Genomic DNA, 57,333 nt, shown 5'->3' with positions numbered 1-57,333 from the left:
CGGAACCGGTCGAACACGCCCTGGGACAGGTCGGTGTTGAGGCCGATGCCCACGTTGATGGTCGCGAACAGCATGCTCATCACCAGCATGCCCGGGATCATGAACTGCAGGTACGCGTGCCGGTCCCCGGAGATCGCGCCACCGAAGACGAACGTGAACAGCAGGGTGAAGATGATCGGCTGGAAGCTGATGTCGGCCAGCTGTTTCGGCTCGTGCTTGACCGAAACCGTGCTTCGCCAGGCGAGGGTGAACATCTGCGAGATGCCCTGGAAGAACCCGACCCTGGCCGACAACTGCCTCGTCGGCAGCGTCGTGGTCGCGGCGGTCATCGGACCTCCTCCTCGGTCTCTTCGGTGGTCTCCTCGGCCGGACGCCCGGTCAGGCTCAGGAACACCTCGTCCAGGCTGGAGCTGCGCAGGGACAGCTCGCCGATGACGATGCCCGCCTCCTCCAGCCGCCGGACCGCGCCGGGCAACGCCGCCGGGTCGGTGACCGGGACGCTGACGACCTGGCCCGAGATGTCCGGCGTCACGCCGGCGATCTCGCCGATCAGCCGCACGACCTTCTCGAGGTCGGCGGGCTGGGCGCCGCGCACCGTGAGGCGCTGGGCGCCGGTGCTGGCCTTGAGCTCGTCCGGGGTGCCCTTGGCGATCACCTTGCCGTGGTCGACGACCACGATCTCGTCGACGAGGTCGTCGGCCTCTTCGAGGTACTGCGTGGTCAGCAGCACCGTGACGCCGTCGGCGACCAGGCCGCGCACGACGTCCCACAGCTCGAGCCTGCTGCGCGGGTCGAGGCCGGTGGTGGGTTCGTCCAGGAACAGCAGGCGCGCGTCGCCGACCAGGCTGGCGGCCAGATCGAGCCGGCGGCGCATACCGCCCGAGTAGCCCTTGGCTGCCCGTCCGCCCGCCTCGGTGAGGGAGAACCGCTCCAGGAGCTCATGCGCGCGGGCCTTGGCCGCCCGCCGCGAAAAGCCGAGCAGCCGCCCGATCAGCAGCAGGTTCTCCACGCCGGTCAGGCTTTCGTCGACCGAGGCGTACTGCCCGGTCAGTCCGATCAGCTGCCGCACCTGGTGGGCGTCTTTTTCGATGTCGTAGCCGGCCACGGTGGCGTGGCCCTCGTCCGGTGTCACCAGTGTGGACAGGATCCGGACCGTGGTGGTCTTACCGGCGCCGTTCGGGCCGAGGACCCCGAGCACGGTACCCGTGCGGACGGTCAAGTCGACCCCGTCGAGCGCGGTCGTCTCGCCGAACCGTTTCACCAGCCCCTCGGCGTGGATCGCGAATTCCGTCTCGATCCCCCGCGGCTCCGGGCCGGCCCTCGACGCGGTCGCGGGTTCGACGTTCTGCAACATGACGCACTACCTTCCTGTTCCTCACTACGGAGACACTCTCGTGCGGTTACATCATGCGACCGGACGCGGCGCGGGAGGAGTGATTGGTTAACCTCTCGGGCATGAATTCCTCATTTTCGGGATAAATGTCCCATCATGAAAACATCACATTGCCGCCGACCATACCCGCGCGGCAGGTGGCCGCACTTCTCCATAAATGCGGTAAATAATCGTGGTCGTCTCCCGAATTCCGCTGCTAATCTGCGAATGTCCGCCTTTCGGCGAAAACGCGATTACCCAGCCAGGAAAGGACCGCCTCGGCCATGGTCGCCGTCATCACCGCAGCTCCGCGGACCGGCACGGTCTTCGCCGGATTCGCCGCGTACGGCGCATTGTGGGGCCCGTACCTTTCGATGTTGCCGGACGTCCGCCACGCCACCGGCGCGGGCGAGGCGCAACTCGGTGCCGCGTTGCTGATCGGCGCGCTCGCGGCGATGCCCGCCATGTTCGCGATCGGCAAGCTGCTCGACCGGTTCGGCCGCCCGGTGGCCGTCGCGACCTTCGCCGGATTCGCGCTCATCGCACCGATGCCCGCACTCGCCGGATCCGTTCCAGGCTTGTTCCTGACCTTGGGATTGTTCGGATTCGGATCCGGTGCCTGCAATGTCGTCGTGGTCGCGCTGGCGGCGTCCGCCGAAGCAGGCGACGGGCCACGCGTCATGAACCGCGCGCACGCGTTGTTCAGCGTCGGCCTGCTGACGTGCAGCCTCGGCACCGGGGCGGCGCGGAGCGCGGGTGTCCCCGCCGAGGCGATCGCGCTGACGCTTTCGACGCTGGTCGTGATCGGCGCGGTCGCGGCGAGGAACTCCGTGCCGGGACGGCTGGTGCGGCAGGGCCGCGAACCGGGAAAGCGGTTGCGGCTCGGCTCGGCGGTCCTGCTGCTGTGCCTGCTCGCCGCGCTCGCCGTGGCCGTGGAAAGCGGGGTTCAGCAGTGGAGCGCGGTGTTCCTGGCCGATGTCACCCGCGCACCGGTCGGGATCTCCGCCGCCGCGCCCGGCATCTTCGCCGCGGGCATGGCACTGGGCAGGCTCGGCGGGCACTGGCTGTCCGGCCGCGCGTCGGACCGCCTGGTGCTGCTCGCCTCCGGCGCGCTCTCCGGGGTGGGCGTACTACTGCTTTCCCTTGCCGACGCGCCGGTCCACGGCCTGATCGGCACCGCCGTGGTGGGCGGCGCGATCTCGGTCTCGACACCCACCGTCTACGGGCTGATCGGACGCGGCGCGACGGCGGAGGACCGCGGCGCGGTGATCGGCTCGGCCGCGTCGCTGGCCAGCGTCGGCCTGTTGCTCGGCCCGGCCGTGGTCGGCCAGATCGCCGGCCACACCGACCTACGGGTCGCCATCGCGGCCTTGTCCGTGGCCTCGGTCGCGGTCTGCCTGCTCGCCCTGCGCGTGCCCGCCCGGAACGACTGATCGGAGGAGGGACCAGATGGCCGACGTGACAGGAGGTCGTGGAGGCTCGGATTTCGCCGAGGGACGGCATCGGCGGCTACTCGTCGGGGACGACGTCCCTGCCGGGTGCCCTATCAGTTCCCGCCCGCGCGACGGGCGGCGTGAATGGCTGGTGAGCAGCTATTCCGATGCGCGCGAATTCCTGCGTGACAAGCGGTTCAGCCGGGCCGTGCTGGCCGAGACGACCCATCCGCGTGGCCCCGCCACCCGGATGTCGGTGACCGATCTCGACCCGCCACGGCACACCCGGATCCGGAAGCTGATCGGCGGCGCGTTCTCCGCGCGCCGGGCGGAGCAGCTGCGCGGCTACGTGGAAACCGCCGCCACCGACCTGCTCGACAGGCTGATCGCGGCGGGCCCCACCGCGGACCTGCTCGCGGATTTCTGCGCCCCGCTGACCTTCAGCGCGCAGGCCGAGTTGCTGGGGGTGCCGCGGTCGCGGCGCGACGCCGTCCGCAAACGCGCGAACGCGCGCCTCGGGAAGCCAGGTTCCCCGCGATCCGCCGTCTACCAGGGCGAACTGCTGCTGCACGACGAGGTCGCGATGATGCTCGCCGACACCGAGGACCCGCCGTCCGGGCTGATGGCGGAACTCATCGAGGCGCACCGCTCGGGGGAGCTCGACGAAAGCGAGCTGACCGGCCTGGCGGCTTCGCTGTTCTTCGACGGGCACGCGCTGGCGGCCGCGCAGATCACCAACACGGTGCTGTGCGTGATCTCCCGGCCGGGACTGCTGGCCGAGCTGGACTCGGACCCGGCGGTGCTGGACGCCACCGTCGAGGAAGCCCTGCGCTACAGCCCCGCGGTGAACTTCAGCATGACGCGGATCGCGACGGAGGACGTCACCCTCGCCGGCACGCGGATCGAACCCGGCGACCTGGTGACCGCGCTGCTGCCGGTGGTCAACCGCGACGAGGACGTCTTCGCCGAACCGGACCGGTTCGCGATGGACCGCAACGGCAGGCACCTGTCCTTCGGGCACGGCACGCACCACTGCATCGGCGCCCACCTCGCGCGGGTCGAGGTCCAGTCGGCGCTGCGCGCGCTTTCCCGCCGCGCACCGGAACTGGCGCTCGCCGTACCCGAATCGTCCCTGGCCTGGACGGTCTCGCCGACGATGCGCGCATTATCGGCGCTGCCGGTCCGCTGGAGCTCTTCCGTCGTGCTCGATCCTTTGGAGCGTCACGAGCGGCAGTGGGAGGATCGGCCCGCGGCCTGAACTCAGGCTTCCGGCTAACGAAGGAGTTCTCATGCGTGAAATCGCCGCGGGATTGTTCATGTCGCTGGACGGGGTGGCGGAACGGCCCGACCGCTGGATGGGCCAGTACTGGTCGGACGAAATGAGCGAAGGCATCGCCGAGAGCCTCGCCGCCTCGGACGCCATTCTGATGGGCAAGGACACCTACCTGGCTTTCGAGCAGATGTGGAAGCCGCAGGGGGACAGCAACCCGATGGCGGCGTTCCTCAACGGCACGCACAAATACGTCGTTTCTTCGACGCTCGACGAAGCGACGCTGACCTGGCCGGACACGAGCCTGATCACCGGCGACATCGCGGGCGAGATCACCCGGCTGAAGGAAGCCCCCGGCAAGACGATCCGCGTGCCGGGAAGCCCGAAACTGGTGAGCTGGCTGCTCGCCGAGGACCTGCTGGACGAGCTGGCGCTCAACATCATGCCGCTGGTTGCCGGCGAGGGAGCACGGCTGTTCGACGGCGTCGGCAAGGAGATCCCGCTGACCCTGACGAAGTCGAATTCGCTGAAGACCGGCGTCATCGGAGCCGTCTACAACCGGGCCGGCTGAATTCGCGGAAATCGCCGACGTGAAAAATTCATTATCACGTCGTGACGAAAACATACCCCGATCGCACGTGAATGGACTACCGGGGAAGCATCGGCACTGCGATACTGGCGAGCAGGCGCGATCATTCACGCGCGACGGCGAGGAAAGGACCTTCTGTGACTGCCGCAGCCCGCAAGACCAAGCAACCGGCGGGTGAGGGAATCCGCGTCACCGGCGCTCACGAGAACAATCTGAAGGATGTCTCCCTCGAGCTCCCGAAGAACCAGATCACGGTTTTCGTCGGGGTGTCGGGTTCCGGGAAGTCCTCCGTCGTCTTCGACACGATCGCCGTCGAGGCGCAGCGTCAGCTGAACGCCACCTTCCCCTGGTTCATCCGCAACCAGCTGCCCAAACACGAACGACCGCATGTGGACAGCATCGAGAACCTGACCACCCCGGTCGTGGTCGACCAGCGCCCGCTGGGCGGGAACGCGCGCTCGACGGTCGGCACGGTCGCCGACATCCACCCGCTGCTGCGGGTGTTGTTCTCGCGTCAGGGAAAGCCCAGCGCGGGCAACCCGTCGCTGTACTCGTTCAACGACCCCAACGGGATGTGTCCCGACTGTGAGGGCATCGGGCGCGCGCTGCGTCCGGACCCCGAGCTGATGCTCGACATGACGAAGTCGCTCGACGAGGGCGCGATCCTGGTGCCGGGCTATCCGGTCGGCAGCCCGGGTTGGCAGTTCTACGCCAACCACGACGCCATCAACCCGGCCAAGAAGCTCAGCAAGTACACCGCGAAGGAGATGGACACCCTTCTGCACGGCAAGGAGGGCAAGGTCCAGCTCACCTTCAAGAACGGCAAGACGCAGACGCTGACGTTCGAGGGACTGGTCGCGAACTTCACCCGGCGACACCTCAAACGCGACACCGGGTCGATGAGCGAGAAGACCCGCGCCCAGGCGGAGAAGTTCATCACCGAGGGGCCTTGCCCGGCCTGCCGCGGCGGACGGCTGAGCGAGGCCGCGCTGGCGACCAAACTGGCGGGCAAGAACATCGCGCAGTGGTGCGAGCTGCAGATCACCGATCTGATCGAGCTGATCCGGTCCATCAAGGACAAGCAGACCAGCGCGATGGCGCAAGGCGTGCTGGCCGCGCTCGAGCGCATCGAGGCGATCGGCCTCGGCTACCTTTCGCTGGACCGCGCGACGACGTCGCTGTCCGGCGGTGAAGGGCAGCGGCTCAAGCTGGTCAAGCACCTTGGCAGCGACCTGACCGGGCTGACGTACATCTTCGACGAGCCCAGCGTCGGCCTGCACCCCCGTGACGTCGGCAGGCTCAACGACCTGCTGCGGGCGTTGCGGGACAAGGGAAACACCATCCTGGTGGTCGAACACGACCCGGACGTCATCGAGATCGCCGACCACGTGGTCGAAATCGGTCCGCGCGCGGGCGTGCACGGCGGCGAGGTCGTCTTCCAGGGGACGTACCGGCAGCTGCGCGCCGGCAAGACGCTGACCGGCGCCGGGCTCGCACGCGCCGGTGTCGTCAAGACGGATCCGCGGCCTGCCAAGGGAAAACTGCCGATCAAACGGGCTTCACTGCACAACCTGAAGAACGTCTCGGTCGACATCCCGACCGGCGTGCTCACGGCAGTCACCGGGGTCGCGGGTTCGGGCAAGAGCTCGTTGATCTCCGGTGTCTTCCGCGAGGCACATCCGGACGCGATCTTCGTGGACCAGACGGCGATCGCGGCGTCCTCCCGATCGACGCCGGCGACGTACCTCGGCCTGATGGACCCGGTGCGCAAGCTCTTCGCGAAGGCGAGCGGCGCGAACGCGGCGTTGTTCAGCTTCAACTCCCAGGGCGCCTGCGAGGAATGCCAGGGCCGCGGCGTGCTGATCACCGAAGTGTCCTATATGGACCCGATCACGACACACTGCGAAAGCTGCGACGGGCGGCGATTCAAGGACGAGGTGCTCGCGCACAAGCTGCGTGGCAAGTCGATCGCCGACGTGCTGGAACTGTCGGCCGAGCAGGCGGCGGAGTACTTCACCGAGGCACCGGTGCTGGCGAAGGTGAACGCGCTGATCGAGACCGGGCTCGGCTACCTTGGGCTGGGGCAGGCGCTGAGCACGCTGTCCGGTGGTGAACGCCAGCGGATCAAGCTGGCGGACCGGCTTTCCGGCGGCGGTAACGTCTACATCCTCGACGAGCCGACCACCGGCCTGCACATGACCGACATCGACATGCTGCTCGGCCTGCTCAACGGCATGGTCGACGCGGGCAACACGGTGGTGGTGGTCGAGCACAACCTGGCGGTGATCGAGCAGGCCGACTGGATCATCGACCTCGGCCCCGGCGGCGGCAAGAATGGCGGCGAGATCGTCTTCACCGGCCCGCCCGAGAAACTCCTGACCGCGGAGAGCTCGCTGACCGGTGAGTACCTCAAGCGCTACCAACAGGCCTAGGCCTCTCGGCTGAAGGGGACGTCCCGCGTGGGGCGTCCCCTTCAGCGCGTTCCGCGCAGGATGCGAGACGCCGCACGCCGCCGGAATCCGCCATGCTGGGAGCCGGTTCGGTGAGGAGGCTCGGATGGCGGTGCGGCTGGAGCTGACCGGCGGGCTGGAATGGCTGGATTCGATTCCGGAAAGCGAACGGGCGACGGTTTTCACCGCGTTGTTCGCCATCTGCGACGGATCCGCGTTCCTGACCTACGGCGTTTTCAAGGTCGGCGGCGGCCCCGACCGATTCCTGCTGACCGTGGCGCCCGAACTCGCGATCCGGATCCGGATCGATTGGGCGCGTTCGGAGTTCGAGCTGCTCGGGTTCACCACGAAGGCCCTCTACTGGCCGCAGGAGCTGGACGCGCTGTGAAAGCCGATTCCGTTGCGGCATCCGGCTGCGGACAATGACGTGACCGGCGTCCCCCGATCGCCGCACCGGAAAGCGTATTCCAGGAAATCACCGCGGGGGTTGAGATTGCCGTAGAATCACGGCGGAGCCACTGAACTGGGGTGCGAGGTGCTTCGTGGTGATCAAAGTGCTGCTTGCCGAAGATATGCACATGGTCCGTGGTGCGCTCGTCGCGCTGCTGAACCTGGAATCCGACATCGAGGTCGTCGCCCAAGTCGCTTCGGGTGACCAGATCCTCCCGACCGCGAAGTCCGTCCAGCCCGACGTCGCGGTCATCGACATCGACCTGCCGGGCAAGGACGGACTGACCGCCGCCAGGGAGATCCGCGAAAGCCTGCCCGGCTGCCACACGCTGATCCTCACCAGCCTCGGCCGCCCGGGCACCGTCCGGCGCGCGCTCGACGCGAAGGTGAACGGCTTCCTGCTCAAGGACGCGCCGTCGGACAAACTGGCCAACGCCGTGCGATCCGTCGCACTCGGACGGCGCGTGATCGACAGCGAACTCGCGCTGGCCGCCTGGGAAACCGACGACTGCCCGCTGACCACACGCGAAATCGAGATCCTGCGGGTGACCGCACTCGGGCGCAACGTCGCCGACATCGCGGCCGAGCTTTTTCTTTCTCCCGGGACGGTCCGGAACTACCTGGCCGCGATCGTCACCAAACTCAACGCCCGCAACCGAGTCCACGCGATCCGCATCGCCACCGATGCCGAATGGCTGTGACCCTCTTGAGTGGCGGGGTTGCTTGGGGCGCCGGCTGCGGGCGGGGCCGCCGGTGCGGGGTTCTCAATGTCGCATCTGGGACGCTGAGCGTCTCCAATGCGACTTTGGGGACCTGGCGCTTTCGCGACGCGATGCCGGGCCCGGATGGGTGTGCCTTCGCGACGATGGAGGATTTGGGAGACTGAACTCCATCGTCAGCTCTGCGGGTAGTCGTGAGCCCTTCGCTCCGCCGCCCCAACCCCGGCGAACTCGGTCGATCGCGCGGCGGCGGCCATTTCGTTCCTGATCCAACGAACGGCACGAAAGAATCGTCCCACCATTCAACGATAGATCCCCGGGATATTCACGGGCGAATCAGCCGAGCCGTCGTTCGACCGGTTCCTGCGGTTCCTTCCGCCCGAGGGGGTCCAGACCAGGTTGCGCGGACGACGTGCTCCCGTCAAGCGACTTACGGCGCCTGTCGAGTTTGCCTTACCCCTCAAGGGTTCTGCCCGGCGTCGACGGCAACGCACAGTGACGGCGAACTCAACGACACCGCACGGAACCCACCAAGCCGCCGAGTCCGTGGTCGAACACCTAGGCGACCAGCAGTGAGCCACCGCGGCTCGACTGGCGGCACTTGACAACCACTCCCGCCCGCTTGAATAGTGGCAAAGGTTTGACATTCACCAAGTGCTCTGGGGGCTAGAAGATGTTAAACTGGCATAAGGAGAAAACTGCGGACGGCACGCAGATCCCCACCGCCAGGAGGGAAGGTGAGTGGGCCTCCGCGGGCTCGGATCCGCCGCTGGGCGAGGTCGTCGAGGTATCGCTCGACGAGTTGTCCGTGGAAGATTCCCCGAGGGCGGCGGGGGTTGATCTGGCGTACGCGCGGGTGCTCGCCGAAACGGACGCCCCGCTTCCGCCGATTCTCGTGCACCGTTCCACGATGCGAGTGATCGACGGCACACATCGGTTGCAGGCGGCGCGGCTGAAGAACGCCACCGTGATCAACGCGCGGTTCTTCGACGGCGACGAGCAGGCCGCGTTCATCCTCGGGGTGAAGTCGAACATCGCGCACGGTCTGCCGCTTTCCCTCGCCGACCGCAAGACCGCCGCCTGCCGGATTCTCGACGTCCGCCCGCACTGGTCCGACCGCGCGATCGCGGCGGTCACGGGCCTGTCGCACAAGACGGTCGGCAAGTTGCGCCGTCGTTCGAGTGGGGAAGTTCCCCAGTCGAACGCCCACGTCGGCCGGGACGGACGCCTCCGGGCGCTGGACCCGACACAGGGACGGCGGCGCGCTCACGAGCTGATTTCGAGCAATCCCACCGCCTCGATCCGGGAAATCGCGCGCGGCGCGGGGATTTCCCTCGCGACGGCGCACGACGTGCGCCATCGGCACCGCCACGGCGAGGTTTCGTCACCCACGGCGACACCGGGCGAGGCCCCGGCACGTACCTCGGCGAGGCCGCGCCTCCGGCAGGCCGAAGCCGGCGACCCCGGCACGACACCGGGCGCCGACAATCAAGCGGCGGTGGAGCGGCTCCGCTCGGATCCCACCATTCGCTACACCGAGTCCGGGCGCACCTTGGTGCGTTTGCTCGACGGTCATCTGAACGACCGCGACGAGTGGGATCAAGTGGCCAGGAACATCCCTGAACACCGGTTGGAATTGATCTCCGAACTCGCCAAGGCGCGGGCGGAGGACTGGCGGCAGTTCGCGGAACTCCTCCAGAAGCGCAAGCGCTGATCCGACCAGAAGGGGCTTTCCACGCACACGATGCGCGGGAAGCCCCTTTTTCGTGGAAAACAAAGAACACCGGCGACGCGGACGGTTGCGGATCGCGGACGCTTCGAGACACAATGGAGTCACTGGGCGGAACGGCGGAGCGCACACTGTGGTGCTTTTCTCTGCCGCACCAACGTAAACAGGCCTGAAACCACCGGCCTGGTCCGCCGCGCCCGATCGCGGCGGAAACACCTTGAGAAATCATCCATTCGCGCCCGTATGCGCGGATTCAGCAAAGGGGACACATGAACGCGGAAGACGCGCGGACGGAATTGCGTCAGCAGATTTTCTCCCTCCTGTCCGAAGTCGCAGGCGGCGTTCTGGAAAACCAGACCATCGAGGCGGACACGGAGTTCCCCGAGACGGGTATGAGCTCCATCGAGTACCTGGCGCTCATCGAGAAGATCGAGACGAAGCTCGACGTGTTCATCGACCTCGAAGAGAACGAGGATCTGACCACTGTGGACAAGTTCTGCGACTACCTGCTGGAGCAGGTCCCGTCGGCCTGAGCCCTTTCCCCGGACCCAAGATCAGGAGTTCCCGTCATCATGCACACCAAGGCCTTCGGCTGCTTCCTGCCTCCCTTCCACGACCCTTCGGTCAGCCCGCACGCGTCGCTGAAGCGCGACATCGAGCTGTGCGGCCTGGTCGACGACCTGGGTTTCGACGAGATCTGGCTCGGCGAGCACCATTCCAGCGGCTGGAGCACGCTCAGCTCCCCTGAGATGCTGATGGCGGCGCTGGCCCGCGAGACGCGCCGCATCCACTTCGCCACCGGCGTGATCCCGCTTCCGTATCACCATCCCCTGCATGTCGCGGAACGGATCGTGCTGCTCGATCACCTCACCGCCGGGCGGGCGATCCTGGGTGTCGGGACCGGGACGTACGTCCACGACATGGAAATGATCGGGGTGGACCCTGCCTCGGTCCGCGATCACTTCCGGGCCGCACTGGCGACGGTGCAAGCGCTTCTCAACGGCGAGACGGTCAACACCACGACACCGTGGTTCACCGCGAAGAAGGCAGTCCTGCAGCTCCAGCCACTCAGGGGCGCGGGCACCATCGAGACCGTCGTCGCGTCTTCGCTCAGCCCGGCCGGGATCGAGCTCCTGACCGACACCGCGACGACCCCGACCGTCCACGTGGCACCGCCGTGGGGCTCCATCCGGCCCGGTATGGACCCGGATCCGATCGGCGCGCTGACCGAGCGCGTCGAGTCGTACCGGAACAAGTCCGCCGGCGGGACGCGGGTCCGGTGCAACGTCTTCGTCCACATCGCCGACTCCCCCGCCGCTGGCGTGGAAGAACTGCTCGAAGGATTCTCCGCGCTGCGCCGCGGCCTGTACCGCAACACCTTGGGCATGCCCATCCCGGATTCCCCCGTCGCGCACCGCAAGACGTTGCAGAACCTCGTCGACACGGGCGGATTCATCGTCGGCGACGCAGCGACCTGCGCCGCCCGGATCCGCGATCTCCTCGACCGCGTCGGTGACCCGGTGTCGCTGAACTTCTTCGTCCCCAGGTGGGTTTCGCACCAGGCGACCCTCGAACAGCTGACCGGGCTCGCGCACGAGGTCCTGCCCGCCCTCACCGGCGGATACGACGGCACCACCGAGTCCATCCGGCTGACCTCGGAAGAAGCCGCCCGTCAGCTGAAGTCCCGGACCGAGCTGGTCGGAAACGGAGGCGACAAATGAGCCCCACCACGGTGAAGCTGGACTTCAGCTCCGACGAGTTCCTCGCCGACCCTTGGCCCATCTACAAAGAGCTCCGGCGCTCGGAGCCGGTGTACTGGTCGGAGGCGTTCAACGCCTTCCTGGTCACCAGGTTCGAAGACGTGCAGAACCTGCTGTCGGATCGCGAGGTCGGCAGCGGCTTCCCGATGCGCAGCAGCAGGCGGCTGTTCGGCCGGACGCTGCTGGACACCGACGGCCCCCGCCATCGCGATCTGCGGAAGCTGTTCATGCCGCTGTTCGCCGGCGGGTCGGTGAAGCGGCTTCGCACGGAGATCCTCGTTCCCGCGGTGGACCAGGTCCTCGACTCGATCGAGGCCGAAATGGGGACCAAGAACGAGATCGACGTCGAGTTCATGGAGCGGGTCGCGGTCGGCGTGCCGTACGCGATGGTCACCCGGCTGTTCGGGTTGCCGCCGGAGGACGCGGCCTGGCTGCGCCCCCGGGTCCTTCCGCTGGCGGGCGCGATCGAGTTCCCGGCGACCTCGCTGGACTCGGCGCTCGCGGCCAAGGCGGAGCTGATCGAGTACCTCAAGGACAAGCTCGCCCGACGCCGTGAAGGCGACCGGATGCCGTTCCTCGACCTCGTCTTCCCGCCGGGCGAACCGCTCGACGAGTCCATGCTGGGCACGGCCACGCTGTTCCTGCTGGCCGGCACCGAGACGAGCGTCGCCACCATCGGCAAGATCATGTACGCGGTCCTGGCGCACAATGTCGACCTGTCGACACTGGCGGATCAGGAGTACCGCACGCAGGTTGTCCGCGAGACGCTGCGGTGGGAACCGCCGAGCCACACCATCCTCAGGTACGCGACCAGGGACCTGAACCTGCACGGGGTGGACATCCCGCGCCGGTCCGCGCTGCTGCTCTCGCTGGGCAGCGCCAGCCGCGACGAGAACGCCTTCGAGGAGCCGGATTCCTGGCGTCCGGAGCGGACCGACCAGCGGCTCCTGGCCTTTTCGGCGGGTCCGCACACCTGCCTGGGCATCCAGCTGGCCTTGGCGGAGTTCGACACGCTGTTCGAGCGGTTGTCGCAGCGGTTCGGCGGCGTCCGGCTCAGCGGTTCGCTCGACGGTGTCCGGCAGGGTTTCTGGCGCCTGCGGGAGCGGGGCCACATCTTCCGGCGGCCCGATCACCTTCATGTCCGGCTGGAGCGCAAACGCGCGGGGAGCAGCGAGGCCGATGCCTGATGTGCTCGCCGCTCCCTACGAGCTGAAGACCGAGCTCGCGGTCGAGCCCTCCGAGTACCGTCGCGCGGCACTGGTGCTGGCCGCGTTCGCGGTGACCCTGTGCCGGTGGACGGCGGCGGGCGAGGCCGCGATCTCGGTCGCGGGGAGGGTGATCCGGGTCCGGGTCGACGACGGGGCGTGGATCGAAGACTTCCTGGGGTCGGTCCACCCGGTCGGCGTCGTCGAAGACGGGCCGGTGGATCTCGTGCTCAGTTCCCTGCACGGGGATCTGCGCTCCGGTGAGGTCCGGTTCGTCACCGAGGTGCCGGGCTCCGAGCACGGGTTCGTCGATGACGTCGCCGCCGCCGTGAACGAGCTGACTTCCCTCGATGGTTCGCTAGAGGACGTTCGCTGCATCGCGCCGGAACGCCGTCGCCTCCTCGACGGGCTGGTCGGCGCGGACGCGCCTGCGGCGGGCATCGAAAGCCTGTTCCTGGAACAGGTCGAGCTCCGGCCGCAGGCGGTCGCGGTCCGCGACGCGAGCACCGAGCTGACGTACGGACAGCTCGCGCTGGCCGCCGGCGAGTACGCCGGTGTGCTGCGGCGGGCCGGGGTCCGGCCCGGTGACACGGTGCTCGTCGCGACCCGGCGGTCCGTCGGCGAGATCGTGGCGCTGGTCGCGGGCGCCCGCACCGGCGCCGCGTACGCGGGATTCGACGAAGACGCGCCCGAAGCACGGCTGGCACGGATCGTCGGCAAGCTGGCGCCCGCGGCAGTGGTGGTCGACGCCGCCTCGGCGGGCCATCCCGTCTTGCGAGAGCTCGTCCGGGTCGATTCCTGGCTCCCTGGAACGGAAATCGACACCGCCACCGAGCCGACAGTGCCAGACGATCCGGGCCGGACCGCGTACATCGCGTTCACCTCCGGATCCACCGGCGAACCGAAGGGTGTCGTCGTCCCGCATCGCGCGGTCACGCGGCTGGCGCGGACGCCGGAGCTCCAGATGCGCCCCGGTGATCGGGTGCTGCGGATGGCGCCGCTGGCGTTCGACGCGTCGACGTACGAGATCTGGGTGACCTTGCTCAACGGCGCGACGCTGGAGGCCTTCCCCGGACGGCTTCCGACGGTCCGGAAGCTCGAAAAGTTCTTCAGCGAACGGGAAGTCACGGTCGCCTGGCTGACCGCCAGCCTGTTCCGGCTGGTCGTCAAGTCACGGCCGCAGGCACTCGCCGGACTCCGCTGGCTCTTGAGCGGCGGCGAGGTCGTCCCGCACGACGCGGCCGCGCAAGTCCTCGAGTCGTACCCCGGTCTGGTGCTCACCAACGGATACGGGCCCACCGAGAACACCACCTTCACGACCACGCACACCGTGCGCGGCAGCGCGGAGATCGACGGCCCGCTGCCCATCGGCAGGCCGATCGCCGGTACCAGGGTCTTCGTTCTCGACCGGAACGCGCGTCTCGTGCCTCCCGGCGGGATCGGCGAACTGTACGCGGCCGGAGCGGGGTTGGCCGACGGCTATCTCGACGACGAGACCGAAACGGGCAAGCGGTTCGGCCACTTCTCCCCGGACGTGGACGAACGCCTGTACCGCACGGGTGATCTGGTCCGGCTCGACCCGAACGGCGACGTGCTCTTCCTCGGCCGCGCGGACAAGCAGATCAAACTCGACGGCCACCGCATCGAGACCGAGGAGATCGGCACCATCCTCGCCGGTCACTCCGGTCTCCGCGACGCCGTGATCGTCGTCGCCCGGCAGCCGGGCCAAAGCCCTCAGCTCGTGGCGGCCGTCGTCGCGCACCCCGGGCAGGACACGGATTTCCGCTCCCTGCGCGCGTTCCTGTCACAACAGCTGCCGAGCTACGCGATACCCGCCCGCTGGGTGGTGGTCGACGAGCTCCCGCTCACCCGCAACGGGAAAGTCGACGAAAAAGCCCTGATCGAAGCAGCGACGGACCGCGAGGTCGTCGCCCCCCAACGAGCGAACGCCGGATGAAGGAGAAGTCGATGAGGTTGTCGCTCGGACAGGAGCGGCTGTGGCTGGTGCAGCAACTCGACCGGACCAGCGCCGCGTACAACATCCCGATCGTCCTCCGGTTCCACGACGGCGTCGATTTCGAAGCGCTTGACAGGGCACTCGGCGGGCTCGTCGACCGTCATCCGGTACTCCGCTGGCGGTTCGTCGTGGACGCGTCGGGGACCCCCGCGGCCGTACCGACCCCGGGCTTCCGCATCCCGGTGGCGCGGCGGACCGCGGGGCCGGGCGAGAACGAGTGGCAGAAGCACACCGCCGACCTGGTCAGCGAACCGTTCGACCTCGCGGCGGCACCGCCGGTTCGCGCGATGGTCGTCGAATGCGCCGACGGATCGGCCGTGCTGTGCCTGGTGAACCACCACATCATCACCGACGGGCGGTCCATCCAGATCGTGACCGAGGACATCGTCAGGCTCTACCGGTCGGAGACCCTCGCACCGCTCGACGTGACCTACGAGGAGTTCGTCGCGGTGCAGCGCGCCGGCACCGGCTCGGTGGCGGAGCATCTCGACTACTGGCGGCGTGAGCTCGACGGCTTCGAGCCGCTGCGGCTGCCGACGGACCGGCCGCGCACGGGTAATCCCGGCTTCGCGGGCGACCACGTCGATTTCGAGTTCCCCGCCGAGCTCACCAAGGCTTTCGGCGCCTTCGCCCTGCGGAATCGCTGCGCCCTCTCCAGTGCCATGGCCGCGGTGTTCCAGGCCCTGTTGTCCCTCCATTCGGGACAGGAGGACGTCACGATCGGCACGGTGCTCGCCGGTCGCGACGACCGCCGGTTCGCCGACGTCCTCGGCTTCTTCGTGAACACCGTGGTGCTGCGCACGCACATCACGCCGTCGATGTCGTTCCGCGAGCTGCTGAAGGTGGCGCGGACCAAGATGGTCGACGCCTACGCGCATCAGCAGGCGCCTTTCGACCAGGTGGTCGCCGAGGTCCGGCCAGAACGGGACGCGGGCCGCAACGCGATCTTCGACGTCGTGGTCGTGCACAACGGGGAACTCCCCACGCCCGGCGAGGGTGAGATCTCCAGCGTGCCGTGGGCGGGGGTCGCGACCCGGTTCGATCTGGAGCTGGTCACCCATCTGCAGGACGGCAAACTGCACGGTTCACTGGTGTTCCGCACCAGTCTTTTCGATCGCTCCACCGCCACACGGCTCGTCGGCAGGCTGGTCCGGCTCGTCGAACACACGCTGGAACATCCCGACGAGCCGATTTTCGAGGCGCTGCGCGGACAACTGGACTACTGGCGGAAACAGCTCGACGACGTACCCGCGGCGGTGGAACTGCCGACGGATCGCGCACGCCCGCCGATGGCGGCCTACCGCGGCGACTCGCTCCCCTTCACCGTGGATGCCGGCGTCGCCGAGAGCCTCCGCGAAGTGAGCGATCGTCACGGCGTCACGCCGTTCATGACGCTGCTGGCGACCTTCGACGTCGTCCTGTCCCGCTACGCGCGCACCACGGACGTGACGGTCGGCGTGCCGACGACCGAGCCGACGGCCGGGTTCGACGCCAAGATGCTGGTGCTGCGCACCGATCTTTCCGGCGATCCCACCTTCGCGGAGCTGCTGGGCCGTGTGCGGGAGACCACGCTCGGCGCGTACGCGAACCCGAACATCCCCTTCGAGCGTCTCGTCGAGGAACTGGCGCCCAGGCGGGACTTCAGCCGCACCCCGCTCACCCAGGTCGTGTTCCGGCTGGTGGACGGGCCGTTGGCGGACGTCTCGCCGGTCGGCACGAAAGCGGAACCGTTCGATCTCGAATGCCAGGTGGCGAGCCGGGACGGCGTGCTGGAAGCGCGGATCGACTACAACGCCGAACTGTTCGACCGGGTCACGATCGACCGCTTCACCGGGCACTTCCGGCAGCTGCTCGCGGCCGTCGTCGCCGAACCGGAGCGGCCGCTTTCGGCGTGGTCGATGATGGGCGATTCCGAGATCCGCCTGCTGACCGAGGACTGGAACGACACGACCAAGGCGTTGCCGTCCCCGGCGACCGTTCCCGCGGTGTTCGCCGAGCAGGTCCGCGTCCGTCCACAAGCGACAGCCCTGGTCTGCGGTGACGATTCCCTGACCTACGCCGAACTCGATGTCCGGTCCAACCGCCTCGCGCACCGGTTGCGTACCCTGGGCGCCGGGCCGGAAACGGTCATCGGCGTCTGCCTTCCCCGCTCGATCGGGCTGATCACCGCTCTGCTCGCGATCCTCAAGACCGGCGCCGCGTACCTGCCGATCGACCCCGGGTATCCCGAGGAACGCCAACGGCTTCTGCTCACCGACGGCGGAGCGCGGCTGGTGATCGCGACCGAGCTGATCGGCGACCCGACCCTCGACGAGGAGCCGGCGACCGCGCTGGAGACCGGGGTGGGGCCGCGCGATCTCGCGTACGTCATCTACACCTCCGGCTCGACCGGACGCCCGAAAGGCGTGGAAATCGAGCACCGGTCGATCATCCGGCTCGTCACCGGGCTGCCGGAGGGCATCCTCGGCCCGGACGAAGTGGTCCTGCACGCGTCGGCGATCTCCTTCGACGCCGCCACGTTCGAGATCTGGGGTGCCCTCCTCACCGGCGCCACCTGCGTCATCTCGACCGAACGGGTGCTCACCGCCCGGCCGCTCGCGAACGCGATCACCCGGCACCGGATCAGCACGGCGTGGCTGACCTCGTCGTTGTTCAACCACATCGTCGACGAGGACACCTCGGCGCTGAGCGGGCTTCGCCGTCTGCTCGTGGGCGGCGAAGCGCTGTCGGTCACCCATGTCCGCCGCGCCGCCGCCGCACTTCCCGGCACACGGCTCTTCAACGGCTACGGCCCCACCGAATGCACCACGTTCGCCACGTGTCACCCGATCCCCTCGCCTGTGCCCGAGGACGTCACCGGAATCCCCATCGGCCGTCCGCTCGGCAACACGCGCGTGTACGTCCTCGACGAGCGCGGCGAGCTCGCGCCGATCGGAGTGCCGGGAGAGCTCCACGTGGCCGGACCCGGTGTCGCACGGGGCTATCGAGGACAGCCGGAGCTCACCGAGGGGCAGTTCGTCCCTAACCGCCACGACACCACCAGCGACCGGTTGTACCGGACCGGCGACATCGTCCGGCACAACGCCGACGGCGACATCGAGTACCTCGGCCGCGTCGACGACCAGGTCAAGATCCGCGGCTTCCGCATCGAACCCCGCGAGATCGAAGCCGCACTTCTGTCCACAGAGGACATCTCGCAGGCCGCTGTCATCGCCCGTGAAGACGGCGCCGGACAGAAGAGGCTCGTCGCCTACGTAAAGGTGTCGGGCGCTCTCGACGACACCGCATTGCGTACTCGCCTGCGAAGCGTGCTGCCGGAGTACATGGTGCCGGCGGCATTCGTGTCGCTTCCCGAACTCCCGTTGACCATCAACGGAAAGCTGGATGTCCGGGCGCTCCCGGAACCTGCGGGCGAAACCAAGGCGGACGACACCGCTCCCCCGCGCAACCCGACCGAGGAGAAGCTGGCCGCGATCTGGGCCCAGGTCCTCGGCCGCGAGACCGTCGGCAGGGACGAAAGCTTCTTCGACGTCGGCGGACACTCGCTGAAGGCCGCGCAACTCGCCGTCCGGATCGGGGAGACCCTCCGGATCGACCTGCCGTTGCGGACGTTGTTCGAGCGGCCCACGATCGCGAAGCTGGCCGAAGAGATCAACGGCGAGCGGCGGACCGACGCCCGCTCGTTCGATCCCGAGGCCGTACTGCGCGGGGTCCTCCCGGACCAGCTGCCGCCACGCGAACCCGGTATTTCGGGGATCCTGCTCACGGGCGCCACCGGCTTCGTCGGGGCGTACCTGGTCCGCGAGTTGCTGGCACGGAAGAACGTGCGTGTGCACTGTCTCGTCCGCGCGGCCGACGAAGAGGCGGGATGGCAACGGCTGCGCGAGAACCTGGACCGCTACGGCCTGTCCGACGAGGTCGACCACGAGCGGATCACCGTCGTCCCCGGCGATCTCGCCGCGCCGGGACTCGGGCTCACCGCCGAGACCTTCGCGCGGCTCGCGGGCGAAATCGATCTGATCTGCCACAACGGCGCACGGGTCGACGCGCTCTCCAGTTATGAACAGCTCGCAGGCGCCAACGTGGACGGCACCCGCGAACTGATCCGGCTGGCGGCGACCACCCGGCTCAAGCGGCTTCAGTTCGTGTCGACCATCTCCGCCGGTGAGGAAAACGGGTCCCGCAGCGGTTACGCGGAGACCAAGTCGCACGCGGAGCAGCTGATCACCACCGCGCACGAGCGTGGGGTGCCGGCGGCGATCTACCGGCTGCCCCGGATCGTCGGTGACTCGCGCACCGGACAAGGGAACACGCGCGACATCATGCTGCGAGTCCTGCGGCTCATCCTCGAACTCGGCTGTGCACCCGACACCGAGATCGAGGAGCCGTGGATCGCGGTGGACGAAACGGCGGGCGCGCTCGCCCGGCTCGGCATGGAGGGGCAGCAGAGCGGCAGCCGGTTCGTGCTGGCGAGCAGGCGGCCGATGCGTCTCACACATCTGGTCGAACTCCTGCGGAGTACCGGCACGGAGATCGGCGTCCGGCCGGTGACGGACTGGCTTACGTTGCTGGAAGCCCATTCCCCCGAGGAACACGCCATCCTGAAGTTGCTTTTCGAGTCCACGTCGGACACTTCTGGTAACGGCGTGCCGAGCAGCGCGTTCGACTCGATCGTCGTGCCGAGCCCCGACGACGGCGCACTGCTTCGCTACGTAGACCGAATGCTCGTCCGGACCTCCGCAGAAGGGCTGTCGCGAAAATGACCAGTGAGAACCGGATAGCCCTGTACCGGTCTATGAAACAGATCCGGGAATTCGAAGAGCGCTGCCTGGCGATGGCCATCGCCGGTGAGATCGACGGCGGCATCCACCCGTACATCGGGCAGGAAGCGGTGGCCGTGGGCATCTGCGCGAACCTGACCGACCGGGACTTCATCACCAGCACGCACCGGGGACACGGGCACGTGCTGGCGAAGGGAGCGGATCCGCGCCGTCTGCTCGCCGAACTCCTCGGCACCCTCGAAGGGTTCAACAAGGGCCGCGGCGGGTCGATGCACGCCGCGGACATGAAGCTGGGCATCCTGGGCGCCAACGGGATCGTCGGCGCCGGCGGGGCGATCGCCTCCGGCGCCGCCTGGGCCGCGAAGGCCCGCGGGAACTCGGAGGTCGTCGTCAGCTTCTTCGGCGACGGGGCGATGAGCCAAGGTGTCCTGCTGGAAGCCTTCAACCTGGCCGCGATCTGGTCGCTGCCGGTGCTGTTCGTCTGCGAGAACAACATGTACGCGACGAGTCTCAAACTCGAATCGGGACTCGCGGGCGGCGCGGCACGGCGCGCGGAAGGCTTCGGGATGGTCGCGCGCACGGTCGACGGCATGGACGTCGAGGCGGTGGCGGAAGCCGCGGCGGAACTGGTCGAAGGGTGTCGCGCGGGCCGTGGTCCGGCGTTCCTGGAATGCCAGACGTATCGGTTCTTCGGGCATCACTCCGTGCTCGAACTCTTGGGCGTCGAGTTCCGCGACCCCGAGGAAGTGGCCCTGTGGCGCGAGCGGGATCCGATTCCCCTGCTGGGAAGTCAGCTCGGCGATGACGTCGTCGCCGAGATCGACGCCGCCGTGAAGAACGAAATCGACGAGGCGGTCGAGTTCGCGAGGAACGCCCCGTCGCCCGATCCGAAGGACGCATTGATGTACCTGTACGCGGGAACGACCGCCGTCCGGCCTGGGGTGATCCTGTGAGCGAGCTGCCTTCTCCGTCGAACTTCGGCTACATGCACGCGATGAACCTCGCCCTGCACGCCGAGATGGCGGCCGACGAAGACGTGTTCCTGCTCGGCGAAGACGTCGGCGTCGGCGCGAGCGGGGTCACCTCGGGGCTGCTGCCCCGGTTCGGCGCGGAGCGAGTGCTGGACACGCCGTTGTCCGAACAGGCCTTCACCAGTTTCGGGACCGGCGCGGCGATGGCGGGCAAGAGGCCCGTGATCGAATTCCAGATCTCCTCGCTGATCTACCTGGTCTTCGAGCAGATCGTGAACCAGGCCCACAAGTTCTCCCTGATGACCGGCGGGCAGGTGCAGATCCCCGTCACCTACCTCGTGTCCGGTTCGGGATCGCGGTTCGGCTGGGCGGGCCAGCATTCGGACAATCCGTACAGCCTGCTCGCCCACGCGGGGATCAAAACGGTCGTCCCCGGCCTGCCCGCGGACGCGTACGGGCTGCTGCGGTCGGCGATCCAGGATCCCGACCCGGTCGCCGTGTTCGCCCCGTCGTCGTTGCTGGGGGCGACGGATGTGGTCTACGCGGGCGAAGAGGACATCGTCCCGCTGGGCGAGGCGAACGTCGTCCGGGAGGGCGGCGACCTGACGGTGGTGGCGGTGGGCCAGCACGTCGGTACGGCGATCGAGGTCGCCGAGAGCCTCAGCGACCGGGCCGAGATCGAGATCATCGACCCGCGAACGGTGTACCCCTTCGATTGGGAATGCCTCCGCAAATCGGTCGACAAGACCGGGCGCCTGGTCGTGATCGACGACTCGAACCGCATGTGCGGGCTCGGGGCGGAGATCGTCGCGACGGCGGCCGAGGAGTTCGACCTGGTCGCACCGCCGAGGCGGGTGTGCCGCCCGGACGGCACCGTCATCCCGTACGCCCTCGCGCTCGACAAAGCCTTGGTGCCGGGACCCGAACAGCTGTTGGCCGCCATCAACGCGACGCTGAAATGAGGTGCCCGTGAACGAGATTTCGGACCGCTACCGCAGGACACAGGACGCCTTCGACGCCGTGCTCGCGGCCGTACCGGAGGACCGGTGGCACGCGGCGTCGGCGTGCGAACACTGGACGGTGCGAGACGTGACAGGTCACGTCATCTGGGGCCTGGAGGTGCTGCGGCAGCACGCGGGCGGCCAGGAATTCGCGGTGGAGAACGGGCCCGCGGGCTCCGAGAAGCCCGGTGAGCTGGCCGGTGACGACCCGCTCGCCGAATGGCGCGCAACCCGCTCCGCGACCGACGCCGTCGTCACCGACGAGATGCTTCTTCGGCCCGCCCCCACGTGGTACGTGGCCAACCGTCCCGATGCGACGGTCACCGACTACCTGGCCTTGCTGACCTTCGACACCCTGGTCCACACCTGGGACATCGGCTCCGCCCTCGGCGTGGACGTGCGCATGGACCCCGACCTCATCGCGCCGTCGTTCTCGCTCGCCCGGCTGATCATCAGCCGCACGCCGGGCACCTTCGGGCCCCGGGTGAAACCCCCCGCGGACGCCGACGCCCAAGCCCGCTTCCTCGCCTTCCTGGGCCGCTCGACCTGAGTTCCGCCTCCAATCACGCGAGTTCCGCCTCCAATCACGCGAGTTCCGTCTCCGATCACGTGAGTTCGGTCCTCCTTGAGGGATCCAGGTCCCTCAAGGAGGCCTTCACGGACTTCTGTCTCGCTTATGCTGCCCGGCGTGTACTCACCGATCCCCGTCCTGAACGAGCTGAAGGACCTCTACGACTCGGCCGGCGACTTCATCGCCGACGGCTTCGAGCTGCATGACTACGACGACAAGGACCGTTTCCCCAAGGAGCTGGACGACCCGGAGTTCCTGTCGCGCGTGATTCCCTTCGCCCAGGCGAACGGGAGCGGCTCGACTTACGCGATCTGGCGAACCGGCGACGAGACGGACCTCGCCCTGTCGCCCGTCGTGGTCTTCGGCGACGAGGGCGGTGAACAGGTCGTCGCCCGGGACTTCCGGGATTTCCTGCGGCTGCTGGGCTACGACGGTGAGGTCATGGTCGACCACGACTCGGCCGACTACTTCCGCGAGGAAGACGACGACCACAGCGGCTCGCACGAAGAGTTCGTCAAGTGGCTCCAGGATCGGGGCCTGACACCGGCCGAAGACCCGGACGCCATCGTGGCCGCCGCCAAGGAGGTCCACGGGGAGCGGTTCCGAGCATGGATCACGCCGTTCTACGAGCGGATCGGCTGGGCCTGACCCGAGGCACGCGTCAAGCCTTGAGTGTCCACAAGGGACACTTTCGAGCGGTGAAATGTCTGATTGATGGCTAGATATGCGGTTCTCGATGGGGGTCGTGAGTGGTAATGATCGTTAGAACGATCATTACCACTCACGAGCCCTTCACAAAACGCCCGAATCAGGCACTGCTACCTGGAAAGGTCCCCTGTGGACAGTCGAGAAGGTGTCAGGCCACTGTGACGAGCCCCCACCCGTAACCAGAACCCGAATCATCACCAGCCACTCACCTCACCGGCGGTTATGCGACTCCGTGAAGGCCTCCTTTCCTACCCTCAAGGTAGGAAAGGAGGCCCTCACTACTTCAGGGCCGGTCGCTGGGACGGCGCGGTGCCTGGAAGCCGAACTCGCGCAGCATTAGACCCTCTCACTTTTCCTCTTGACGCTAACCATTAGCTCGCTATAGCTACTAACCATAGCGATAGGCGCTAATCAGGCGACTCGCGAACAAGGGAGAAGGATCATGTTCGGCACCTCACGCCGTCGGCTCGCCCTGCTCACCGGCCCGCTGGCCCTCGCCGGCGTCCTCGACGCCACGGCACCCGCCCAAGCCCACGGCCACAAACCGGCTTCCCTTACCTGCCAGGAAAAAGACATCGACCGCGCCGCCAAGGTGCACTACCGGGCCGAGACCTTCATCAAGGCGCCGCTGCGCACCGTCTGGAACCTGCAGACCGACGTGGAGGCCTGGCCGTCGTGGCAGAACCCCGTCCTTCCCGTCACCATGAAACGCCTGGACCACGGCCCGTTCCGCAAGCATTCCCGGTTCCAGCGGACCATTCCCGTTCCGCCCGGCATGCCCTACCCGCCCGGCGACGTGACCATCGTTTCCACCGTCCGGCAGCTCCAGCCCGGCAAGTGCATCCGCTGGACCGGCCCCCAGGTCGACAAGGACGTGCCCAACTCCACCGAAATGCTCGGACAGGGCCTCGAAATCTGGCTGAATGATCTCAAGACGGCCGCCGGAAAGCGGTAGCGATGGTCCCTATGCTCACGGCATGGAGATCATCGGGCCGGACGACGCTCTTCCCGGACGCCGGATCCGGCGGGTCGCGGTGGCGGGTCCCGCCGGATCCGGCAAGTCGACGCTGGCGCGAACCCTGTGCGAGCGCATGGAGTTGCCGTTCGTCGAGTTCGAGTCCTTCTTCCACGCGCCGGGCTGGACGGTGCGGGAGACCTGGCAGGCCGACGTCCTGGAATTCCTCACCGGCGACGAGTGGGCCATCGAATGGCAGGGCGAAGAGGTTCGGGAGCGGATGACCGAGCGGTCGGACGTCCTCGTCTGGCTCGATCATCCCCGCGCCCTGACCGTGGCACGCACGGTCGTCCGGACGCTGAAACGTCGTGTGGGGCGCGGCTCGAAGATCGCCGGCGGCAACGTCGAAGGCCCTCTGTACACGTTCTTCACCGACGACGACCACATCGTCAAGCTCGCCTGGCGCTACCATTCGATCCTGCGCGCTCGCGTGCACAAGGTCATCGCCGAGAACCGGTATCCGGACCTCGTCGTCGTCCGCCTGCGGGGTCAGCGCCAGGTCGATCGCTGGCTCGACGGCCCCCTGGCCCGGAACCTCCGCTAGCGAAGATCGCGGACTCGCCAAACCACACCGAGCCCAGCATCGATCCGCTCCACCCTGAAACCCTCGCGCTCGTAGAAGGCTCCCGCACGTTCGTTGGCCACGAAATGTTCGATGTACAACCGTTCGGTGCCCGGCGGCAACTGTCCGATGAGGACGTCGAGCAGCCGCCTGCCCAACCCGCCACCTCGGTGACGAGGGTGCACGTACAGCTTGTAGATCACGTGCTCGGCACCGTCGAGTCCGCGCTGTCCGACGCCCACCAGGTGCCCGCCGTCGTCGGCGACCACCACCGAACCGCGGGCGACGGCGCCAGCGACGTTCGTCTCGTTCCACCACATCCGCACCTGCAGGGCAGCGGCTTCTTCGCCGATCAGTGGCGTGTAATGGGCTCGGACGTGTTCCTCGCCGAAGCGGCAGATGGCCATGACGTCGTCTCGATCGGCGTCCCGCACGACCGGTCCGGTTCCCATCGCGGTTCCTTCCAGGCTCTGGCCCGAACTACCACCACAGGAGGACCTTTCGGGCAATCCCTGATCATCCGGGTTGTCCGAACACCCGCGCGATGGTAACGATACGTGACGATCTCTGGCAGTTCCGCGGAGCGCCTCGTCGACCTCGCACCCCATCCGAACCGAGCCAAGGCGACGCATGCAACCCAATTTCGACGCAGGTGAGGACTTCGCGCTTCTTTTGGAGCGAGAGGCCAAGAAACTCCAGGAAAAAGCCGAAGCCCTGACAGCCGCGTTCACCTCCTCCGCGTCCACGGTGCGGTCCGCCGACGGCTCGGTGACGGTGACCGTCGAGGCCAACGGCTCGCTGAGCGCGATCGAGTTCGGCAACCGGGCCACCGCGCTGGGACCCGCGCGGCTCTCCTCCCTGGTCATGCAGACGGTGCGCGAGGCCCAGCGCAAGACCGTGGAGAAGGTCACGGAGTCGTACACCGAGATCAACGGCAACGACGAGGCCGCCGAGCTGGTCCGCACGTTCCTGCCGAAGGTCGAGGACGAGGAAGACGCCCCGGAGAACCCCGAGCAGGACAAGTGGGCTCCCGAGGCGCACCACGAGGACCCGCGTCCGCAGGCGGGCTTCCGGCCGCCGCCGCCCCCGCCGCAGGCAGGCCCCCCGATGCCGCCGCAGCCGGGCCGTCCCGTGCGGCCGCCGAACCCCCCGGCGCCGCGACCCCGGCGACCGGCCACCCCCGACGACGATGAAATGAGCCCGTGGTGAGCGGATTCGGTGTCAAGACGGAAGCCCTGAACGAGTTCGCCGGTCACCTCGACAAACTCGAGGACGCGCTGCGGAAGAGCGCCGGCATGGTGGGCGGCTGTGTCGGGGATCCCGGCATCTTCGGCATCTTCGGCGGCCAGATCTACGGTGCCGGCGCGAGCATGCACTGCGGGAAGGCACGGGACCACCTGAACAAGTACTCGGAGAACGTGCAGGAGTTCTCGGACAGGGTGCGCGAGGCCGCGAAGAAGTACGACGCCAACGAGCAGGAGGCGGAGAAGCTGATCACCGACGCAGGCAAGGGCATCGACGAGGTGAAGGTCAAGTGAGCGACGAGTACCGCCCGAACGACTTCGGGAACGCCACCGGGACCAAGGCCGACGACTTCAAGGACGAGAACCGCAGCTTCCTCGCGGGCAGCGGGGACACCGCGGGCGCGGGCTTCTTCGATTCCGCGTTCTCACTGAAGAAGGCCGTCGACGACGGCGACAGCCTCAGCATCGGGCTGGCCTCGGCGGGGATGGCGATCGAGGTCCTCGGCATGGTCGTCGACCCGATCGGGTCGCTGCTCACCGCCGGGATCGGCTGGCTGATCGAGCACATCGTCATCTTCCGCTGGCCGCTGGACTTCCTGATGGGTGACCCGAAGGGCATCGAGGCGGCCAAGACGGCGATCTACAACGAGGGCAAGGCCGTGAAGGAGTGGTCGGAGGATCACGCGGCCGCCACCAAGAAGTTCATGGAGAAGTGGGACGGCGAGGCCGCCGACAAGTTCCGCGCCGACATGGAGGGCGTCGCCGCCCAGATCGACGCGCTCGCCGAGTACGTCAATTTCGCGGGCAAGCAGATGGGGATCGCCGGTGCCGTCATCGGCGCGGTCCGCGGCATCGTCCGCGACATCATCGCCATGACGCTGGCGGGCATCCTCAAGGCCGCGATCGTGGCGGTGGCGCTGGCGCCCATCACCTTCGGCGGTTCGATCATCGCGGCGATCGCCTCCATCATGACCACGGTCGGGGTGGCGATCGCCAAGATCGCCAAGCAGATCGCCGACACGGCCAAGAAGCTCGCCGAGATGATCAAGATCCTGGCCAAGACGCGCGGGGCGGCGGACGACGTCGTGAAGCTGACCCTCGGCGGCGGCAAGGTCACGCTGCCCAAACCGAAACCCGCCGGCGGGACACCGATGCCCGGCGGCAAGAAGCCGATCGAAGGCCCGCCCGCCAAACCGTCCGACACCACTCCGGAAGCCACGCCCAAGCCCCCTCGGGAAAAGCTCAGCGACATGCCCCTCCGGGTCGTGCGCGAGAAGCTGACGAAGGTGCTGGAGGGGCGCCCCGAGGCGGCCGACATCTTGAAGCGGTTCGACTACTGGAACAGCTTCCCGATCGGCGACCTGCACAAGAGGTTCCCGAAGGTGGCGGACGCGATCGAGAAGACGACCAAGATCCTCAGCGACCCGACCTACGGCGCTTCCGGCATGGCCGGGAAGACCATCGTCGAGCTGACGAAGGCCATCCCGCCCGCCGTGAACGAGAAGCCGCCGGAGGGCGACGAAGCGAAGTGAACACTGGCGGCCCCGTACCGGTTTCGGTACGGGGCCGCTTTGTGCTTTCGTTCGAGCGGGTCTTCGGCTACAGCCGGGCGGTGCGCGTCGGCGAGCACATCCACGTTTCCGGGACGACGGCACGGGAACCCGCGCGTTCGGGCGACGCGTACGAGCAGCCACGGCCGTGCTTTCGATCATCGAGACCGCGCTGCGGGACGCCGGTTCGAGTCTGGTCGCGGTGGTCCGCACGGTCACCTACGTGACCGATATCAAGGACGCCGAACTCGAGGTCTCGGCGTTGCTCGACCCGAAGATGAAGGTCGAGATCGAGGCCTACGCCATCGAAAAGTAGGTCACCTCCCGAACGAACCGACCAGCGCTTCGGGAGCTTCGCGCGTCTCGTAGAGCTTCCAGAAGGCATCGGCGAAGACGTCCGGGTGGATCACCTCGGGCTCGAAGTCCAGCGGGAACGACGTGGTCTGCCGATGCGGCACACTGCCCTCGATGAACGCGCCGACGTTGACGGCTCCGGCGTAGACGCCCTTCTCGGCGAGCACGGCGTTCAGGTTGAGGAAGTAGTTCCGCAGCGCGGCCTGCGCCATGCCGACGTTGCCGAGGAAGGGCGCCGGGTGCAGACCGGATTGCCCGGCGGTGAACAGGATCGCGCCGTCGCGACGTTCGGTCATGCCCGGCAGCACGGCCCGCACCAGCGCCACCGCGGACACCAGGAAGCGGTCGAGGATGAGCCGGAGGTTCTCCGGATCAACGTCGAGCACCGGCACGATGCCCTCACCCATGGTCCCGCCGCCGGGATTGAACGCCACCGCATCGATGCGGCCGATGGCGGTGACGGCGGCCGCGAGCTGTTCGGGCTCGTAGACGTCGGCGACGAACCCGCTCGCTTCGATGCCGTCCTCGGCGAGTTCGGCGACGAGCGCGTCGAGGTTCTCGGTGGTGCGCGCGACGAGGGCGATACGGAAACCCTCGCGGCCGAAGCGACGCGCGAGCGAAAGTCCCAGCACCGGTCCGGCGCCGAAGACCGCGAACGTCTTGGTCATGGTTCCTCCAGAAGAATTAAGTTGAGGCTCCTCTCAACTTATACCCGTAACTTGAGGGAGCCTTCAACTTGACTACGATGGCGTCATGGCCAAACCGCTGCGGAAGGACGCCCAGCGCAACCGTGACCTGCTGGTGCGAGCCGCGCGAGGGCTCTACGCGGTGCGCGGCCTCGACGTCCCGCTCGAAGAGATCGCGAAGACGGCAGGTGTCAGCATCGGCACCCTGTACAACCACTTCCCCCAGCGCGCGGATCTGGTGAACGCCGTATTCGCCGACCGGACCGCGACCGTCGCGAAACTGGCCGAACACGCGCTCTCCCTCGACGACGCCTGGGCCGGGCTGACGTACTTCGCCGAACGGATCTGCGAACTCCAGGCCGCCGATCGCGGTTACAACGAACTCGCCTCGACGCGTCCGCCGCAGACCGAAGATCTCGAACGCGGCTACGAACTCATGACCAAGATCGTCGAGCGAGCCAAGGAAAGCGGTGACCTGCGCGCCGACTTCACCCTTGAGGACATGGCCTTCGTGACCTGGGGCATCGCGCGCACCGTCGAGGCGACCGCGGCCGTGCGCCCGGAGGCCTGGCGCCGCCACCTCGCACTCCTGCTCGACGGCATGCGGGCCACGGCCGCGAGCCCGCTGCCGGAACCGCCGTTGCTGCCCGGCGAACTCGCGCGGCTCATGGGGCACTGCGACTGAGGGCAACCCGGGGGCCCTCCGGTGCGTGTTCACCCCGGAGGGAGATCCGATGAAGACGAAACTCCTGCTCTTTTCCCTGGTGGGTGCCCTGTTCGCGGGTTCGGCCTGTTCGGGCGGGCCGCCGGCTGCCGCACCTGCGACAGTGACCGTCACCCCGTCATCGCTGTCGTCACTGCCGTCACCGTCGTCCGCCGCGCCCGATCCGAAGGCCGTCGCCTGGCTCGACGGCGTGTGCGGCGCGGTGTACGGCTACCTGAAGGCCCACGACGAATACTCACGCAAACAGAAGTCGGGAATCGAAGTCACCCGCGGCGCCCTGAAGGAAGAACTCGGGATCCGCGCGGGATTCGCGGGCAAGGTCGTCGACGATCTTGCCGCGCTGCCCCCGTCACCGATTCCCGGTGGTGACGTGGTGAAGAAGTCCCTTGTGGACCGATACGCCGCGGCGAGGGACGCGGCGACCGCGGGCAAGCAACGCCTGGAGAAGTCCGGCAACGAAGCCGCCATGGACGCCGCGGTCAAGGCGATGGACGCCACGCAGAAGCCCGTCACGGAAACCCCGGATCTCCTGCCCGCGCTCAAAATCGAGACACCGGACCTGCTGGCCGTCGCGGCCGAGGCCAAGAGTTGCGCTTCTCCCCACTGACCGAAGCTTCACCGCGAACGGAGTCTCCATGAAGACGAAAGTACTGCTCGTTCCCCTTGCCGTGGCCCTGTTCGCGATGACGGCCTGCTCGGGTGAACCACCGCCTGCCGCCGCACCTGTGACAGTCACCGCCACCCCGTCGTCTTCGGCACCCGCCACTCCGGACGCCAAGACCGTCGCGTGGCTCGATGGGATGTGCGGCGCGCTGTACGGCTATGTGAAGGCCAGCAACGATCACGCGAGCAAACAGGCGTCGGGCGTCGAAGTGACGCGGAGCTGGCTGAGCGAAGACCTCGGCGTGCGCGCCGGGCTCGCGGACAAGGTCATCAGCGAGCTGGCCGCGCTGCCCCCGTCACCGGTCCCCGGCGGCGACGAGGGCAAGAAGTCCATTGTGGACCGCTACACCGCGGCACGGGACGCGGCGGCCGACGGCAAGCGGCAGCTCGACGCGTCGAAGGGACAGGCCGCGCTGGACCAGGGACTCAAAGCCCTTGAAGCGGCCCAGAAACCGCTGACGGAGACAACCGATCCCTTCGCTTCCATCAAGATGGACACGGCGGACTTGGCAGCCGCCGCCGCGGCCGCCAAGAAATGCGTGCCCGCCTCCTGACCCACCCTCCACGCGGCCCTGTGTCGCGAAAGCCACTTTGGGGACGCCTGGCGTCCCGAAAGTGGCTTTCGCGACGCTCTCAAGACTCGATCACCGGCGTGACCCCACCCGCCGCGGCAAGCGCGCGATGCAGCGCCAGCTCCGCCGTCGATCCTTCGGCCAGCACGATCCCGGTGCAGGACCGCTGATCCGCGAGGTGCCGGATCTCGTCCCCGGGGCTCGCCGTCGGATACCACTCCGGCGCGCCCGGGAGGCCGGGCAGCCTGTCGAGTCCCGACCAACCCTTCAGCACACCTTCCGCGGCCGGGTACGCCAGGACGAACGCGATCCCCGGCCCCCCACCGGCTTCCTGGGTCAGCAAGGCGGGTTCCTCGCCCAGCGCCATGGCGATCATCGCGGAGTAGACGTTGGTGTCCAAAGACCGGCACAGCGCCTCGCCGAGCATCGCCCCGCCGATCCGGATGTTGATCTCGACGACCTCCGGCCCGTCGGCGGTGAGCACGAATTCGGTGTGCGCGAAGCCCTGCTCGTGTCCGGCGGCCTTGAGCACCCGGCCGACCCAGTCGGCCAGTCCGGCGTATTCGGCCTCGGGGAACGCCACCGGGAACGCGGCGGCCTCCTCGCGTCGCACGGGTTCGGGTGACAGCTGACGGGAGAGGATCCCGAGCAGCCGCGTCCTTCCTTGCCAGGTGACGGTTTCCGCACTGTAGAGCGGGCCGGCGAAATACGGTTCGGCGATCAGATGGCCTTTGAGTGGCGTTTCCTTCGCCTCCAACCTGGCTCGCTCGAGTTCGCCCTGGTCACGAACGAGCCACACCCCGCGTGACGACGTTCCCGAAGAGTCCTTGACCACCAAGGGAAACCCGAGTTCCTCGGCGACCATGACGGGTACCGGCCTGCCGCGGGTGAGCCCGTGTTCGTACAGCAGATCGCGCACGGCACCCTTGTCCCGCAAGACCCGGACGGCGGCCGCGTCGGGGCCGGGCAGTCCCAGCCGGGCGGTGAGTTCCGCGCCGGGAAGCGCCCACGTGTCGGTCGAGTTGATGATCCCGGCGAGGTCCGGGATGGCACGCAACGCCGCTTCACAGGCCGCGATGTCGGTGGTGTCGATGTCGACGACCTCGACCCTGTCCGGCCCGAGGGTGCCGAGTTCGTACCGGTAGATGTCGCGGTTTCCGGTGAACAGCACCAGTTTCCGCCCGGCCGACGCCGCGGCGTCGGCCAGCCTGCCCAGGCCGAACGTCAAGGCTTCCAACAGGACGACGGTCACGACGCCCGCTCCTTCCGGTACAGCGGCTGCGCGGGTATCCCGAATCGGCGGCGGCTCCAGTCCATCGCCGCCCACGGCAGGGCGAGTTCGTCCAGTGAAGCGATCTCGCGCGGCGCGAGCCCCGCCGGGTCGACCGCTTCCCGATGCCGGGCGAAAACCCTTGCCGTGTAGCGGTGTCCGGTGTCGGCGCCGATCACGACGTGCGTCCGATCCGGGTTCCGCGCCGCTTCCCAGCCCGCGACGAGGTACGCGGCACCGGTGGAAAGCCCGGCGAAGACGGCGTGGTCGCGCATCAGGCCGACGGTCGCGGCCATGGCGTGCACGAAGTCCAGCCAGTGGATCCGGTCGTACAGTGCGTGATCGACGTTGCCGAACGGGATGGCGGACCCGATCCCCGCGATGATCGCGTCCGGATCGGTGAACCGCTCGCTGCCGAAGGTGACACTGCCGAAGGGCTGGACTCCGGTGAGACGGACGTCCGGATCGCGTTCGCGCAACGACCGCGCGATCCCGCCGGTCGACGCACCGGTGCCCACACTGCCGACGACGGTGAGCGGCCCGGACGGCAGCGCGCGGGCGACGAGATCGGCCACCTCGCCGTACCCCAGGTAGTGCACGGGATCGTGGTACTGGCGCATCCAGTGCATCCCCGGATGGCGCTCCAGCAGTTCCTGCACGCGCGCGACGCGGCGCCGCTGGTCGAGCCGGAGATCGTCCGACGGCGGCATCTGGTCCACCGTCGCGCCCAGGATCTCCAGCTGCGAACGCATGGTGAGGTCGACGGTGGTGGACGCGACGATATGGCAGCGCAGACCGTAACGATGACAGGCCATCGCCAGCGCGAGCGCGTAGATCCCGCTGGAGCTGTCGATCAGCGTCTGTCCTTTTCGGACCGTACCGTCGGCGAGCAGCGACCGGACCGCGCCGAGCGCCGCGTAGACCTTCAGGGTCTCGAAGCGGATCAGCACGAGGTTCGGCTTGAGCCGGATCAACGCCGGTGTCTTGATCGCGTCGGTGACGTGTTCGTGGACCAGCGCGGACATCGCGTTCACCGGCCGATCGAGCGCAGGTACGCGGCCAGTGATTCGGCGCCGGCCGCGTTGCGCGGGCCGCTCACGAGGTCCCCGTAGGAGACGACGTGGAACCGGTTGTCGCGCACGGCGGGCGTGTTCTTCAGCTGTGGCGCCGACTTGATGAACGCGATCTTGTCCTTCGCGGGCTGGTCCGCGTAGTCCACCACGACGATCACCTCGGGCTCCGCCTTCACCACCGCTTCCCAGCCGACGCTGCCCCAGCCGTCCTGGAGGTCGCGGAAGACGTTGGTCCCGCCCGCGGCGTCGATGATGTCGTTGGGCGCGGCGTGTTTCCCGGAGGTGAAGGGCTGGTCGGTGCCGGAGTCGTAGACGAACACCTTGGCGGGCGGGGTCTTCGGTGCTCCGGCCCGGACCTTGTCGAAGCGTCCCTTGAGTTCCGCGACCAGTTCGTCGGCCCGCTGGCGGACGCCGAAGATGTCGCCGAGGTTGCGCAGGTCGGTGTAGAGCGCCTCAAGCGGCGTCACCTCCGACTTCGCGGCCGGATACTCCCAGCAGGTCTCGGTGTGCAGATAACTCCGGATGCCGACCTGCTCCAGCAGCTTCGGCGTGATCCCGCGTTCCTCGCTGAAGCCCGAGTTCCAGCCCGCGATCACCCAGTCCGCCTTGGCGTTGACCAGGATTTCGCGGGTGACCCGCGAGGTGCCGAGCCGTTCGACCTTGGCGTAGTCGTCCTTCCACGGCGATCCGGCGATCGCCGGATCGCCGAGCGAGTTCATCACGTAGCCGCGCATCCGGCCGGCGAGGCCGAGCGCGAACATCTTCTCGGCGCCGGAGACGTCGTAGGCCACCGGGCGCTGGGGCGCCGGGAAGGTGACCTGCGCGCCGCAGTTGGCCACCGTGGCCTGTGCCGGTGCGGCCGGTCCGGCCTCGACCTGGGCACCGCAGGCGCTCAGGAGCAGCGCCGCGGCGAAGAGCGCGGTCACCCTGGACGGCTTCATCGTGTGATCCCCTCGGTTTCATCGGCGGGAAGGTCGTACAGCAGCTGGAGCGCGCCGGTCACGGGATGGGTCACCTGGGTGACCTCGACGCCGAACACGGCGCGGACCGTTTCGGGCGTGAGCACCTCGGCCGGGGTCCCGCAGGCGGCGAGCGATCCGCCGCGCAGCAACGCGATCCGGTGACAGACGGCGGCGGCGAGGTTGAGATCGTGCAGGGCGACGAGCACGGTGAGCCCGCAGTCGCGCAGGAATTTCAGCAGTTCCACCTGATGGCGGACGTCGAGGTGATTGGTCGGCTCGTCGAGGACCAGCACTTCCGGTTCCTGGACGAGCGCCCTCGCCACCAGTACCCGTTGCCGTTCGCCGCCGGAAAGTGTCAGCACACTGCGCTGGGCGAGATGGATGATGTCCATCCGCCGCAACGCTTCCCGGCACAGTGCGCGTTCGCGGGCCGACAGCCGGAGGTTGCCGCGCTGATGCGGCGACCGGCCGAGCGCGACGACCTCCTCGACGGTGAAGTCCAGATCCGCCCGGCTGTCCTGGGTGAGCGCGGCGATCCGGCGGGCGGTGTCGCGCAGGCCCTGTTCCGCCAGGTCGACGCCGTCGAGCAGGACGGCGCCGCCGGACGGGGTCAGCGCCCGGTAGACGCAGCGCAACGCCGTCGACTTGCCGCTGCCGTTGGGGCCGAGGAGGCCGACCACCTCGCCCGCGCCGACGTCCAGACGCAGTTCGCGGATCAGCGTCGATCCGGCCACCTCGACGGAAAGTTCGTGCAGGGACAGCATCAGCGACCCCCGAACGCGTAACCGCGGCGCCGCATCACGACGAGGAACACCGGGACGCCGATCAGCGCGGTGATCACGCCGAGCGGCAGTTCCTCCGGCGCGACGAGGGTGCGGGCGAGCAGATCGACCCATACCAGGAACACCGCGCCCACCAGCGGCGCGAGCGCCAGCACGCGGCGATGCCCCGAACCGGCGATCATCCGCACCACATGCGGCAGGACCAGCCCGACGAACCCGATCGAGCCGCTGACCGCCACCAGCAGACCGGTGACGACCGCGGTGAGCAGGAAAAGCCAGCGGCGCAAGGCGGCGGCGTCGGTGCCGAGGCTCATCGCGGTCTCGTCGCCCATGGACAGAACGTCGAGCGCGGTGCCGTACCGCAGCAGGACGATGATCGCCACGGCCACCCCGAGCGCGGCCAGCGGCAGGGACGCCCAGGTCGCCGCGCCGAGGCTGCCCAGCAGCCAGAACAGCACGGTCTGCGCGGCCTGGCCGCTCGGCGAGAGGTAGACGAGCACGCTCATCACGGCTTGGAAGGCGTAGGTGAGCGCGACCCCGGTGAGCACGAGACGCAACGGCGTCAGGCCGAATTTGCTGCGAGCGGCCAGATAGACGAGCGCCGTCGCGCCAAGCGCGCCGAGGAAGGCGGCCGTCGACAGCGCCAGCACGCCGAGCCCGGCGAACAGGCCGAACACCACGACGGCGGCGGCACCGACCGAGGCGCCCGACGAGATCCCGAGCACGAACGGATCGGCGAGGGCGTTGCGGACCAGCGCCTGCACGGCGACCCCGACCACCGCGAGCCCCGCGCCGACCACGGCCGCCAGCAGCACCCGCGGCGTGCGGACCTGCCAGACGATCGAGTACCCGGTGACCTCGTCGCCGGTGATGGTGCCGCCGGCGATGGCCTTTCCCAGGAAGCGCAGGACATCCGGGAGGGCGACGGTGGACGGGCCGAGCGCGATGCCCGCGATCAGCGAGATCACCAGCGCCGCCGACAGCAGGAGCACCGGACCGGTGAGCCGTAGTCGGCGCGAGGTGTCATCGTCCGGTTCGGCGAACAGGCGAAGCGTTTCAGCCGGCACGTTCACCACGCACGATCAGGCGGCGTGCGTGGTTGTCGTACGGCGAGCCGTCGAAATCACCGAAGCACTCGACGCCGGTGAAGCCCACCGTCTCGAACAGTGCCTTCAGTTCCGCCGCGCTGTACAGGAAGGACAGGATCGACGCCTGCTTCGCCGCACCGCCGCGGACCAGCGTCCATTCGGTCTTGAGGCGGGTCCAGTCGTCGAGGATGGTGTCGCGCATGAACACCGTCCCGCCGTCGACGTCGACCGCTTTCGGACGGCCGACCCAGCCCGCGAGCACCTCCTTGCCGAGGACGTCGATCAGCAGCCTGCCGCCGGGCGCGAGGCTCGCGTAGGCGTTTCGCAGCACGGTCAGGTTGTCGCCGGGCTCGGTGAAGTAGCCGAACGACGTGTACATGTTGATGATCAGGTCGTACGCGCCGGGCTCGGCGTACTCGAGCATGTCGGCCTGGATCAGTTTCGCGGCGACTCCGGCGCTTTCGCAGGCCTCTCGCGCGCGTTCGAGCATCGCCGGGCTGAGGTCGACGCCGGTCACGTCGGCGCCCTTCTTCGCCAGCGGCACGATGTGGATCGCCGGGCCGCACGCCAGATCGAGCACCTTCGCGCCGTCGGCGACCTGGAGCAGCGGTGACGTGGCCGTCAGGCGTTCGGCCTCTTCGGCCCGGCTTGGCGGGAACATCACGTCCGCGAAGCCGACCCACAGGTCGTCGTCCTCGTACCAGTGCATCTCTCTCCGCTCGCCGGACCGCATGATTCAGCCCCACAAGTCGTCGAAAGGTCGTCTTCGGTTCCCGGTTTCGGCGCCTTTCTCGTGGAGTGATCACGCGAGCGCCGGTCCAAGTGGTCGTGAGTGGCGATTCGGGTGATCAGCGGGACGACTCGCCGTGTAACCCGGCCGCGGCCGGGTCGTCCACCTGATCACGCGTGTCGTCCAACGGCTCACGCGTGTCGTCCACCTGATCACGCGAAACGACCGACATCGGTCCAGGTGGTCGTGAGTGGCGATTCGGGTTCTAACCCGAATCGCCACTCACGACCCAGCCGCACCTTGTGTGATACCTGGTTGAAGTACATGAAGGCCCCCTTCATGTACTTCGGCTGGTGTGAAGGTCGAGTTTCCTCGGCTGAGCCGAGGGAAGGGGTCCTTCACGCGCTGTCGCTGCAGCGCCGAGGCTCAAGATGGCGTTCCTGCCCGCCCCCAGCCTCGGCTCGGCCGAGCTCAGCCCGGCATGCCGTGAGGGCCTCCTTCCCTACCCTGAGAGTAGGGAAGGAGGCCTTCACGGACTCGGCGGCGACCCGGCCGCACGCTCAGGGAGGCGGGATCAGATCGATGAGGAACGTCTGGTCAGGCGCGCCGGAGCAGCGTTCCCGGACGACCTCCGTACCCGCGACGGTGTCCATGTCGCGCAGGCCGAGGCATTGGCTGGTGCCGACGGGACGGATGACGAAACGCCCCTCCTCCGTCGGACCGGCCAAGCCGATGGTGAACAACTGGTCCATACCATCGTCGTCGCAGTCGTCGCGGGGTTCGATCAGGTCGTGCCCCAGTCCCTCGTTCACGACCGTGAGGCAGCCGACCCCGCTTTCCGGATGGTGCCACTGGATCTGCACGGCGTTCTCTTCGCCGACCGGGTCGATGAACAGATGCGGAGCCGCGTCGCTGCCGCAGAGCTGCTGGGCGACGACGGTGCCGGCGTAGAGCCTGGTCCGGTCCGCCCCTTCGGCGAGACAGAACTCGGGAGAGCGGGCGGGCCGGATCTGCGCCCAGCTGCCCACCTCCCGGATGTCGAGCCCCGGCACCACGGCCGCGGTGTCCTTGCCCTTCGTGGCCGCACCGAAGGACCGGGTCAGATAGCCGAGTGCCCCGACGAGGACGATGCTCACGACCGCGGCCACGATCAGCGGCCCGCGCCAGCGAGGTCGCCGGGTCGGCGGCGCGGGCTCCGGTTCCGGTTCCGGCGGGAGCGCGGGAGTCACCTTCACGTCGTCGACGAGCCGCAGCGGAACCCCCATCGCGATCCGCGTCCGGGCGCCGAGCCACCGCCGTACGTCGTCGTCGTTCAACCCGCACGCGCGCGTGAACGTCTCCACGAACGATTCGCGGGGCAGTGTGGTCCGGCCGAGAGTGGTCGCGACCGTACTCGCCGGAAGCGTTCCCCCGAGTTCTTTCGCCCGTCCGGCCAGTTGTCGATAAGTCAATCCGGACCACGTTCTCAATACACGCAGTGCCGCTGTGAACTCAGCCGGTGAAGACGCTGAGTCCGGTGACGGAACCCCCGTCGACGACTCCCCGTCGTCGCCCCCCGCATCAACGATCATCGCTCTAGATTGACTGAACCGATCTCGACCCTGATACCGCCATTCAGCGGCGCCGGAATCTGCTGTTCGGGCCACTCGAACGATTTCGAACAAGGCCGAACTACCCGAAGGTTGCCCACGCGCTGGTCAGGAAGTCAGGCTGGCCCCAGTCGGTCCCCAAGCCGGCCACCTCGGGGGAGGCTCGGGAATACCGGGCCCGAAGAAAAATGAGCAAACCGGAAGAGTCCGCACGATCATCGTCAAGGGCGACGGTGAACCCGGCGGAAACATTCGGTTCATCTCGGAAGGCATCCACTGAAATCTCTGCTTTGTAGACCGGATGACGCCTGACGTCGCCCGCATCGGGCTGCATCTGCTGATTCCGAAGAGAAAACCTCGTGCGCCGCACATCTGAGCACACACGAGGAATAAAAGCTGCGATTCCAGCAGCGAACCGGCGGTTCGCAGACCGACGCGCCGCGCCGATCGTATCGGCCCGGTGACCGTGCGTGGACATAAGCAACAGCCATGTCCCGCGGCGGTATGACCCGGTCTCGTTCGAACCCGGTCGTCCATGAATGGCGAACACCGGATTGTGGAGCGTTGTTGATGCATAGCGGGCAAAATGATGTGGCCGAGAGGCAGGTCGTCGTCGTCGGGGCCGGTAATGCGGGTCTTTGCGCCGGTATTGCGGCGCTGCAGGCCGGCGCGACCTCCGTCAGTGTCCTCGAAGCCGCGCCGAAAGAACTGCGCGGCGGGAACAGTTCCTTGACCAGGACCATGCGTTTCTCCTGGCAGGGAAGCCCCTTCATCGCGGCCCTGTTGCGGGAGGCCGACAAAGACCGGGTCGAAGAGATCCTGGACGGCCGGTCGGGGTACTCGGACGAGCAGTACGCCGCCGACTGGCTGCGGGTATGCGGTGACCAGGTGGACGTCGCCCTGATCGAATCGATCGTCCGCCGTTCGACGGAAACGATCACCTGGATGCGCGACTTCGGGCAGCGCTGGGCCCCGCGGCCGACCCCGCTCCCCGGTGACGTGCCGATCGTGCTCGACGGCGGCGGCCAGAGCCTTCAGGACCGCAACTTCGCCCGGTTCGAACAGCTCGGGGGAACGGTCTTCTACGACAGCGCGGTCACCGGCTTCGAGAAGACGGCCGACGGCCGATACCTGGTCCACGGATCCGGGCCCGCCTTCCCGGTGATCGCCGACGCGCTGGTGCTGGCATCGGCGGGCTTCGAGGCGAACACCGGGCTGCGTGAACGCCACCTCGGCGAGGAGTGGCGGGACGTGAAGCTGCGCGGTGTTCCGTTCAACGAGGGCGCCCCGCTGGCGGCCGCCGTCGAATTCGGCGCCGACACCGCGGGCAACTGGGAAAAGTGCCACACCACGCCGCAGGGCATCGAACTGCCCGATTACATGCTGCCAGGGCAGATGCACAAATCCCACGGCCTCGCCAGGTACGCCTTCCCGCTGGGTGTCGTGGTCAACCGGGAAGGGCGCCGGTTCTTCGACGAAGACGGCGGCTACAGCAACCTCACCTACGTCACCCTCGGGCAGAAGATCCAGGAACAGCCGGGACGGATCGCGTTCCAGATCTTCGACGACAAGGTCGTCTCGGCCGGGTCGCTCCCGAACGGCTACCTCGGCGATCCGGCGTCGGTGACCGTCTCCTCGATCGAGGAAGGCGCCCGGCGGCTCGGCATCGACGCCGCGAATCTGGCCGCCGAGATCGAGCGGCTGCATTCCGGCAGCACGGAGAAGCGGCTCGACACGCCTCCGTTCCTGTTCGTCCCGGTGGTCTGCGGCCTGACCTTCACCTACGGCGGGCTGTCCGTGTCCCCCGGTGCCGAGGTGCGTGGCGGCGGCGAACCGATCGACGGTCTCTACGCGGCGGGTGTGATCGTCGGCGGCCTTTACGACCAGGGCTATCCGGGCGGCACCGGCCTGATGGCGGGTGCCGTGCTGGGCCGGGCCGCGGGCACGTCCGCCGCCCGTCACTCCATCCGGTCGCGGGGAGGGGAAGCCCGTGTCGGCACTGTCGCTGGCTGAGAAGACGATCGTCATCGTCGGGCTCGGCAAGATCGGGTCGCTGTACGCCGCGTGCTACGGGCAAGCGGGCCATCGGGTCCGCACCGTGGACATCGGCGACGGCGCCGATTGGGACCGGGTGGAGGAGGTGCCGGCTCCGTCGGACGTCGACGCCTGGGTGGTCGCCACCCCGACGGCGACCCACCTCACCGTGGTCGACGAGATCCTGCGGCTTCAGCCCGACGCGCGGATCCTGCTGGAGAAACCGGCCTGCTATCCGGACGAACTCGACGCCCTCGCCCGCACGGTCCTGCGGCATCCCCGTGCCCGGATCATCGTCAACGACGTGTATTCCCACAGCGAAGCCGTGCAGCGCTTCGCGGCGTCGGTGCGGGAAGCCGGTGAATTCGATCCGATCCGGAAGGTCACCATCGAATTCACCAAGAACCGGGAGTTCGACGTCGCGAACGGCCGGTTCGTGGACACGCAATACGGCGAAGCCGGCTACGAAGGCTTCCACATGTTGAGCATTCTGCGCGCGGTCCTTCCGGCCGATCAGTACCGGACGTATCTGCGCACGGCGCCGTCGTCGGTGTCGGCGGTGGTGCGGGTGCTGACCTCGGCGATCGACCTGCCGGACGTCGAGCTCTACACGTCGTCGACCGGCGACGTCGCCTTTCCGGCGCTGGCCGGATTCGCGTTCCCCGAGGACGTGTCGAGGGATTTCATCGCCCCCGCCGCCATCCCCTACGGCTCCGAGTTCCGGTATCGCTTCGCCGACGTGGAATTCCATTCCGGCAAACACGTCACCCTGGTCTTCGAACCGTTCTTCGGCTCGGACCTCGACCACAAGAACATCCACGCCGTTCACATCCGGCACGCCGGCGACCTTCTGGAACCGGTGGCGGCGCGCCATTTCCTGATCACCGTCAACCATTTCAAGGAGGCACTTCTGACGCAGCTGAACCTCTTGGGGCACCTCGACGAGGGCACCACGGTGACCCGGCCCGCCGAGCACCGGTTCCTCGCCGCGCTGGGTTCGGCGATGTTCACCGGCACCTTCCCGCAGACAACGGAAAAAGACCACGAAGAGTTCGCACGAATTGGGAGCGAAGCATGACGCGTAGCATTGAGGACCTTTCGACGCTGTTGCGACCGGCCAAGGACATGCTGGCCGAAGTCTCGGACCGGGAAGTGGCGCTGACCGAGGTCACGAGCCAGCTCAAGAACGACGACGACGCCCGCGCGTTGTTCGGGAAGGTGTGCCGATTCGAGGCCCCTTTCACCGCGAGCTGGATCCACGGCCCCGGCGACAAATCCCCTTACCTGTCACTGGAACTGGCCGCGGCGTCGCTCGACGACGACCGGCATCGCGCCCTGCTCGCCGACATCGTGCTGTCGACGTCGCCCTCCATTCCCTACGACTACCGGGCGCTGGCCGCGGAAAAGCTCGTCGAGGTCGGAACGGGTGAGTTCGCCGACGCACTCCAGGAGGTCGTCGACTCGTACGAACCGCTGCCCAACCGTGGCCTCCAGGCCAAGATCGCCGTTCCCACCGACGGCATCGACCACCTCTTCGAGATCCCGGAAACGGTGACGGGCAGGCTCGACCTCCTGATCGCGGCCAGCAAGGCGAAGACGCTGGAGACCAGGCACCGGTTCGCCGTCCGGATCCTCGCGAACGGCGTCCTGCCGTCGGAACCGGTCGGCGACGCGGAGCGGCTGATCCTCGAAGACGTCGGGACGACCATGGTGGTGGCGTCGGACTACCTCGTGCCGTGGGACCAGGAATTCCCCGGAGAGCACGGCTCCGGCCTCACGCTCGCGGAACTGGTGCGCATCACGCTGATGTGCGGTGAATTCTCGCTTCCGGACACGACCGTCCGGCCGATCCTGGTCGACTTCTACCGGTCGGTGCTGCGGACCTGCGGCCGTTCGATCATCGGCCTCTCGGCAGGCGTCTTCCACGTGGAGCACGGCACGCTCGCCACGCCCTCGTACTACTACCAGGGCCGCGACGCGATCCTCGGCAAGGGCTGCGTGATCGACTGCGTCGGCGGGGCGGTCCTGCAGGCGGGTTCGTTCCTCGGCGGCGGTTACATGCCGATCCTGATCCACACCCACAAGCACATCCGCAAGGGCGGTCAGGCCGCCGCCTCGGAGCGCAAGCAGATCCTTCCGTGCATTTTCGCGGCGGAAGCGGGCGCTCGCTATCCGATGGACGCCATCGGCCTGTTCGAAACCGTGGACTACCTCGGCAAGGAGACCCCGTACCAGGGAATCCGGGCGATCCCGCACGCCGCGTGACGCACGACTTGTTCGGCTGAACACGAAAACCGTATCTCGCGATGCCATCGGGCAGGGCGGCTCCGTCCTGCCCGATGGCATCGAAAAACTGGAGGGTGAAGAGAATGGGTTCAACATCGGGGGCCAAGGTCGCCGTGATCGGCGCGGGCTATGTCGGTCTCACGACGGCCGCGTGCCTCTCGTCCTTGGGGCATCAGGTCGTCTGCGCGGACATCGACCAGGAGAAGGTCGACGCGTTGCGCCGCGGCGAGGCGACCATCAGGGAACCGGGTATCTGCGAACTGGTGGTGGACGGGCTGGCGTCCGGGCGGCTGGACTTCGTGCTCGGCGCGAGCGCGGCGGCGGCCGGGGCGGACATCGTCATCCTTTGCGTGGCGACGCCGATGAGCGTCACCGGCGCGGCGGATCTGACCACGCTGGAGTCCGTCGTGACCGAGGTGCGGGATCTGCTGCCGACCGGCTGCGTCGTGGTGAACAAGTCGACGGTCCCCGTCGGCACGGCGGCCCGCGTCGCGCACCTGATCGACCGCGCCGATGTGGCGGTCGTGTCCAATCCCGAATTCCTGCGTGAGGGGTTCGCGGTCCACGACTTCCTGAACCCCGACCGGATCGTGGTCGGCTCGGCCGATCGTGACCCGGTGTCCGCCCGCCGTGTCGCCGATCTGTACGAAAAGCTCGACACCGCCGTCCTGGTGACCGATTCCGCCAGCGCGGAGATGATCAAGTACGCGTCCAACTGCTACCTGGCGACGCGTCTGTCCTTTGTGAACACCGTCGCCGAGCTCTGCGAGTACCTCGACGCGAACGTCGACGACGTGACGGCAGGGATGGGGTACGACGCGCGGATCGGCAAGTCGTTCCTGCGGCCGGGGCCGGGCTGGGGCGGCTCTTGCCTGCCGAAGGACACTTTCGCACTGCTGCACATCGCGGAATCCGCGGGCAGTGACTTCGCCCTGCTGCGAGCGGCGATCGAGACCAACCTGAAGCAGCAGGAACTGGTGGTGGACAAGGTGCGCAAGGCCGTCGGCGGCAACCTCGCCGGCACCCGGATCGGTCTGCTCGGCCTGACCTTCAAGGCCGGGACGGACGATCTGCGGGATTCCCCGGCGCTGGCGATCGCGGCCCGGCTGGCCGCCGAAGGCGCGGACCTGTCCGGCTACGACCCCAGCGTCCACGCGCCGGTGGCGGGCGTGACCGACAACGTGCGGGTCACCGGCACCGCCTATCACGCCGCGAAGGGCGCGGCCGCGGTCGTGCTGCTGACCGAATGGCCGGAGTTCCGCGCCCTCGACTGGTCGCGGATCGCCGACCGGCTCGACGGCCGGGCCGTCATCGACACCCGGAACCTCCTCGACCCGGTCACCGTGGCCAGGGCGGGGCTCTCGTATCAGGGCATCGGCCGTCCGGACAGCACCAGGAAGCCGTTGCCCCGCGCCGTCGGCATGGTGCGGCAAGCAGGGTGATCCCGGGGTGGACGACGAGTGGCCTTGCTCGTCGTCCCACCCCTCCGGCGTCGGGAACAGGAGGACGGATGCCGAAGCGAACCAAGTCCTGGTCCGCGCTTTTCGCACTGTGCATGGGTTTCTTCATGGTCATGCTCGACATCAGCATCGTGAACATCGCGGTGCCTTCGATGGTGCGCGAACTCGGCACCGACCTGACCGCGGTGATCTGGGTGACCAGCGTGTACCTGCTCGCCTACGCCGTCCCGATCCTGCCTGCCAGCAGGCTGGGTGACCGGTTCGGGCCGAAGCGCGTCTTCGTCGCCGGTCTCCTCGTGTTCACCGCCGCCTCGTTGTGGTGCGGGCTTTCCGGCGACGTGGAAACGCTGATCGTCGCCCGCGCGGTACAGGGTTTCGGCGCCGCGTTGCTGACCCCGCAGACCACGGCCTTCATCACGCATTTGTTCCCGCCGGACGAACGCGGTCCGGCGATGGGCGCCTGGGGCAGTGTCGCGGGCCTCGCCATGATCGCCGGTCCGGTACTGGGCGGCGTACTCGTCGACAACTTCGGCTGGGAGTGGATTTTCTTCGCGAACGTTCCGGTCGGGCTGATCGCGCTGGTGCTCACCCTCGTCCTCGTCCCCGACTGGCGGCCGGGGAATTCGCACCGGTTCGACGTTCCCGGCATCCTGCTGTTCGGCGCTGGTCTCGTCTGTGTCGTCTTCGGTATCCAAAATGGACAGACCTACGGCTGGGGCACGGTCGGCGCCGGGATCTCGATCTTCGACATCATCGTGGCCGGTGTGCTGCTGCTGGGCGGTTTCGTCCTGTGGCAACTCGTCAACCGCCGCGAACCGCTGCTGCCGTTGCGGATCTTCCGGCACCGCGACTTCTCACTGGGGACCGCGTCCGCGGTGGCGGTCGGCTTCGGGATGACCAGCATGCTCCTGCTGCTCGTCATCTACGTGCAGTCGGTACTCGGCCTGTCCCCGGCCGAAGCCGGCCTGCTCATCGCGCCGCTCGCCTTGGTGTCCGGCGGTGTCGCGCCGTTCGCCGGACGGCTGTCGGACCGGGTGAATCCCAAGTACCTGTTGATGTTCGGCTTGCTCTCCCTGTCCGGCGGCCTCTGCGTCCTCTCGCTGGTGATCATCCCGGCGAGTTCGCCGCAGGCCCTGATCCCCGCCCTGCTGTTCTGCGGTCTCGGTGTCGGCTTCACCTTCTCCCCGATGAACAACGTGACCATCAACTCGGTCGGCCGTTCGCTGGTCGGCAGCGCGTCGGGCATCTTCAACACCGCGCGCCAGGTCGGCGGGGTGCTCGGCGGCGCGGCCGTCGGAGTGCTGCTGCAGGCACAGACCAGTGCCTCGATGCCCGTCCGGGCGAACGAGGCGGCGGCCGCGCTGCCCGCCGAATTCCGGCAGCGCTTCGTCAGCGGCTTCACCGGTGAGGCCGGGTCGGCGGCCGCCGCCACCGAGTTCGGCGGCTCCCCCGCGGTCCCGGCGGACCTGCCGTCCGAGGTCGCCGCCCAGGCACGGGAACTGGCCGCACAGATCACCGGGGCCGCCCTCACGGACGCGGTCAAGACCGCCTTCCTGCTTCCGGTCGGTGTACTGCTCCTCGGTCTGCTGTGTTCGGCGGGCTTGCGAGGCACCCGTCGCGGGCTACCGTCACATCATGACTCTCGTACCGACGGTCGATCTGAGCAGCTGGAACGACGGTGACCGCGCGGAACTCGCGCACACCGTAGACGAGGCCCTGACGCGTGTCGGGTTCCTCCAGGTCGTCGGGCACGGCATCCCACAGGCGACGATCGACGACATGCGCGAAGCGACCGCAGCCTTCTTCGCGCTCCCTGTCGAGGCGAAGCTCCGGTCCGCGCCTGCCGACCGCGCCTCGGATCGCGGGTACGCGGCCGAAGGCACCGAAGGGCTGGCGCACAGCCTCGGCGAGACGACGCCGCCTGACCTGTCGGAGTCGTTCGTCATCGGCGCGGAGGAGATCGACGGCGAGGATCCGTACGGTTTCTTCGCCCCCAACATCTGGCCTGAGCTGCCGAAGTCCCTTCAGCCTGCCCTCACCGAATACGAGGCCGAAGCGCACCGCGTCGCACGGGTGCTGCTGGAGATCTTCGAGACGGCACTCGGGCTCCCCGACGGCTACCTCGGCGCGTACACGCGGCATCCGACGCGCACCCTGCGGGTCAATCACTTCGAGCGCCGCGCCGGCGCACCCGAACCACTCCCGGGGCAGATGCGGCTCGGCGCGCACACCGACTACGGCATCGTCACCGTCCTCTACGCCGATCCCGTCCCCGGCCTGCAGATCCACGGCCCCGACGGCGCCTGGCACGACGTCATCCCCGCCGAGGGCGCGCTGGTGGTGAACCTCGGCGACCTCACCGCGCAGTGGACCAACGACCGCTGGCGGTCCACCCTGCACCGGGTCGTGCCGCCGTCCGGACCCGGTCCGGCACAGCGGCGAAGCGTGGCTTTCTTCTTCGACGGCGACCACGACGCGCGTTTCGAATGCCTCCCGACCTGCCAGTCCGCCGAGAATCCGCCGAAATATCCGCCGGTCCTCGGCGGCGCGCACCTCTACGCGAAGATCACCGGCGGGAGGACTCTCGAACCGGCCGACGCGATGAACACCGCCGCCGACCGCGGTTGAGGAAAAATCTCCAGCGATCGATGTCCGGTCCTGTCCGGCGGCTCCGACGTCTCCGGCAGAAGGCACCGAAGCGGTGCCTGCCGAGAGGAGCAAGCCATGAAGTACATGATCATGATGATGGGGTCGCAGAAGGACCTGGACAGCATCGGCGGCAACTGGAGCGCCGACGACATCACGGCCCTGCACGAGTTCATGGGCAAATGGAACAACGACCTGGTCGAATCCGGGGAGTTCGTCGACGCGCAGGGCCTCTCCCAGCCGGCGCACGCTCGCCGGATCTCCCTGCGTGACGGCGCGCCCGTGGTGACCGACGGCCCGTATGCCGAGACGCAGGAGGTCCTGGTCGGTTACACGACCGTCGACTGCGCGAGCTACGACCGCGCGACCGAGATCGCGGCGAAACTGGCGAACACCCCGTATCCGGAAGGCACCGACCTCGGCCGCGACTGGTACGTCGACATCCGGCCGTGCGCCGACAGCTTCGAAGAACTGGAGCTGTAAGTGCCGGACAGTGGCATCGAGGGCCTGCTGCGCGAGCTGTCGCCGCAGGTCCTCGGTGCCGTCGTCCGCCGCTACGGCCACTTCGACCTGGCGGAGGACGCGACACAGGAGGCGCTGCTCGCGGCCTCGACGCAATGGCCCGCCGAAGGGCGGCCCGACGATCCACGCGCCTGGCTCATCACCGTCGCCTCACGGCGGCTGACCGACCTGCTCCGCGCCGAGCAGGCGCGGCGCCGTCGCGAGGACACCGTCGTCCACCGGGCGTTGCCGGAGGAGCAGCTCGCCCCCGCGGCGGACCGGCGGGCCGCCGACTCGGACGACACGCTCGTCCTGCTCTTCCTGTGCTGCCATCCGTCGCTCTCGCCCGCGTCGCAGATCGCGCTGACCCTGCGGGCGGTCGGCGGCCTCACCACGGCGGAGATCGCCCGCGCGTTCCTGGTCCCCGAAGCGACGACCCGCGCGAAGTCCGGCATCAAGTCCAGCGGTGTCCCGTTCGGCATGCCACCGGCGGCGGACCGCGCCGCGCGGCTCGACGCGGTGCTCCACGTGCTGTACCTGATCTTCAACGAGGGTTACGCCGGCACGTCCGGGCCCGATCTGGTGCGGAGCGATCTGTCCGCCGAAGCCATCCGGCTGACCAGGATCGTCCACCGGCTGGTGCCGGACGACAGCGAGGTCACCGGGCTCCTCGCGCTGATGCTGCTCACCGACGCGCGCCGCCCGGCGAGGACGGGGCCGGACGGCGCGCCGATCCCGATGTCCGAACAGGACCGGAGCCGGTGGAACAGCGAGTACGTCGCCGAGGGCGTCGCGCTGCTTTCCGAGGCATTGCCGCACGGGCCGACCGGGCAGTTCCAGATCCAGGCGGCGATCGCCGCATTGCACGACGAGGCACCGAGCGCCGAAGAGACCGACTGGCCGCAGATCGAGGCCCTCTATGAACTTCTGCTGCGTCTCTCCGACAATCCCGTGGTGGCGCTGAACCACGCCGTCGCCGTCGGGATGGCGCGAGGCCCGCGCGAAGGGCTGGCGGCACTGGAAAAGCTCGGCGACCGGATCTCCGGCGACCACCGATTCCACGCCGCCCGAGCGCATCTGCTCGAGATGGCCGGGGAGACCGCCGCGGCTGGTGAGTCCTATGTGGACGCCGCGCGACGGGCGACGAGCCTGCCGCAACAGCGCTATCTGCGCTCACGCGCCGCGCGCTTGCGCTGAAGTGGCCAACGCCCCCAATGCCACATTGGAGACGCTCAGTGTCCCCAATGTGGCATTGGGCGCATCGGCCAAGCAGCGCCTGAGGCCTAGCAGCTCAGCAGGAGCCCGGTGACAGCCGTGCAGGTCGACGTCGACGCGTTGTTGGCCGCGTTCGGGTCGGCGACGGAGCTCTGCGTGATCTTCGCGGTCGTCTTGACCTGCCCGAGGGACAGCAGTCCGGCGGCCACCGAGAACTTGGCCGTCGCGCCGGCTCCGGACGCGAGCGACGAGAAGTCGCAGTTGACGGTCTTCGCGCCGCCCGGGTTCGTGCAGGTGGCCGAGCCGGTGAAGCGCAGCCCGGTGCCGAGGGTCGACACCACCCGGATCCCGGACGCCGCGGCCGGGCCCGCGTTCGTGACCTTGACCGTGTACTCGATCGACGACGTCAGGATCCCGCGCGGCGACGCGGTCAGCGTGACACCGAGATCGGCGGCGCTCGGCGTGCCGGTGACGGTCAGCACGGGTCCGTCGAGGATCTCGAAACTGTAGTTCTCACCGACGAACTGGTGCTGCAAGGTGACGCTGCCCAGCGGGGCGTCGTCCTTGACCCGGAAGGTGAACACCACGGTCTTGCTCTGGCCGGGGGTCACGGTGCCGACCCCGCCGCGAATGCTGCCGCCGAGCATGTCGCAGGCGAACGCGCCGGGACAGGACACCAGGTCGACGATGGCCGGCAGCGAGGATTCCTTGCCGTAGAGCGTCGCCTTGCCACCCTCGATGTTCGATGTGGCTTCGGCGTTGTAAACGGTCTGCGTGACGGTGAACGTCTGTCCACGTTGGACAGTGGTCGGCGAGACCTCCACCGCACTGGTCGGCGGGGCCGCGTTCGCGGAAGCGGGTGCCACGAGCATGATCGTGGCCACGGTGGCCACCAGAGACAGAAGTGAGGCTCTTCGAAGCTTCATGGGTTCTCACTGTTCCGGTCGGGGGCGTCGCGCCGATCGATGCGGACAACGATCAGTCGCCGAGGAACCGGCATTCGTTACCGGTGTCTCCGGCCGAGTGGCCCGACGGTCTCACCCACTCGGCGTAGCCGCGCCGCTTGTTCCCTGGTCACGGCGACGTCGTGCCGTCACCGCGGAGCGCGGGTAGCAGATTCGCCTCCTCGTAGGCGAAATGCTCCTCCAACCCATTCGCGACCCGATCGAACTCCTCGCGCAGCGCGGCACTTTCGATTTCCTTCTTGCCCTGCAGCAACTCATCGAGGTCGCGCAGGGCGCGGGACACGGTTTCGTGCTCCTGGCGCAGCCGGTCCAACGCCGGCGCGAGCCCGGGATGGGCCTTCTGGATCGCGGTGAACGCGCCGTCCTCACGGAGATGGTGCATGCGCAGGTCGTTGCAGAACGTCACGCAATGGCCGAGCAGTTCCCGCCGCAGCACCGGCCGATCCCTCCGCGCGGGCTGCTCGCCGTCGAGTTCGGCCCGCGCGGCCGTCAGCGTCTTGCGGAGTTCACCGTGATGGACGAGCAGCTGATCGGCGATCGCCCGGCCGCGGGCGGCGTCGACTTCCAGCAGATGCAGCGCGACACCGCGCTCCTCGCCTTCGAGCGGCACGGCCCGCGCGGCATGCGGGACCCCATCGATCTCTAGTGTCGCTTGTGGACTGACAAGGAGGTCTTGGTACCAAGGCGAATCGACGTCCGGTGCGTACGCCAGGTACCGGCTCCCGGAGCGGCGGCAGTCGACGTCGACAGTGCGAGGACGGCCGGTTCCGGCGTCCGCGGTGGTCATCAGCAACGGTACTCCCCAGGTAGCATCATCGAGAAAGCTATTTTGCTTTGCAAGCAAAGCCTCTTTGCTTGCAAAGGTATCCAGGAGGGTGCCCGGTGTCAACCGAGGACATGGAAGCCGACGACGCCGTACGGGCCTTGCTGCTGCTCATGCCACGCATGGTCGGCCGCGCGAAGCGGCTCAAGATCCCCGAAGAACTCCAGTCGCTGTCGCTTGCTCCTCGTCACTTGTCGCTGTTGTCGTACCTGCTCTTCGACGGGCCGATGACGGTGAACGAACTGGCCGAACGGCTCGAGGTCGCCCCGACCACGGTGAGCCTGATGGTCGGCGAACTGACCAAGAAGGACGTACTCGACCGGCGCGAGGACGAGGCGGACCGCCGTCGGCGGATCGTCGCCATCAGCGAACGGATGCGGCCCGCGATCGACGGCTGGCTCGCGCAGGGCGCCCGCGCCTGGCAGAAGGCGCTCGCACCGCTGACCCCGGCCGAACGGCGCATGTTCATCGACACCCTGCGCGCCTACGAAGACGGACTGACCGACTAGGAGGAACGGTGCGCTACCTGCTCATGCTCTGCGGGACCGTCGGCGACGACGCGCTCGACACGGACATCACCGAGCCCTGCCGCGCCTGGGGCGAGGAGATGACGCGACGCGGCCTGCGCCTCAACGGGATGGGCCTGCGGCCGCCCGAGTCGGCGACGACCGTCCGCGTCCGCGGCGGCGAGGCACTGCTCACCGACGGGCCGTTCGCCGAGACGAAGGAACAGATCGGCGGCATCAACATCATCGAATGCGAAAGCCGCGAACAAGCCGTCGAGGCGGCGAAAACCCACCCCTGGGCCGCGATCGGGACGATCGAAGTGCGCGAACTGCTTTAGCCGGTGATCCGCGCGGTGACCTGGTTGTCGGCGTACGTGTAAGCCACGTATTCGAATTGGGTGCCGGTGCGCTCGACGTATTCCAGCCACGCCTTGTGCTCGTGCCGCTGCCAACCGGGATAATTGAAGAATTCGTCGAAATGCACGATGCTGCCGGGCCGCAGGCGCGGGCCAGCCAGATCGAGTACGGTTTTCGCCGAGCTGTACAGGTCGCCGTCCACATGAAGGAAATCGACGACGCCTTCGTGCCGTTCGAGAAAGCCGGGAAGCGTGTCGGCGAAAAGACCGACGACGAGTTCGGCGCCGGGGACGTCCGGCAGGTCGTCGCGGGCGAACGAGCCGGCGGGCATCCCGTTGAGCCAGTTCTCCGGCAGGCCTTGGAACCAGTCGAACCCGTAGGTCTCGACACCACCGCGTGCCTTGGCGATCACCCGCAGTGTGTTCCCGCTCGCGACGCCGAATTCGAGGGCCATCCCTCCTGACGGGGCAAGGGAAAGCGCGTACGCGAGAGTCTCCTGTGGACGCGCGAAGTGCCGGGTGGCGGTCAGATGCTCGCGAGCGAACCGATTGCTGTCCCGCGCCGCGTCCTGATCGCCGGCGTAGATGATGTCGCGACGGCTCCGGATTTCGAACTCGACGACCCGATCGAAACAGCGATCCCCTTGCCGGACGATCTCCGCGCGCAGTTCCGCGGCGACCCGTTCCAGTTCCTCCGTATACGGATCGTGGAATCGCCGGGCGAGCCGGTGCAGGCCCCGGCCGAGCGTGCCGCGGGCCGATCGGCCCAAGGTCTTCAGTGCTGAATGGGGTACCAGGTGACGCATTCCGGGACGGTACACCATCACCGTTCGAGTGAACGGATCCAGAACACCCGGGGGTCGGTTTCGTTGCGGTAACCGAGGGGTGCGCACCTAGCATCGCGTTCGCCGCCGATGATCGGATACCGGCAAGGAAAAAGGGAGCACGATGAGCAGGATCGTCATCTTCGGGGCAGGCGGACGCGGGGGACGCCGAGCCGTCGCCGAAGCCGTGAGCCGCGGGCACCAGGTCACCGCCGCCGTCCGCGATCCCCGGCGCCACGCGGATCTCGCCGGGGACAACATCACCTTGATCGCCGCCGACGTCACGGTCGCGGACGACGTCGCGAAAGCCGCCGCCGGGCACGACGCCGCGATCAGTTCCGTCTACCGCGCGGACCTCCCGTCGCGGGAGTACTACCCGGCCGCCGCGCACGCGTTGATCGACGGCCTCGGCCGGGCCGGTGTCGCGAGACTGGTCGTCGTCGGCGTCGGATCGGCGCTGGAGATCGCGCCGGACGTCGCGTTCCACGACCAGCCGGGCTGGCCGCCGGAGCACCGCGAGTTCTCACTCGGGCACACGGCGGAGCTGGAGGTCTTCCGTGCGTCCGGCGGCGGGCTCGACTGGGTGATCATCGCGCCGCCGCCGGTGATGCTCGACGAACACGCCGACCGCACGGGCGAATACCGCAGCGGGGACCACCAGGTGCTGCCGCGCGCGGAGGACGCGGCGCCGTTCTCGTACGCGGATCTCGCGGTCGCGCTGGTCGACGAGGTCGAACGGCCGAAGCATTCGCGGGCGATGGTCGCCGTCGACTACTGACCGCGTCGTGAGTGGCGATTCGGGTTCTGACCCGATGCCACGTAGCCGGACCGGTCACCGGCAGCGGACCCGGGGCGCGACTGCCCACACGGGACGGCAGCCCGGATCTGAATGCCCGATTTGGGTGCTTTGCGCAGCTGCGGCGGGGGTCGTGAGTGGCAATGAGGGTTAGAACGACATTTGCCACTCACGACCCCCCGGCAGAACCGCCCATTTCGTCATCAATCGGACATTCAGTCATCGAAATGTGTCCACAGTGGACGCCAGGGGCATGTCGGCTCCCGTCGGCCAGGGCAACCGAGCGCTTGACCTGCGGCAACCGTCGCCAGCGGCTGCTTCAGCGCTTCCAACGGCCCGGCGTCGAACTCTCATGTCGTGAAGGGCCCCTTGAGACGTTCATCGTCTCAAAGGGGCCCTTCACGACATCCCAGCCTGGCGTCGACTCACATGAGCGCCTGACTGGAGTCCTTCACGTACTCAGTTTCCTCGGCTGAGCCGAGTTAAGGGGGGCCTTCACGCGCCACTGTTGTGACTGCTGGTGCCTGTGGGGCGAACGTGGCGATTATCGAGTCCGTGAGGGCCTCCTTCCCTACTTTGAGGGTAGGGAAGGAGGCCCTCACGGACTACAAAACCTCAGCGCTCCGGCGTCTCCCCGCCGTTCTGCTCCGCCAGGAACCGCTCGAACTGGCTGCCCAGCTCCTCGGCGGTCGGCATGTGCTCGACCGACTCCGCGAGCAGGCTCTCCTTGCCGGACGCCTCCATGAACGTGTCGTACTGCTGTTCCAGCGCGCGCACGACGTCGGCGACCTTCTCCGAGCCGGCGACCTGGCGGGCGATCTCGGCCTCCGCCTCGTGCGAGGCTTCCCGCAGGTCCCCGTCCGGCAGGTTCAGCCCGGTCGCCGAGGCGATGGCGCCGAGCAGGTTCAGCGCGGCGCTCGGGTACGTCGAGTCCGCCAGGTAGTGCGGCACGTGCGCGGCGAAGCCGGACGCGTCGTGCCCCCACTCGCCGAACCGGAACTCCAGCAGTCCGGCGATGCTGCCCGGCACCTGCATCCGGTTGGGCAGCGGGCGGTGTTCGCCGACCAGTTCGTTCCTGGTCGCGTGCGCGGTCACGCCGAGCGGGCGGGTGTGCGGCGCGCCCATCGGGATGCCGTGGAAACCGGTGGTGAGCCGGACGTCCCAGCGTTCGACCAGGCCGCGTACGGCGGCGCAGAACCGCTCCCAGTCGTGGTCCGGTTCCGGCCCGGTGAGCAGCAGGAACGGCACGCCGTCGGCGTCGTGCAGCAGGTTGACGACCAGTTCGGGAGCGTCGTAGTCCTCCCAGTGGTCGATGGAGTAGGTCATCGCGGGGCGGCGCGAGCGGTAGTCGATGAGGCGGTCGACGTCGAAGCGCGCGATCACGCGGTGCTCGAAGGAGTTCAGCAGGTGCTCGGCGACGAGTTTGCCCGCCGAACCGGCGTCCATGAACCCGTCGAAGTAGTGCAGGAGCACGGCCCCGCCGAGGTCAGGGACGTCCGAGTCCACCTCGTACAGGTCTTCCGGGTCCAGCGCCACCAGATCCTCCAGGTTTCGTGGGTACGACCGTCTCCAGGTGGAACGCCCCGATAGGGGGTATCCATTCCGCCGGCGGTGGCCTGGATCCTATCGGTCCGTGACAGCTGTCGTGGGCGGTCCGCACGGAGGTGGTGCAGGGTGGAGGGGTGACAGAAGAGACGCTCAGCCTGCGCCCGCCCGCCAATCGGGTGAGCCGTCGCGCCATCGGCTACTGGACGGTGTGGGCGGCGGTCGGCTGGGCGGTGCTCATCGGCGTCCAGACGGTGTTCGTCCTCACGAGTGACGACGCGCCGACGTGGCTCACGGTGACGCTGACGCTCTCGTGCGTGCTCGCTCCACTGCATCTGCTGGTCATGCCGCAGTGGCGCTACCGGATCCACCGCTGGGAGGTCACCGGCGAGGCCGTGTACACCCAGGAGGGCTGGCTCAAACAGGACTGGCGGATCGCGCCGATCTCGCGGATCCAGACCGTCGACATCGAACGGGACCCGGTCGAGCAGCTGTTCCGGCTGGCGAAGATCACCGTGACGACGGCGTCGGCCGCGGGCCCGGTCAAGATCGCCGGTCTCGACCACGCCGAAGCGCTGGCGCTGGCCGCGGAGCTCACGAAGACCACGCAGGCCACTCCCGGTGACGCGACATGAGCACCGAGGCACCGCCGGAAGCCGCGGAAGCCGCCGTCGGCCGGTGGCGCCGGCTCGATCGCCGGATGCTGCTGATCCGGCCGGTGCTCGACGTCGTCAAATCGCTGCCGGTGCTGATCGGGACGGTGATCCTCGGCCGGGGCAACGGCTGGGAGTGGTTCGGGCTGGGGGTCACCGCGCTGACCGTGCTCGTCGGCATCTCGCATGTGCTCACTTCGCGGTATCGCATCGCCGACGGCCAGGTGGAATGGACCACGGGCCTGTTGCTGCGCAAGCATCGCGCGATCCCGCTGGACCGGGTGCGCACGGTCGACGTCACCTCGGAACCGAAGCACCGCCTGTTCTCCCTCAGCGCCGTGCGCATCGGCACCGGACGGCATTCGGCGGGCTCGGGTGCGAGCGGCGACCAGCTGGTGCTCGACGCGGTCAGCCAAGCCGAAGCACACCGGCTGCGCACGGTTCTCTTGCACCGCAAGGAAGTCCTCGCGGAAGCCGAGGCAGCGCCGCCGCCGGAGCAGGTCGTCGCGGAGATCGACCGGAAGTGGGTGCGGTACGCGCCGTTCACCCTGTCCGGGCTCGCCGTGGTGGGCGCCGTGTTCGCCGCCGTCTGGCATTTCGCGCACCAGCTGAACATCGCCCCGGAGAACGTCGGACCGCTGCGGGACCTCATGGACGACCTGGCGAACACGGCATTGTGGCTGATCGTGGTCGTCGCGGCGGTGGCCCTGCTCGTGGTGGTCTCGCTGCTTTCCGTCGGCGGCTACGTGCTCTCGTTCTGGAACTTCAAGCTGACCCGGGAGCCGGAAGGCACTCTGCACGTCCGGCGTGGGCTGATCACCACGCGTTCGGTGTCCATCGAGGAAGAACGGCTTCGCGGCGTCGAGGTGAAGGAACCGCTCCCGCTGCGGATCGCGGGCGGGGCCCGGCTCACCGCGATCGCGGGCGGGCTGCGCGAGGGCAAGGGCGGGGACAAGGGCGGCGGGCTCCTGCTGCCGCCCGCGCCCGTCGGCCGGGTCCACGAGGTCGCGGCCGAGGTGCTGCGGGAGAACTTCGACCCGGCCACCGTTTCGCTGAACCGGCATCCGCGACGGGCACTCACCAGGCGCCTCACTCGCGCGGTGGGTGGCGTGCTGATCCTGGCTGCGGCGCTGTTCGGCCTGGCCTGGATCGGTTTCCTGCCATCGTGGATGTGGCAGGTCACGCTCGGCCTGGTGCCGCTCGCCGCTCTCGTGGGCTGGGACCGCTACCGCAATCTCGGCCACGCGATCGTCGGGCGGTATCTGGTCAGCCGTTCCGGCTCGCTGGCGCGGGCGACGGTGGCGATCCGGCGTGAAGGGCTCACCGGAATCGTCGTCAGCCGCTCGTTCTTCCAGCGCCGCGCCGGATTGATCACCGTGACCGCCCCGATCGCGGCGGGCAGCGGCGGCTATCAGGTGGCCGACGTCGGCGAATCGGCCGGGCTGGCGATGGCGGAACAGGCCGCGCCCGGTCTGCTCACGCCCTTCCTGCGCCGGGAGGCTCACTCCGCCTGACGCACGGCACAAGTAGCTCGCCCCATCACGAATCCGAAATGTCAGGAAAGGGTCGTTCAGGACGAAAAACGTCAGGAACGACCCTTTCCTGACATCCGGCGGGCGATCAGCCGGGGACGGCCAGTGCCGCCTTGGCCATGATCGCTCCTTGCGAAGCTCAGCGGTAGCCGGTGACGTCCGCCGGCTTGCCGGGATCCTGGACCTCGACGAGATAGCGCCAGCAGTCGGGACGGCTGCCGTCGAGGTCGGTGAATCCGTATTCCTTCGCCAATTCGCCACTGGAAACCGATTTCCCGTTCCAGCGGCCGGCTTCCGTGTCGCCGGCCAATGCCGCGACAGCCCTGCCGATGAACGCGGGGCTTTCAGAAATGGCGAAATGCGGCTGCACCTTCGTGGCGTCCTGCCAATTCTCTTCGGTCACCTGATAAGCGTCGAGCATCGCCTCGGAACGTAACCAGCCAGGGGTGACCGCCACCGCGGTACCGCCATGCGGTGCCAATTCGTGCCCGAGTGCGAACGCCATCCGGTTCACCGCGGTCTTGGCGAGGTCGTAGAAGAACGAAACACGGTAGTTCTCCGAGTTGTACCCGTCCGTCCCGTCATTGACCTCGACGACCAGCGCGCCCGGATTCCTGATCATGAGCGGAAGCGCGAAATGGCTGGTGATGGCATGGGTGTCGATGGCGAGCCGCAGCGTCCGCAGTCCGACGTCCAAAGTGGACTCCCAGACCGTCTTGCCCCATTCGATGGGCGCGCCGTAGATGTCGTTGACCAGCACGTGCAGTGCGCCCTGTTCGGCGTCGATCCGTTGCACCAGATCGCGGACCTGGTCTGCCGCCAAATGGTCCACACCGATCGCGATCCCGTGCCCGCCCGCTTCGCCGACGAGCGCCGCCGTCTCCTCGATCGTCTCCGGGCGATTCATTTCCGACCGCCGGGAACCGGTACTGCGGCCGGTCACGTAAACGGTCGCACCGGCGGCACCCAGCTGGACCGCAATTCCCCGCCCTGCCCCGCGAGTCGCCCCGGCGACCAACGCGATCTTGCCTGCCAATGGCGTTTCCATGGTCCGAACCTAGCAAGAAGCCCGCTTTTCGTGGACCAAAGACCCTGGCCCGCAATTCACACAATGTGCTACTTTCTTGACTCTTTGTGATTGCCCCGGCGAGAGGTCGAGATGACGCCTGCCGCACGATCCCTGGACACCACCGCCCCGCCGAAACGGACCCCCGGCGCCAGCAGCTCACGCAAGGTCCTGCAGTTGCTGCTCTCCTTTTCCGAACGCCGCTGGGACGCCAGCGTCGCCGAACTCGCCGCGA

General features: G+C 68.1%; 55 protein-coding genes (2 of these 55 running past the window's edge). 39 read left to right on the top strand and 16 right to left on the bottom strand.

What is annotated here, in order from left to right:
* Both DMH03_RS12175 and DMH03_RS12170 read right to left on the bottom strand, forming a co-directional pair.
* Positions 1-329 carry the beginning of an ABC transporter permease gene (locus DMH03_RS12175; RefSeq protein WP_125792103.1) on the bottom strand. It extends 487 nt beyond the left edge of the window, so only the first 329 of its 816 coding nucleotides appear in the window; its start codon is at positions 327-329; its stop codon lies beyond the left edge, outside the window.
* Complete coding sequence (locus DMH03_RS12170; protein ID WP_125792102.1) at positions 326-1,354, bottom strand: ATP-binding cassette domain-containing protein; 1,029 nt, start codon at positions 1,352-1,354, stop codon at positions 326-328. Before DMH03_RS12170 ends, DMH03_RS12175 begins: the two co-directional genes overlap by 4 nt.
* A gap of 302 nt (positions 1,355-1,656) precedes the next feature.
* Between DMH03_RS12170 and DMH03_RS12165 the strand changes: the two genes are divergently transcribed.
* The 18 genes from DMH03_RS12165 to DMH03_RS12080 all read left to right on the top strand — a co-directional run bounded on the left by DMH03_RS12165 (position 1,657) and on the right by DMH03_RS12080 (position 24,585).
* Positions 1,657-2,805: an MFS transporter gene (locus tag DMH03_RS12165; protein WP_125792101.1), complete on the top strand. Its 1,149-nt coding sequence runs from the start codon at positions 1,657-1,659 to the stop codon at positions 2,803-2,805.
* A 16-nt stretch (positions 2,806-2,821) separates the two neighbouring features.
* Positions 2,822-4,063, top strand: coding sequence for a cytochrome P450 (locus DMH03_RS12160; protein ID WP_125792100.1), 1,242 nt, complete (start codon positions 2,822-2,824; stop codon positions 4,061-4,063).
* A 31-nt stretch (positions 4,064-4,094) separates the two neighbouring features.
* Positions 4,095-4,646: a dihydrofolate reductase family protein gene (locus DMH03_RS12155; RefSeq protein ID WP_125792099.1), complete on the top strand. Its 552-nt coding sequence runs from the start codon at positions 4,095-4,097 to the stop codon at positions 4,644-4,646.
* A 155-nt stretch (positions 4,647-4,801) separates the two neighbouring features.
* Positions 4,802-7,096, top strand: coding sequence for an excinuclease ABC subunit UvrA (locus tag DMH03_RS12150; RefSeq protein ID WP_125792098.1), 2,295 nt, complete (start codon positions 4,802-4,804; stop codon positions 7,094-7,096).
* A 124-nt stretch (positions 7,097-7,220) separates the two neighbouring features.
* The gene (locus tag DMH03_RS12145) at positions 7,221-7,502 is read left to right on the top strand and encodes a DUF6235 family protein (protein WP_125792097.1); all 282 of its coding nucleotides are present in this window, start codon (positions 7,221-7,223) and stop codon (positions 7,500-7,502) included.
* 154 nt (positions 7,503-7,656) lie between these two features.
* Entirely contained in the window at positions 7,657-8,265 is a 609-nt protein-coding gene (locus DMH03_RS12140; protein WP_199748844.1) for a DNA-binding response regulator, read from the top strand.
* 691 nt (positions 8,266-8,956) lie between these two features.
* Positions 8,957-9,997: a ParB/RepB/Spo0J family partition protein gene (locus DMH03_RS12135; RefSeq protein WP_125792096.1), complete on the top strand. Its 1,041-nt coding sequence runs from the start codon at positions 8,957-8,959 to the stop codon at positions 9,995-9,997.
* Between the two features lie 284 nt (positions 9,998-10,281).
* On the top strand, positions 10,282-10,545 hold the full coding sequence (locus tag DMH03_RS12130) for an acyl carrier protein (RefSeq protein ID WP_125785211.1): 264 nt from the start codon (positions 10,282-10,284) through the stop codon (positions 10,543-10,545).
* Positions 10,546-10,584: 39 nt separating this feature from the next.
* Complete coding sequence (locus DMH03_RS12125) at positions 10,585-11,733, top strand: LLM class flavin-dependent oxidoreductase (RefSeq protein ID WP_125792095.1); 1,149 nt, start codon at positions 10,585-10,587, stop codon at positions 11,731-11,733.
* Complete coding sequence (locus tag DMH03_RS12120) at positions 11,730-12,959, top strand: cytochrome P450 (RefSeq protein WP_125792094.1); 1,230 nt, start codon at positions 11,730-11,732, stop codon at positions 12,957-12,959. Before DMH03_RS12125 ends, DMH03_RS12120 begins: the two co-directional genes overlap by 4 nt.
* Complete coding sequence (locus DMH03_RS12115) at positions 12,952-14,934, top strand: amino acid adenylation domain-containing protein (protein WP_158633075.1); 1,983 nt, start codon at positions 12,952-12,954, stop codon at positions 14,932-14,934. The genes DMH03_RS12120 and DMH03_RS12115 overlap by 8 nt, the downstream gene beginning before the upstream one ends.
* Positions 14,935-14,945: 11 nt before the next feature.
* Positions 14,946-19,757 (top strand): non-ribosomal peptide synthetase, encoded by a 4,812-nt coding sequence (locus tag DMH03_RS12110; RefSeq protein WP_158633074.1) that lies wholly within the window; start codon positions 14,946-14,948, stop codon positions 19,755-19,757.
* Positions 19,754-20,728, top strand: a complete 975-nt coding sequence (locus tag DMH03_RS12105) for a thiamine pyrophosphate-dependent dehydrogenase E1 component subunit alpha (protein WP_125792091.1) — start codon at positions 19,754-19,756, stop codon at positions 20,726-20,728. Before DMH03_RS12110 ends, DMH03_RS12105 begins: the two co-directional genes overlap by 4 nt.
* Positions 20,725-21,708, top strand: coding sequence for an alpha-ketoacid dehydrogenase subunit beta (locus DMH03_RS12100; protein ID WP_199748843.1), 984 nt, complete (start codon positions 20,725-20,727; stop codon positions 21,706-21,708). Before DMH03_RS12105 ends, DMH03_RS12100 begins: the two co-directional genes overlap by 4 nt.
* 7 nt (positions 21,709-21,715) lie before the next feature.
* Complete coding sequence (locus tag DMH03_RS12095) at positions 21,716-22,297, top strand: TIGR03086 family metal-binding protein (protein ID WP_233611465.1); 582 nt, start codon at positions 21,716-21,718, stop codon at positions 22,295-22,297.
* Positions 22,298-22,435: 138 nt separating this feature from the next.
* Positions 22,436-22,966: a hypothetical protein gene (locus DMH03_RS12090; RefSeq protein WP_125792090.1), complete on the top strand. Its 531-nt coding sequence runs from the start codon at positions 22,436-22,438 to the stop codon at positions 22,964-22,966.
* Positions 22,967-23,468: 502 nt separating this feature from the next.
* Positions 23,469-23,981, top strand: a complete 513-nt coding sequence (locus DMH03_RS12085; RefSeq protein WP_125792089.1) for an SRPBCC family protein — start codon at positions 23,469-23,471, stop codon at positions 23,979-23,981.
* Between the two features lie 22 nt (positions 23,982-24,003).
* A complete protein-coding gene (locus DMH03_RS12080) occupies positions 24,004-24,585 on the top strand; it encodes a (d)CMP kinase (RefSeq protein ID WP_125792088.1) in 582 nt (193 codons plus the stop codon).
* On the opposite strand, the gene DMH03_RS12075 is transcribed toward DMH03_RS12080, so the two are convergent.
* Entirely contained in the window at positions 24,582-25,055 is a 474-nt protein-coding gene (locus tag DMH03_RS12075; protein WP_125792087.1) for a GNAT family N-acetyltransferase, read from the bottom strand. The two genes, DMH03_RS12080 and DMH03_RS12075, sit on opposite strands and share 4 nt — an antisense overlap.
* A gap of 178 nt (positions 25,056-25,233) precedes the next feature.
* Here DMH03_RS12075 and DMH03_RS12070 point away from each other — a divergent pair, with 178 nt between their 5' ends.
* From DMH03_RS12070 to DMH03_RS42535, 4 genes are all read left to right on the top strand, one after another.
* Positions 25,234-25,812: a YbaB/EbfC family nucleoid-associated protein gene (locus DMH03_RS12070; RefSeq protein ID WP_125792086.1), complete on the top strand. Its 579-nt coding sequence runs from the start codon at positions 25,234-25,236 to the stop codon at positions 25,810-25,812.
* The gene (locus DMH03_RS12065; protein WP_125792085.1) at positions 25,806-26,141 is read left to right on the top strand and encodes a type VII secretion target; all 336 of its coding nucleotides are present in this window, start codon (positions 25,806-25,808) and stop codon (positions 26,139-26,141) included. Before DMH03_RS12070 ends, DMH03_RS12065 begins: the two co-directional genes overlap by 7 nt.
* Positions 26,138-27,379, top strand: a complete 1,242-nt coding sequence (locus tag DMH03_RS12060; RefSeq protein WP_125792084.1) for a hypothetical protein — start codon at positions 26,138-26,140, stop codon at positions 27,377-27,379. The genes DMH03_RS12065 and DMH03_RS12060 overlap by 4 nt, the downstream gene beginning before the upstream one ends.
* A gap of 166 nt (positions 27,380-27,545) precedes the next feature.
* Complete coding sequence (locus DMH03_RS42535) at positions 27,546-27,713, top strand: hypothetical protein (RefSeq protein WP_233611463.1); 168 nt, start codon at positions 27,546-27,548, stop codon at positions 27,711-27,713.
* A 1-nt stretch (position 27,714) separates the two neighbouring features.
* Here DMH03_RS42535 and DMH03_RS12050 read toward each other — a convergent pair whose 3' ends face one another.
* A complete protein-coding gene (locus DMH03_RS12050) occupies positions 27,715-28,419 on the bottom strand; it encodes an SDR family oxidoreductase (RefSeq protein WP_125792083.1) in 705 nt (234 codons plus the stop codon).
* An 85-nt stretch (positions 28,420-28,504) separates the two neighbouring features.
* Between DMH03_RS12050 and DMH03_RS12045 the strand changes: the two genes are divergently transcribed.
* From DMH03_RS12045 to DMH03_RS12035, 3 genes are read left to right on the top strand one after another with little or no spacing between them, the layout of a single operon-like run.
* Positions 28,505-29,122 carry a TetR/AcrR family transcriptional regulator gene (locus DMH03_RS12045; protein WP_125792082.1) on the top strand — a complete coding sequence of 206 codons (618 nt, stop codon included), beginning with the start codon at positions 28,505-28,507 and terminating at the stop codon, positions 29,120-29,122.
* A gap of 49 nt (positions 29,123-29,171) precedes the next feature.
* Complete coding sequence (locus DMH03_RS12040; RefSeq protein WP_125792081.1) at positions 29,172-29,768, top strand: hypothetical protein; 597 nt, start codon at positions 29,172-29,174, stop codon at positions 29,766-29,768.
* 28 nt (positions 29,769-29,796) lie between these two features.
* Complete coding sequence (locus tag DMH03_RS12035; protein ID WP_125792080.1) at positions 29,797-30,378, top strand: hypothetical protein; 582 nt, start codon at positions 29,797-29,799, stop codon at positions 30,376-30,378.
* A 79-nt stretch (positions 30,379-30,457) separates the two neighbouring features.
* On the opposite strand, the gene DMH03_RS12030 is transcribed toward DMH03_RS12035, so the two are convergent.
* The 7 genes from DMH03_RS12030 to DMH03_RS12000 form a co-directional block, all read right to left on the bottom strand.
* Positions 30,458-31,648, bottom strand: coding sequence for an ATP-grasp domain-containing protein (locus DMH03_RS12030; protein ID WP_125792079.1), 1,191 nt, complete (start codon positions 31,646-31,648; stop codon positions 30,458-30,460).
* Positions 31,645-32,700 (bottom strand): cysteine synthase family protein, encoded by a 1,056-nt coding sequence (locus tag DMH03_RS12025; protein WP_125792078.1) that lies wholly within the window; start codon positions 32,698-32,700, stop codon positions 31,645-31,647. Before DMH03_RS12025 ends, DMH03_RS12030 begins: the two co-directional genes overlap by 4 nt.
* Positions 32,697-33,680: an ABC transporter substrate-binding protein gene (locus tag DMH03_RS12020; RefSeq protein WP_125792077.1), complete on the bottom strand. Its 984-nt coding sequence runs from the start codon at positions 33,678-33,680 to the stop codon at positions 32,697-32,699. The genes DMH03_RS12025 and DMH03_RS12020 overlap by 4 nt, the downstream gene beginning before the upstream one ends.
* The gene (locus tag DMH03_RS12015; RefSeq protein ID WP_125792076.1) at positions 33,677-34,465 is read right to left on the bottom strand and encodes an ABC transporter ATP-binding protein; all 789 of its coding nucleotides are present in this window, start codon (positions 34,463-34,465) and stop codon (positions 33,677-33,679) included. Before DMH03_RS12015 ends, DMH03_RS12020 begins: the two co-directional genes overlap by 4 nt.
* The gene (locus DMH03_RS12010; RefSeq protein WP_125792075.1) at positions 34,465-35,559 is read right to left on the bottom strand and encodes an iron ABC transporter permease; all 1,095 of its coding nucleotides are present in this window, start codon (positions 35,557-35,559) and stop codon (positions 34,465-34,467) included. The genes DMH03_RS12015 and DMH03_RS12010 overlap by 1 nt, the downstream gene beginning before the upstream one ends.
* A complete protein-coding gene (locus DMH03_RS12005) occupies positions 35,540-36,280 on the bottom strand; it encodes a bifunctional 2-polyprenyl-6-hydroxyphenol methylase/3-demethylubiquinol 3-O-methyltransferase UbiG (protein ID WP_125792074.1) in 741 nt (246 codons plus the stop codon). The genes DMH03_RS12010 and DMH03_RS12005 overlap by 20 nt, the downstream gene beginning before the upstream one ends.
* Positions 36,281-36,861: 581 nt before the next feature.
* Positions 36,862-37,872, bottom strand: coding sequence for an XRE family transcriptional regulator (locus DMH03_RS12000; RefSeq protein ID WP_125792073.1), 1,011 nt, complete (start codon positions 37,870-37,872; stop codon positions 36,862-36,864).
* Positions 37,873-38,481: 609 nt separating this feature from the next.
* On the opposite strand from DMH03_RS12000, the gene DMH03_RS11995 reads away from it, so the two are divergent.
* The 8 genes from DMH03_RS11995 to DMH03_RS11960 all read left to right on the top strand — a co-directional run bounded on the left by DMH03_RS11995 (position 38,482) and on the right by DMH03_RS11960 (position 48,014).
* Positions 38,482-39,903: an FAD-dependent oxidoreductase gene (locus DMH03_RS11995; protein WP_199748842.1), complete on the top strand. Its 1,422-nt coding sequence runs from the start codon at positions 38,482-38,484 to the stop codon at positions 39,901-39,903.
* Positions 39,881-41,002, top strand: coding sequence for a Gfo/Idh/MocA family oxidoreductase (locus tag DMH03_RS11990; protein ID WP_125792071.1), 1,122 nt, complete (start codon positions 39,881-39,883; stop codon positions 41,000-41,002). The genes DMH03_RS11995 and DMH03_RS11990 overlap by 23 nt, the downstream gene beginning before the upstream one ends.
* On the top strand, positions 40,999-42,189 hold the full coding sequence (locus DMH03_RS11985) for a hypothetical protein (protein WP_125792070.1): 1,191 nt from the start codon (positions 40,999-41,001) through the stop codon (positions 42,187-42,189). The genes DMH03_RS11990 and DMH03_RS11985 overlap by 4 nt, the downstream gene beginning before the upstream one ends.
* A gap of 104 nt (positions 42,190-42,293) precedes the next feature.
* A complete protein-coding gene (locus DMH03_RS11980; RefSeq protein ID WP_125792069.1) occupies positions 42,294-43,652 on the top strand; it encodes a UDP-glucose/GDP-mannose dehydrogenase family protein in 1,359 nt (452 codons plus the stop codon).
* 68 nt (positions 43,653-43,720) lie between these two features.
* Complete coding sequence (locus DMH03_RS11975; RefSeq protein ID WP_125792068.1) at positions 43,721-45,352, top strand: DHA2 family efflux MFS transporter permease subunit; 1,632 nt, start codon at positions 43,721-43,723, stop codon at positions 45,350-45,352.
* Positions 45,306-46,298, top strand: coding sequence for an isopenicillin N synthase family oxygenase (locus DMH03_RS11970; RefSeq protein WP_125792067.1), 993 nt, complete (start codon positions 45,306-45,308; stop codon positions 46,296-46,298). Before DMH03_RS11975 ends, DMH03_RS11970 begins: the two co-directional genes overlap by 47 nt.
* A 96-nt stretch (positions 46,299-46,394) precedes the next feature.
* The gene (locus DMH03_RS11965) at positions 46,395-46,799 is read left to right on the top strand and encodes a YciI family protein (protein WP_125792066.1); all 405 of its coding nucleotides are present in this window, start codon (positions 46,395-46,397) and stop codon (positions 46,797-46,799) included.
* Entirely contained in the window at positions 46,800-48,014 is a 1,215-nt protein-coding gene (locus DMH03_RS11960) for an RNA polymerase sigma factor (protein ID WP_125792065.1), read from the top strand.
* Positions 48,015-48,100: 86 nt separating this feature from the next.
* On the opposite strand, the gene DMH03_RS11955 is transcribed toward DMH03_RS11960, so the two are convergent.
* Together DMH03_RS11955 and DMH03_RS11950 are read right to left on the bottom strand one after the other, a co-directional pair.
* Positions 48,101-48,958, bottom strand: coding sequence for a hypothetical protein (locus DMH03_RS11955; RefSeq protein WP_233611457.1), 858 nt, complete (start codon positions 48,956-48,958; stop codon positions 48,101-48,103).
* 148 nt (positions 48,959-49,106) lie between these two features.
* Positions 49,107-49,784 carry a hemerythrin domain-containing protein gene (locus DMH03_RS11950; RefSeq protein WP_125792064.1) on the bottom strand — a complete coding sequence of 226 codons (678 nt, stop codon included), beginning with the start codon at positions 49,782-49,784 and terminating at the stop codon, positions 49,107-49,109.
* A 110-nt stretch (positions 49,785-49,894) separates the two neighbouring features.
* On the opposite strand from DMH03_RS11950, the gene DMH03_RS11945 reads away from it, so the two are divergent.
* Both DMH03_RS11945 and DMH03_RS11940 read left to right on the top strand, forming a co-directional pair.
* Complete coding sequence (locus DMH03_RS11945; RefSeq protein WP_125792899.1) at positions 49,895-50,329, top strand: MarR family transcriptional regulator; 435 nt, start codon at positions 49,895-49,897, stop codon at positions 50,327-50,329.
* Positions 50,330-50,337: 8 nt separating this feature from the next.
* Positions 50,338-50,664: a YciI family protein gene (locus DMH03_RS11940; RefSeq protein ID WP_125792063.1), complete on the top strand. Its 327-nt coding sequence runs from the start codon at positions 50,338-50,340 to the stop codon at positions 50,662-50,664.
* Here the strand turns inward: DMH03_RS11940 and DMH03_RS11935 are convergent.
* Complete coding sequence (locus DMH03_RS11935) at positions 50,661-51,488, bottom strand: class I SAM-dependent methyltransferase (protein ID WP_233611455.1); 828 nt, start codon at positions 51,486-51,488, stop codon at positions 50,661-50,663. The two genes, DMH03_RS11940 and DMH03_RS11935, sit on opposite strands and share 4 nt — an antisense overlap.
* Before the next feature lie 142 nt (positions 51,489-51,630).
* Between DMH03_RS11935 and DMH03_RS11930 the strand changes: the two genes are divergently transcribed.
* Positions 51,631-52,284: an NAD(P)-dependent oxidoreductase gene (locus DMH03_RS11930; protein WP_125792062.1), complete on the top strand. Its 654-nt coding sequence runs from the start codon at positions 51,631-51,633 to the stop codon at positions 52,282-52,284.
* Positions 52,285-52,917: 633 nt separating this feature from the next.
* Here DMH03_RS11930 and DMH03_RS11925 read toward each other — a convergent pair.
* The gene (locus tag DMH03_RS11925) at positions 52,918-53,838 is read right to left on the bottom strand and encodes a proteasome assembly chaperone family protein (RefSeq protein WP_125792061.1); all 921 of its coding nucleotides are present in this window, start codon (positions 53,836-53,838) and stop codon (positions 52,918-52,920) included.
* 104 nt (positions 53,839-53,942) lie between these two features.
* Here DMH03_RS11925 and DMH03_RS11920 point away from each other — a divergent pair, with 104 nt between their 5' ends.
* Together DMH03_RS11920 and DMH03_RS11915 are read left to right on the top strand one after the other, a co-directional pair.
* Positions 53,943-54,482, top strand: a complete 540-nt coding sequence (locus DMH03_RS11920) for a PH domain-containing protein (RefSeq protein ID WP_199748895.1) — start codon at positions 53,943-53,945, stop codon at positions 54,480-54,482.
* Positions 54,479-56,014: a PH domain-containing protein gene (locus tag DMH03_RS11915; RefSeq protein WP_125792059.1), complete on the top strand. Its 1,536-nt coding sequence runs from the start codon at positions 54,479-54,481 to the stop codon at positions 56,012-56,014. Before DMH03_RS11920 ends, DMH03_RS11915 begins: the two co-directional genes overlap by 4 nt.
* Before the next feature lie 157 nt (positions 56,015-56,171).
* Here DMH03_RS11915 and DMH03_RS11910 read toward each other — a convergent pair whose 3' ends face one another.
* Positions 56,172-57,080, bottom strand: coding sequence for an SDR family oxidoreductase (locus tag DMH03_RS11910; protein WP_125792058.1), 909 nt, complete (start codon positions 57,078-57,080; stop codon positions 56,172-56,174).
* A 111-nt stretch (positions 57,081-57,191) separates the two neighbouring features.
* On the opposite strand from DMH03_RS11910, the gene DMH03_RS11905 reads away from it, so the two are divergent.
* Positions 57,192-57,333, top strand: the 5' portion of a protein-coding gene (locus DMH03_RS11905; RefSeq protein ID WP_125792897.1) for an IclR family transcriptional regulator. The gene runs 638 nt beyond the window's last position; 142 of the gene's 780 nt are visible here — the first part of the coding sequence; the start codon lies at positions 57,192-57,194; the stop codon falls past the right edge of the window.

The organism is Amycolatopsis sp. WAC 01376 (genome assembly GCF_003947415.1).
Taxonomy (GTDB): domain Bacteria; phylum Actinomycetota; class Actinomycetes; order Mycobacteriales; family Pseudonocardiaceae; genus Amycolatopsis.
This window is presented reverse-complemented; position numbering and strand designations above follow the sequence as displayed.

Bases quoted from the DNA above. Each gene is read 5' to 3' on its own strand.
- DMH03_RS12170 (WP_125792102.1), bottom strand. From the start codon at position 1,354: ATGTTGCAGAACGTCGAACCCGCGACCGCGTCGAGGGCCGGCCCGGAG.
- DMH03_RS11970 (WP_125792067.1), top strand. From the start codon at position 45,306: ATGACTCTCGTACCGACGGTCGATCTGAGCAGCTGGAACGACGGTGAC.
- DMH03_RS11935 (WP_233611455.1), bottom strand. From the start codon at position 51,488: ATGCGTCACCTGGTACCCCATTCAGCACTGAAGACCTTGGGCCGATCG.
- DMH03_RS12080 (WP_125792088.1), top strand. From the start codon at position 24,004: ATGGAGATCATCGGGCCGGACGACGCTCTTCCCGGACGCCGGATCCGG.
- DMH03_RS12105 (WP_125792091.1), top strand. From the start codon at position 19,754: ATGACCAGTGAGAACCGGATAGCCCTGTACCGGTCTATGAAACAGATC.
- DMH03_RS12040 (WP_125792081.1), top strand. From the start codon at position 29,172: ATGAAGACGAAACTCCTGCTCTTTTCCCTGGTGGGTGCCCTGTTCGCG.
- DMH03_RS11950 (WP_125792064.1), bottom strand. From the start codon at position 49,784: ATGACCACCGCGGACGCCGGAACCGGCCGTCCTCGCACTGTCGACGTC.
- DMH03_RS12130 (WP_125785211.1), top strand. From the start codon at position 10,282: ATGAACGCGGAAGACGCGCGGACGGAATTGCGTCAGCAGATTTTCTCC.
- DMH03_RS12015 (WP_125792076.1), bottom strand. From the start codon at position 34,465: ATGCTGTCCCTGCACGAACTTTCCGTCGAGGTGGCCGGATCGACGCTG.
- DMH03_RS12050 (WP_125792083.1), bottom strand. From the start codon at position 28,419: ATGACCAAGACGTTCGCGGTCTTCGGCGCCGGACCGGTGCTGGGACTT.
- DMH03_RS12115 (WP_158633075.1), top strand. From the start codon at position 12,952: ATGCCTGATGTGCTCGCCGCTCCCTACGAGCTGAAGACCGAGCTCGCG.
- DMH03_RS11910 (WP_125792058.1), bottom strand. From the start codon at position 57,080: ATGGAAACGCCATTGGCAGGCAAGATCGCGTTGGTCGCCGGGGCGACT.
- DMH03_RS12120 (WP_125792094.1), top strand. From the start codon at position 11,730: ATGAGCCCCACCACGGTGAAGCTGGACTTCAGCTCCGACGAGTTCCTC.
- DMH03_RS12005 (WP_125792074.1), bottom strand. From the start codon at position 36,280: ATGCACTGGTACGAGGACGACGACCTGTGGGTCGGCTTCGCGGACGTG.
- DMH03_RS11930 (WP_125792062.1), top strand. From the start codon at position 51,631: ATGAGCAGGATCGTCATCTTCGGGGCAGGCGGACGCGGGGGACGCCGA.
- DMH03_RS11915 (WP_125792059.1), top strand. From the start codon at position 54,479: ATGAGCACCGAGGCACCGCCGGAAGCCGCGGAAGCCGCCGTCGGCCGG.
- DMH03_RS12075 (WP_125792087.1), bottom strand. From the start codon at position 25,055: ATGGGAACCGGACCGGTCGTGCGGGACGCCGATCGAGACGACGTCATG.
- DMH03_RS11985 (WP_125792070.1), top strand. From the start codon at position 40,999: ATGACGCGTAGCATTGAGGACCTTTCGACGCTGTTGCGACCGGCCAAG.
- DMH03_RS12035 (WP_125792080.1), top strand. From the start codon at position 29,797: ATGAAGACGAAAGTACTGCTCGTTCCCCTTGCCGTGGCCCTGTTCGCG.
- DMH03_RS11980 (WP_125792069.1), top strand. From the start codon at position 42,294: ATGGGTTCAACATCGGGGGCCAAGGTCGCCGTGATCGGCGCGGGCTAT.
- DMH03_RS12145 (WP_125792097.1), top strand. From the start codon at position 7,221: ATGGCGGTGCGGCTGGAGCTGACCGGCGGGCTGGAATGGCTGGATTCG.
- DMH03_RS11945 (WP_125792899.1), top strand. From the start codon at position 49,895: ATGGAAGCCGACGACGCCGTACGGGCCTTGCTGCTGCTCATGCCACGC.
- DMH03_RS11955 (WP_233611457.1), bottom strand. From the start codon at position 48,958: ATGAAGCTTCGAAGAGCCTCACTTCTGTCTCTGGTGGCCACCGTGGCC.
- DMH03_RS12125 (WP_125792095.1), top strand. From the start codon at position 10,585: ATGCACACCAAGGCCTTCGGCTGCTTCCTGCCTCCCTTCCACGACCCT.
- DMH03_RS12085 (WP_125792089.1), top strand. From the start codon at position 23,469: ATGTTCGGCACCTCACGCCGTCGGCTCGCCCTGCTCACCGGCCCGCTG.
- DMH03_RS12155 (WP_125792099.1), top strand. From the start codon at position 4,095: ATGCGTGAAATCGCCGCGGGATTGTTCATGTCGCTGGACGGGGTGGCG.
- DMH03_RS12070 (WP_125792086.1), top strand. From the start codon at position 25,234: ATGCAACCCAATTTCGACGCAGGTGAGGACTTCGCGCTTCTTTTGGAG.
- DMH03_RS11975 (WP_125792068.1), top strand. From the start codon at position 43,721: ATGCCGAAGCGAACCAAGTCCTGGTCCGCGCTTTTCGCACTGTGCATG.
- DMH03_RS11965 (WP_125792066.1), top strand. From the start codon at position 46,395: ATGAAGTACATGATCATGATGATGGGGTCGCAGAAGGACCTGGACAGC.
- DMH03_RS12165 (WP_125792101.1), top strand. From the start codon at position 1,657: ATGGTCGCCGTCATCACCGCAGCTCCGCGGACCGGCACGGTCTTCGCC.
- DMH03_RS12045 (WP_125792082.1), top strand. From the start codon at position 28,505: ATGGCCAAACCGCTGCGGAAGGACGCCCAGCGCAACCGTGACCTGCTG.
- DMH03_RS12160 (WP_125792100.1), top strand. From the start codon at position 2,822: ATGGCCGACGTGACAGGAGGTCGTGGAGGCTCGGATTTCGCCGAGGGA.
- DMH03_RS12000 (WP_125792073.1), bottom strand. From the start codon at position 37,872: ATGATCGTTGATGCGGGGGGCGACGACGGGGAGTCGTCGACGGGGGTT.
- DMH03_RS12110 (WP_158633074.1), top strand. From the start codon at position 14,946: ATGAGGTTGTCGCTCGGACAGGAGCGGCTGTGGCTGGTGCAGCAACTC.
- DMH03_RS12020 (WP_125792077.1), bottom strand. From the start codon at position 33,680: ATGAAGCCGTCCAGGGTGACCGCGCTCTTCGCCGCGGCGCTGCTCCTG.
- DMH03_RS12135 (WP_125792096.1), top strand. From the start codon at position 8,957: ATGTTAAACTGGCATAAGGAGAAAACTGCGGACGGCACGCAGATCCCC.